Source organism: Streptomyces sp. NPDC046881 (assembly GCF_040645015.1).
In the GTDB taxonomy this organism is placed as follows: Bacteria; Actinomycetota; Actinomycetes; order Streptomycetales; family Streptomycetaceae; genus Streptomyces.
In genome coordinates this window covers 1-56,360 of the sequence record NZ_JBEYXJ010000049.1, presented here as the reverse complement: position 1 = coordinate 56,360, position 56,360 = coordinate 1, and the positions used below count along the sequence as shown (strand labels likewise).

Sequence of the window (56,360 nt, the reverse complement as noted above, 5' to 3'; positions counted from 1 at the left end):
TCCACCTTCGACCTCTCCGACGGTGCCCGAGTGATCTTCGGTCCCGCCGGCCACGCCCTGCCGCAGCTGCGCATCGGTGTGGACAGTGAGGGTTACCTCCAGGCGCTCGGCGACTTCGAGGAGCCCGTCGGTCCTGCATTCTGGGAGCGCGGATGAGTACTGCAGCGAACGAGACGCCCCGCTCTCGCGGGAAGGCTCCGGCCGGCGAGCGTGTCGCCGACTGGGCCGACGGCCGGCTCGGGATCTACTCCCTGGCCAAGTCCAACATGCGCAAGATCTTCCCCGACCACTGGTCGTTCATGTTGGGCGAAGTGTGCCTGTACAGCTTCATCATCATCATCCTGACGGGTGTGTACCTGACGCTGTTCTTCCACCCGTCGATGAACGAGGTGGAGTACCACGGCAGCTACGTCCCGCTCCAGGGACAGCTGATGTCCGAGGCGTTCAGCTCGACCCTGCACATCTCCTTCGACGTGCGCGGTGGTCTGCTGGTCCGGCAGATCCACCACTGGGCCGCGCTGATCTTCCTCGCCGGCATGTTCGTGCACATGATGCGCGTGTTCTTCACCGGCGCGTTCCGCAAGCCGCGTGAGATCAACTGGCTGTTCGGCTTCCTGCTGTTCGTCCTCGGCATGTTCACCGGCTTCACCGGTTACTCGCTCCCGGACGACCTGCTCTCCGGCACCGGTGTCCGCTTCATGGAGGGCGCGATCCTGTCCGTGCCGATCATCGGCACGTACCTGTCGTTCTTCCTGTTCGGCGGAGAGTTCCCCGGCCACGACTTCGTCGCCCGGTTCTACTCGATCCACATCCTGCTGCTGCCGGGCATCATGCTCGGCCTGATGGTGGCGCACCTGATCCTGGTCTTCTACCACAAGCACACGCAGTTCGCGGGTCCCGGCAAGACGAACAACAACGTCGTCGGCATGCCGCTGCTGCCGGTGTACATGGCCAAGGCCGGAGGCTTCTTCTTCCTGGTCTTCGGTGTCATCGCGGCCATCGCCGCGGTCGCGCAGATCAACCCGATCTGGGCGATGGGCCCCTACCGTCCGGACCAGGTGTCCACCGGCGCCCAGCCCGACTGGTACATGGGCTTCGCCGAGGGTCTGATCCGCTTCATGCCGGGCTGGGAGGTCAACTTCTGGGGTCACACGCTCGTCCTCGGCGTGTTCATCCCGCTGGTGCTCTTCCCGCTGGTCCTGGCGGCGATCGCGGTCTACCCGTTCATCGAGTCCTGGATCACCGGCGACAAGCGCGAGCACCACATCCTGGACCGCCCGCGCAACGCCCCGACCCGTACCGCGTTCGGTGTCGCCTGGGTGACGATCTACATGATCACCCTGGTCGGCGGTGGCAACGACCTGTGGGCCACCCACTTCCACCTGTCGATCAACGCCGTCACCTGGTTCGTCCGGATCTTCTTCGTCGCCGGACCGGTCATCGCGTTCATCGTCACCAAGCGGATCTGCCTGGGCCTGCAGCGCCGCGACCGCGACAAGGTGCTGCACGGCCGTGAGACCGGCATCATCAAGCGGCTGCCGCACGGTGAGTTCATCGAGGTGCACGAGCCGCTCAGCCAGGAGCAGCTGCACACGCTCACCGCGCACGAGCAGTACAAGCCGGCCGAGATCGGTCCGACGGTCGACGAGAACGGTGTCGAGCGCAAGGTGCCGGCCACGGAGAAGCTCCGGGTGAAGCTGTCCAACGCCTACTACGGCGAGGACAACCAGATCCCGAAGCCGACCGTCGAGGAGTACAAGGAGATCACGAGCGGCCACGGCCACCACTGATCCCGCGTCGCCACGCCACGCAGAGGGCCCCGTCCGGTTCGCGGACGGGGCCCTTCGCCGTGTGCGGGGGTGGATAGGCTGGTGCCGACCACCGATGCTGTGCACGACACCAGGAGCGGCTGATGAGCGCTGTGACCCCCGCTGGAGGCGACACCGCGGCGGGCCGTTCCTGGCCCGAGGTGCTGAACGCCCTGCTGGAGGGCCGTGACCTGAGCGCGGACGCCACGGCATGGGCGATGGACCGGATCATGCGCGGGGAGGCCACCGACGCGCAGATCGCGGGATTCGCCGTGGCCCTGCGGGCCAAGGGCGAGACGGTGGAGGAGATCACCGGGCTCGTCCGCGCGATGTACGAGCACGCGAACGTCATCGAGGTACCGGGCCGGACCGTCGACATCGTCGGCACCGGCGGCGACGGCGCCAAGACGGTGAACATCTCCACGATGTCCTCGATCGTCGTCGCCGGCACCGGTGCGAAGGTCGTCAAGCACGGCAACCGGGCCGCGTCCTCCGCGTCGGGCGCGTCGGACGTGCTGGAGAAGCTGGGCGTCAATCTGAACCTGCCGCTGGAGCGGGTCCCGCAGGTCGCCGAGGAGGCCGGGATCACCTTCTGCTTCGCGGTCAAGTTCCACCCGGCCCTGCGTCATGTGGCCGCCGCCCGCGGCCAGTTGGGCATCCGTACGACCTTCAACGTGCTGGGTCCGCTGACCAATCCGGCGAGGGTCAGGGCCCAGGCCGTCGGCGTGGCCGATCGGCGGATGGCCCCGGTGGTGGCCGGCGTCCTCGCCGAGCGCGGCAACTCCTCGCTGGTCTTCCGCGGCGACGACGGCCTGGACGAGCTGACCACGACCGCCACCTCGCGGGTGTGGGTCGTCCGGGACGGCAAGGTCACCGAGGAGACCTTCGACCCGAGGGACGTCGGCATCGACCTCGTCCCCGTGGAGGCCCTGCGCGGCGCGGACGCGTCGTACAACGCGGAGGTCGCCCGCCGTCTGCTCGACGGCGAGACGGGGGCCGTACGGGACGCGGTGCTGCTGAACTCCGCCGCGGCGCTCGTCGCGCTCACGCCGACCGACGCACCGCTGGCGGAGCAGCTCCGGGCCGGCATGGCCAAGGCCGCCGAGTCCATCGACTCGGGCGCGGCCAAGCGCACCCTGGACCGCTGGGTGGCCGCCAGCAACGCCTAGGGCCATAGGACGTCGTCCCGCGATCCGGACACGGGTTGCGGGGCGGCGATCACCTCGCGTAGGTTCCTGTACCAGGTCATGAGTGACAGTCATGAGGCCCCGGCCGACTGTCCGGCAACCCTCCGTCCGTGGCGGGGTGCCCCGGGTGAAGACCAGGCCGTGGACAGCAAGGTCCCCGGCAAGCGCGGATCCCTCACGCATCCAGGGATCCTGGTCGTCGAGGAGTCTTCCGTGAGCAAGCGAATGCGTTAGGGCCGCAGAGCCCCGCCTCCGCACACCCTTCTTCTCTTCTTCGCCTTCCTCTCACGGGAGTTCCGCCATGTCTGTCTTCACCGCTGCCGCCGACCAGTCCGTTTGCACCCCTCTGCCCGTTCTGGGGCGTGATGTCACCGTCCCGCTGGTCACCGGCGGCGAGGTCGCCTACGCCGCGCTGGACTACGCGGCCAGTGCCCCCGCCCTCCAGCGCGTCTGGGACGACGTCGCCGCGTACGCCCCGTACTACGGCAGCGTCCACCGCGGTGCCGGCTACCTCTCCCAGCTCTCCACGGACCTGTTCGAGAACGCCCGCAGGACGGTCGCCGAGTTCCTCGACTGCCGCCCGGCCGACCAGGTGGTCTTCACCCGCTCGACCACCGACTCCCTCAACCTCCTGGCCCGCGCGATCCCCGCCGGCTGCCAGGTCTTCGTCTTCGAGACCGAGCACCACGCCTCCCTGCTGCCCTGGCAGAACGCGCGGGTCACCTACCTCGACGCCCCGCGCACCCCGCGGCAGGCGGTCGAGACCCTGGAGCGGGCCCTCGCCGGCCGCGACCCGCACGGCCCGGCCCTGGTCTGCGTCACCGGCGCCTCCAACGTCACCGGCGAGCTGTGGCCGGTGCGCGAACTGGCCGCCGCCGCGCACGCCCACGGTGCCCGGATCGTCCTGGACGCCGCCCAGCTGGCCCCCCACCACCCGGTGTCCGTCACGGACCTCGACGTCGACTGGGTCGCCTTCTCCGGCCACAAGCTGTACGCCCCCTTCGGCACCGGCGTCCTGGCCGGCCGCGCCGACTGGCTCCAGGAGGCCGAGCCGTACCTCGCGGGCGGCGGCGCCAGCCGCAAGGTGACCCGGCGCGAGGACGGCGGCGTGGCCGTCGAGTGGCACCGGACCGCGGCCCGCCACGAGGCCGGCTCCCCGAACGTCATCGGCGCCTACGCCGTCGCCTCCGCCTGCAAGGCCCTCACCGAGGCCGGCTGGGACACCCTCGTCGCGCGCGAACAGCACCTCGTCCGCACCGTCCGCGCGGGCCTCGCCGAGGTCCCCGGGGTGCGCGTCCTCTCCCTCTTCGGCGACGACGCCCCGCGGGTCGGTGTCATCTCCTTCGTCGTCGAGGGCTGGAACAGCTCCCACTTCGCCGCCGCCCTCTCCGCCGAGTACGGCATCGGCGTCCGCGACGGCCTCTTCTGCGCCCACCCCCTGGTCCGCACCCTGCTCGGCAGCGACCCGCAGACCCAGGGCGAGTGCGGCGCCCCCGAGGCCGCCCCCGGCGAGAAGTCCCTCAACGCCATCCGCGTCAGCTTCGGCGCCGGCACCCCCGACGAGCACGTCGAGCGCTTCGTCGACGCCGTCAGGGAACTCGTGACGGACGGCGCGAAGTGGCAGTACCGCACGGAAGACGGCCGCTGCGTACCGGCGGTGTGAGGAGCGCCGTATAACCTCCCCCTGACGACTCGTTGGACAGGGGGAGCCCGGAGTGCAGCCGCTGCGCGCAGCAGACCCGCGCCACATCGGCCCGTACACCGTCCTGCACAGACTGGGCGCCGGCGGCATGGGCGAGGTGTACCTCGCCGAGTCCCGCACGGGTCTCCGGCTCGCCGTGAAGGTCGTACGGGCCGAGCACGCCGAGGACCGCACCTTCCGCGCCCGCTTCCGCCACGAGGTCCGCGCCGCCCAGACCGTCGGCGGCGCGGGCACGTACACCGCACGGGTCGTGGACGCCGACACCGAGGCCGAACGTCCCTGGATGGCCACGGAGTTCGTGCCCGGACCGAACCTGCGGGACGCCGTCCTGGACCACGGCGCGCTGCCCGGGCCCGCGGTCCGGATCCTCGCCGCAGCGCTCGGCGAGGCGCTGGCCGCGATCCATGCCAAGGGCCTGGTCCACCGCGACCTGAAGCCGTCCAACATCCTGCTCGGCCCGGACGGGCCCCGGGTCATCGACTTCGGGATCGTACGGGCCCTGGAGGCCACCGCGCTGACCCACACCGGCGCGGTCGTCGGCTCGGTCGGCTACGTCTCGCCGGAGCAGATCCGCAACGGCGGCCAGGTCGGCCCGCCGAGCGACGTCTTCTCCCTCGGCGCGGTCCTCGCCTACGCGGCGGCGGGCCGGGAGCCGTTCGGCGAGGGCCAGGACTCGGTGGTCCTGCTGCGCATCCTGACCCGCGACGTCGACCTGTCCGGCGTCCCGGACGACATCCGCCCGCTGGTGGCGGCCTGTCTGGCCGAGGACGCGCTGGAGCGGCCGGAACCGGGGGAGGTGCTGGCCGAGGCGGGCTTCACCCCGGACACCCTGCGCGCCGCCGTCCGCCCGGACTGGTACGGCCCCGCGGCGAAGCCGGGCCCGGCCTGCGACGACCGCCCCAGCGGCGTGGAGTACCTGGCCCCCGACCTGCCCGCCCCGGTCCCGGTCCCGGTCCCGGCCCCCGCCCCCGCCCCCGCCTCCGGCACTGCGACCGTAGCCCCCGCGGCCCCCGTCACCCCCACCACCCCCGTGCGCCGCCTGGGCCCCGTCGCCCCCGGGCGGCGGCGTCTGCTGAAGGTCCTCGCCGGGGGCGCCGTCGCCGCGGCCGGTGCCGGGGCCGGTGGCTGGCTGCTGCAGTGGGGGTTCAGGACCGAGAGCCTGGGCGGCAGCTACCGGTCGCCCGAGGGCTCCGCCCCCGGCGAGGCGGAGACCGGGGCCTCCGCCCGGTCCGCGGTGCTGCGCTGGAGTTACGACCTCGGCGGGATCGGCGGCCTGGACGGCGCCTGCTGCGCGCTCTCCCCGGACGGTTCCGTCGTCTACGCCGGCACCTCCGGCGGTGTGCTGCACGCGATCTCCCGGGACGGCTCGCGGCGCTGGAAGGTCCGGCTCGGCGACGACGTCTCCACCCCCGTGGCCACCCGGGACGCCGTGTACTGCGTGGTGGGCCTGCACGGCGACGACGTGCGCCGGCTGACCGCGGTGAGCCCGTCCGGCAGCCCGCTGTGGACCCGCACCCTCGGCGACGAGGGCTACGCCGTCCCGGTCCTGCTCGGTACGAACGTGCTCGTCTCCACCGGCGGCACGGACGCGGGCGCACTGCGCAGCTACGCCTCCGACGGCAGCGAGAACTGGACCTTCAGGACCCCGGCCGGTCCCACCGGCACCCCCCTGGTCGCGGGCGGGGTGATCTACACGGGCAGCTACGGCGACGAGCTGCTGGCGCTGGACGCGCGGGACGGGACGCGGAAGTGGCGGGTGGCCGGCGGCACCGACGTCACGGTCCTCGCCCTCGCCGGCACCACCCTGATCACGCACTCCGGCCCCGAACGCCAGGGCTTCCGCGTCTCGGACGGCCGGCGCCTGTGGCGCAGGGACGCCGACGCCGGGCCCCTGACGGCGGGCAACCGGGTGCTGGCCGTCGGCACGGAACAGGGCACGGTGTACGCCGTACGGGCGGCCGACGGCACCCGGGCCTGGGCGCACGACATCCAGGGGAGCACGGCCGAGCCCCGGGCGGTGGTGGCCGGCGACACCGTGTACGCCCGCGCGGGCGACCGGGTGTGGGCGCTGGACCTGAACGGCGGGCGGCGCTGGGACACGGCCCTCGGCCGGGCCGCGGCCGACGACCAGCACACCCCGCTCGTCCGCGGCAGCCGCCTCTACGTCCCCTCGGGCACCGGTATCGCCGCGGTCGACCTGGTCGTCTAGCCGCCTAGTTGTCGAGGCCGATCGCGAAGGCGGCCTCCAGGTCGTGCTGGGAGTAGGTACGGAACGCGACGTGCGTGTCCGTGGCCTCCACGCCGGGGATCTTGCTGATCCGGCCAGGGATGACCTCGGCGAGGTCCTCGTGCTGCGCGACCCGGACCATGGCGATCAGGTCGTAGGTGCCGGTGACCGAGAAGACCTCGCTGACGCTGTCGAGCGCGGCGATCTGCTCCGCGATCTCGGGGATCCGGTCCACACTGGTCTTGATCAGGACGATCGCGGTGATCACGGCTGTTTCTCTCCCTCGGTGACCGGAGCTGGGACGGCTTTCACTCTAGTCGGACGGCCGTACCGCACCCACGCGTAACCGAAGCCCAGACCGAACCCCAGCAGGTGCGCCAGATACGCCACCCCCGGCCCGTCGGACGCCTGCGCCGCCGCCAGCCACTGCAGGGCCGCCCAGAACGGCAGCACCACCCACGCGGGGAAGCGCAGCGGCAGGAAGAACAGGAACGGAAGAAGACTGGTCACACGCGCGCGGGGGAACAGGTAGAGGAACGCGCCGAGCACCGCGGAGATCGACCCGGAGGCGCCGACCAGCGACTGCTCGGAGGCGGCGTTGACGGCCGCGTACCCCAGCAGGGCGAGGTAGCCGCAGCCGGCGTAGAAGAGGGTGAACTCCACCCGGCCCATCCGTTCCTCGGTCATCGCCCCGAAGACGAAGAGGAAGAGCATGTTGCCGAGCAGATGCACCCAGCTGCCGTGCACGAACAGCGCGGTGGCCGGGGTGAGCGCCGCCCCGACGGGTCCGTCGAACAGCTCGGCCGGGACCACCCCCCAGTGCCGGAAGTACGTCCGCTGTGCGGCGAGCAGCGCCTCCCCGGTGCCGTACCCGGGGACCAGCCCGGAGGCCGGGCCGAGCGCGAAGATCAGGGTGCACAGGGCGATCAGGCCGTACGTCGTCGGGGCCGGCGCACCCCGGACCGCTCTGCATGTCCGGCCGGCCGCCCTGCTCCAGGTGCTGATCATGACTACAGAGCATGACGTAACGGGACGCAAGCTGACAGACCGCCTCGCCGCCGTGAACGGACGGGCGGCGAGTCCCCGCCAGGCCGTAGGGTTACGAGCCACACGCGCCGGGGGGCCGGCGCGGACCGACACGAGAAGGAAGAGAACAGTCACCATGACGGTTCCCCTGCCGACGGCCACCACGCGATGGCGCTGCACCCTGTGCGGCAACCTCACCCGGTTCGACGTCACCCGCTCGTCGAAGGTCGTCGAGTACGTCCACCTCGACCTGGCCGGCGAGCCGACGGTGGAGGAGCGCGAGGTGGTCAGTGAGACCATCGAGTCGGTGCGCTGCCGCTGGTGCAACGCGGTGGACCAGGTGGAACTGGTGGACAGGCCGGGCGCCGGCTCCTGAGCGGAGCGGCCCCGGAGAGGCATTTTCCGGTATTGGGGTGTGACGGATGGTGGAGACCGCAGGCGGGGGGCCGGGTGACGGCACCGCTGAGGTGCTTGACCGTCCGCTGCCCGACGGTGTGCGCCGCCGGGTCGTGCAGATCGTGTCGGACGGCTTCGGCGGGCTGACGATGACGGAACTGCCCGCCCAGCTGAGGCAGTACGCCCGGTTCGCCCCCAATCGCCGGGCCAAGTTCGCGGGGAACGCGATGGCCGCGGCACTGGAGACCGATCCGCTGTTCCGGCAGCGGATCGGGGAGAAGTTCCGGGAGGCCCAGCCGGAACTCGCCGGCGCCCTCGACTCCGGGTCCCCGCCCCCGGCCGCGGACCCGCTCGACGTGGCGGCCGCGGCCTACGTGCTGCGCCCGGCGGGCTGGGTGAAGCTGGTCACCGCGGCCGGCGAGGAGGCCCAGCGGGCGGACGCCGAGCGCGCCGACGAGGAGAGCCGGGCCGAGCTGGACCGGCTGCGCACGGAGCTGGCACAGGCCCGGGAGCAGACCCGCGCCGAGACCGAACGGCTGCGTGCGGAGCTGGAGTCGGCCAGGAAGGAAGCGGAATCGCTTCACCGTAAGCTGCGTGCCGCGCAGAGCGACGTCAAGCGGGGCGAGGCCGCCCTGCGCAAGGCGCACGGCGAGATCGACGCCGTGCGGGCCGAGGCGCAGGCGCAGGTGTCGGCCGCGGAGAGCGAGTCGCGGCGGCTCAAGGCCCGCCTGGGCGAGGCCGAGGCCGCGCTGGAGGCCACCCGCCGGGCCGCCCGGGAGGGCCGCAGCGTGGAGGACATGCGGGTACGGCTGCTGCTGGACACCCTGCTGGACGCCACCCAGGGGCTGCGGCGCGAACTGGCGCTGCCGCCGGTGTCCGTGCGCCCGGCGGAGACCGTCGACGCGGTGGAGCCGGGCCGGATGACCCCGAAGGACATCGCGGCGCGCGCCCTGTCGGAGAACGATCCGGCGATTCTCGACCAGTTGCTGGCCCTGCCGCAGGCGCATCTGGTCGTCGACGGTTACAACGTGACCAAGACCGGCTATCCGCAGATGCCGCTGGAGAAGCAGCGGCTGCGGCTGCTGGGCCAGCTGTCGGCGCTCGCCGCGCAGACCGGCGCCGAGGTCACCTGTGTCTTCGACGGCGCCGAACTGGCCGCGCCGGTGCTGCTCGCGCCGCCGCGCGGGGTGCGGGTGCTGTTCTCCAAGCCGGGCGTGACGGCCGACGAGCTGATCCGCCAGCTGGTGCGCGCGGAGCCGCCGGGCCGCCCGGTCATCGTCGCCTCCACCGACCGGGAGGTCGCCGACGGGGTCGCGAAGGCGGGTGCCCGACCGGTGGCCTCTGCGGTACTTCTGAAGCGACTGTCCTGAAGGTCCAACGGGCAGAGGTAATGCCCGAATTGGCCGTATCGTCACGTAACGTAGGGTCAATCTGGTCTCACTGCACGTGAGTTGTGTGCAAAGAATGCATTGCGTGACGGGTTTTTTTGCTGTGGGATTTGAACTCATCACAAGTGGGTCACTAGGGTCTGGGCTCGAACCTCCGAACGGGTGAACACTCACAAGAAGGAGTTCGTCCTCCGTGGCGTCCCACCGTCGACCCAAGCAGCCGAGCCGCACCCGCGTGACCGTGCTCACCACCGCTGCCGCAGCTGCCGTCGCGCTCAGCGCCAACGCCGCCAACGCCGCCCCGAGCGAGAAGCTCGGCAAGGACGAGGTCAAGGCCAAGGTCGACAAGCTCTACGAGCAGGCCGAGCAGGCGACCGAGAAGTACAACGGCGCCAAGGAGAAGCAGCAGAAGCTGCAGAAGGAAATCTCCACCATCCAGGACAATGTCGCCCGCGGCCAGGAGGAGCTCAACAAGCTGCGCGACGGCCTGGGTTCGCTGGCCACCGCGCAGTACCGGTCCGGCGGCATCGACTCCTCGGTCCAGCTCTTCCTGTCCTCGGACCCGGACGACTTCCTCGACAAGGCCTCCACGCTCGACCAGTTGAGCAGCCAGCAGGTCGACGCGCTGAAGAAGATCCAGGACAAGCAGCGCGAACTCGCCCAGGAGCGGGCCGAGGCCACCGAGAAGCTCAAGGACCTCTCGGCCACCCGCACGGAACTGGGCAACAAGAAGAAGGAAGTCCAGAACAAGCTCGCCGAGGCGCAGCGGCTGCTGAACTCCCTGACCGCCAAGGAGAAAGCGCAGCTCGCCGAGAAGGAGCAGCGCGCCAACCGCTCCTCCACCGAGCGCGTGGACCTCGGCGACGCCCCGCCGGCCTCCGGCCGCGCCCAGGCGGCCTTCTCCGCCGCCCAGACCAGACTCGGCTCGCCGTACGTCTACGGCGCCACCGGCCCCTCCTCCTTCGACTGCTCGGGCCTGACCTCCTGGGCCTACGCCCAGGCCGGCGTCTCCATCCCGCGCACCTCCGAGGCGCAGGCGCAGATCGGTACGAAGATCTACAACCAGAGCGACCTCAAGGTCGGCGACCTGGTCTTCTTCTTCAACGACATCCACCACGTCGGCCTCTACGCGGGCAACGGCCAGATCCTGCACGCCCCGCGCACCGGCACGGTCGTCCGGTACGAGTCCATGACGACCATCGGTGGCCCGTTCATGTTCGGCGTCCGGGTCTGACACCCGGCGACACACCGGACACGAGGGCGCCCGAACGGGCGAATCACCGGTACGCGAACTGACTCCACGCCCCGCCCATGACCTGCGTCAGCGGCGGGGCGTCACTCTGCGTTGACTCCGAGGTCTTTGGCCCGGGCCGCTCCGCACGGCTACTGTCTGCCGCGTTTCCCCGGCGCTGGGGCCTCCCCGTCCCCAGGCGCCGGGGAAACGGTCTGTGTCCGCCAGCAGAAGGACTGCCGTGGGGTCCCATCGCCGCCTTGCCCCGTCCGGATTCGACCGGGGCGCCGTCGCCCTGTGCGTGCTGTCCGCCGCGACGGCCGCGCTCGGTGCCGTACCGGTGCACGCGGCGCCGAGCGCCGACACGCGGGCCGAGGTGGACCGCCTGTACGAGGAGGCCGAGAAGGCGACCCAGGCCTTCGACAAGGCCGACGAGCAGGCCGGCCGGCTGCGCCGCCGGGTCCGGGACGCGCAGGACCACATCGCGCGCCAGCAGGAGCGCGTCAACGAACTGCGGGAGCAACTCGGTTCGCTGGCCGGCGCCCAGTACCGCTCCGGCGGCATCGATCCGGCGGTCGCCCTGCTGTTCGCCGCCGATCCCGACGACTACCTGGACAAGGCGTCCACGCTGGACCGCATCGGCACCCGGCAGGCGGGCCGGCTCAAGGAGCTGCAGTCCCTGCTGCGCGACCTCGCCCAGGAGCGCGCGGAGGCGGCCGGGACCCTCGCCGAGCTGGAACGCAGCCGCAAGGCCGTGGCCGCGCACAAGCGGACCGTGGAGCGCAAGCTCGCCCGGGCCCGGCAGCTGATCAACGCCCTGCCCACCGCCGAACGCGCCGCCTACGACCGGGCCTCCCGCGGCGGCCGCACGGACCTGCTCGACCTGTCCGGCGTGCCCGTACCCGACGGCCGCGCCGCCGCGGCCCTGACCGCCGCCCGCTCCGCCCTCGGCCGCCCCTACGTGTGGGGCGCCAACGGCCCCGCCGGATTCGACTGTTCGGGCCTGATGCAGTGGGCGTACGCGCACGCCGGCATCCATCTGCCGCGCACCTCGCAGGAGCAGCGGTTCGCCGGCCGGCAGGTCCCGCTCTCCCAGGCCCGCCCCGGCGACCTGGTCGTCTACCGCTCCGACGCCAGCCACGTGGCGATGTATGCGGGCAACGGCCAGGTCATCCACGCGCCTTACCCCGGCGCCCCGGTGCGCTACGACCCGGTCGGGATGATGCCGGTCTCCTCGGTCACCCGGCCCTGACCGCGCCGCGCGCCGTACGATCGGGAAATGGCTGGTCGCGGGCGGGCGTGGAGCATCGGAGCCGTAGGGCTGGGCCTGCTGCTGCCGCTGGCCGGGTGCGGCGGGCCCACGGCGGCCGACTCCGCGCGGGCCGACGTGCAGCAGGTGCTGGACCGGCGCGCGGCCGCCCTCCTCGGCCATGACGAGACGGCGTACGGCGCGACGGGCACCCGCACCGGCTACACCCGGCTGCGCGACCTCCCGCTGGCCTCCTGGAGCTACCGGGTCACCGCCGTGCACCGCACGGCCTCCGGCGCCACCGCCGACGCCGAGCTGCGCTACCGCGTCGCCGGCTACGACAGGGCCCCCCTCGACGCCCGCCGCACCCTCACCCTGGGCCGCACCGCCGGCGGCCGCTGGTACGTCACCGCCGACCGCCCCGCCGCCCGGGCCGGGCAGCAGCTGTGGGACCAGGGCACGGTGACCGCCGTGCGGGGCGCGCACAGCCTGGTGCTCGGCACCGGGGGCTCCGCCGCCGACCTGAGGTCGTACGCCCGGCTGGCGGACCGGGCGGTCCCGGCCGTCTCCGGGGCGTGGGGCACCGACTGGAGCGGCCGGGTCGTCGTGCTCGTCCCGCGGTCCCTGGCGGGCATGGCGTCCCTGCTGGGCTCGCCCGCCGCCAGCTACCGGGGGATCGCCGCCGTCACCACAGGCGAGGCCGGCGGTTCGGGCCGGACGCCCGCGGACCGGGTGGTGGTCAACCCGGAGGCGTACGCCGGGCTCGGCGACCCCGGCAAGCAGGTCGTCCTCACCCACGAGACCACCCATGTCGCCACCCGGGCGCGCACCACCGCCGCCACTCCGCTGTGGCTCTCCGAGGGCTACGCCGACTGGGTCGGCTACCTCGGTACCGGCCGTACCCCGGCCGAGGCCGCCCCGGAGCTCGCCCGTGCCGTCCGGGACGGCGAGTCGCCCCCCGCGCTCCCGGCCGACGAGGACTTCGCCTTCACCAGCGAACCCACCGGGCTGGCCCGCGCCTACGAGGGCGGCTGGCTGGCCTGCCGGATGATCGCCGACCAGTGGGGCGCGGCCCGGCTCGGTACCTTCTACCGGGCCGTCGGCGCCCACGGGCGGCGGGCGGGCGCGGTCGAGGAGGCCCTGGAGAAGGTGCTCGGCACGACCCCGAAGGAGTTCACCGCCCGCTGGCGCGCCTACGTCAGGGACCAGCTCGGCTGAGCGGTCCCCCCGCCGCGGCGGGCGGGCCTCAGGAGGAGACCGGGGTCTCCTCCTGGCGGGTGGTCTGAGGCGGGAAGGGGGCGGCCGCGGACCGCGGGACGGTCGCGCGCCACAGGCGGCGGGCCGCCGTGACCGTGGCCGCGACCAGCAGGCCGTTGCGCACCGCCAGCAGCGTCACGCCGTACCAGTCGCTCATCACGACGTGCGAGAAGCCGAGCGGGAACTCCAGGACCGTCACGAAGGACGCGAGGACGACCAGCAGCGCGGGCGGCCCCATGCGGCTCGCCCGGTGCGCCAGGCACACCGCGGCCAGGCCGACCAGCCACACCAGGTACTGCGGGCTGATCACCCGGCTGGTCACCGTGAACAGCAGCACCGCCGTCAGGGCCGCGTCGGGCAGGGTCTGCGGCGCGAACCGGGCCGCGCGCAGCCGCCACAGCAGCAGCCAGCCGAACGCGACCCCGGTCAGCGCCAGCGCCGCCGTGCTGACCTCGTCCACGTGCGGGCCCAGGAACTCGATCGACCCGTAGTTCAGCAGCACCTCGCCCTGCCAGCCGAAGTGCCGGGCCACGTGGAAGACCAGGGCGCCCAGCGACTCCACCTCGGTGCCCCGGTCCCGCTGGAAGGTCAGGAACGCGAAGGCGCCCGGCATGGACACCGCGAACAGCATCGCGACGCCCGCCGCGGTCACCGCCGCCGCCCCCCACGCCCGCCGCCGCACGGCACCGACCAGCAGCAGCGCCGGCCACACCTTCAGCAGCGCCCCGAACGCCGTGAGCGCGCCCATCACCCGCGGCCGGCGGGCCCCGGCGAGCAGCGCCGCCACGGCCACCGCGGTCACCATCACGTCGTAGCGGGCGTACACCGTCGGCCCGAGCAGCGGTACGCCCGCCACCCACACCCAGGCCCCGCGCGGGGACCGTTCGGGGCGGCCGGCCGCGTACCGCAGCAGCGCCAGCACGACGAGGTCGGCCAGGCAGGCCAGCACGTAGAAGCCGTGCGCGTACGACAGGAAGGGCAGCACGGCGGGGGAGAGGACGGCGAGGGCCGCGGCCGGCGGGTACTGCCAGGTCACGTCGTCCAGCGGAAACGTTCCTTGCTGCAGGACCTCGTACCAGCCGCGGTAGATCACCGACACGTCCGAGGTCACGTCCGGGCCCGGGAAGGTGTACACCCGGAACACGAACAGCAGCAGTACCGCGCGAGTGACGGCCCAGGTCCCGAGCAGCCGGGCCAGGGACCGCCCGGCACCCTTCGCGTCCACGTGATCCCCTGCCGTTCGATTTCCGTGTCGGACGCCATGATGTCCTGCCCGGCTGTGCACATGCCACAGACTCGGCCGGTCCCGGCCCGCCGGACGGCCCATTCGGTAGGGTCGGCGGCGATGCACAAGACCCTGATCGTCACCAACGACTTCCCGCCCCGGCCGGGCGGCATCCAGGCCTTCCTGCACAACATGGCGCTCCGCCTGGACCCCGGCCGGCTGGTCGTCTACGCCTCCACCTGGAAGCGCGGCCGGGAGGGCGCCGAGGCCACCGCCGCCTTCGACGCCGAGCAGCCCTTCACCGTCGTACGCGACCGTACGACCATGCTGCTGCCCACCCCGGGGGCCACCCGGCGGGCGGTCGGGCTGCTCCGCGAGCACGGCTGCACCTCGGTGTGGTTCGGCGCGGCGGCCCCGCTCGGCCTGATGGCACCCGCGCTGCGCCGGGCCGGCGCCGAGCGGCTGGTGGCCACCACCCACGGCCACGAGGCCGGCTGGGCCCAGCTGCCCGCCGCCCGGCAGCTGCTGGGCCGGATCGGCGAGTCCACGGACACGATCACCTACCTCGGCGAGTACACCCGCTCCCGGATAGCGACCGCGCTCACGCCGGCCGCGGCCGGCCGCATGGTGCAGCTGCCGCCCGGGGTCGACGAGAAGACCTTCCACCCGGGCTCCGGCGGCGACGAGGTCCGCGCGCGGCTCGGGCTCACCGACCGGCCGGTCGTGGTCTGCGTCTCCCGCCTGGTGCCGCGCAAGGGCCAGGACACCCTGATCCGGGCCATGCCCCGCATCCTCGCCGCCGAGCCGGACACCGTCCTGCTGATCGTCGGCGGCGGTCCCTACGAGCAGGACCTGCGCCGCCTGGCCCGCGAGACGGGCGTCGCCGGCTCGGTCCGCTTCACCGGCGCCGTCCCCTGGGCGGAGCTGCCCGCCCACTACGGGGCCGGCGACGTCTTCGCCATGCCCTGCCGCACCCGCCGCGGCGGCCTCGACGTGGAGGGCCTCGGCATCGTCTACCTGGAGGCCTCCGCCACCGGCCTGCCCGTCGTCGCGGGCGACTCCGGCGGCGCCCCGGACGCGGTCCTGGAGGGCGAGACCGGCTGGGTGGTCCGGGGCGGCTCGGTCGAGCAGACGGCCGAGCGGATCGTCACCCTGCTGCGGGACCCCGAGCTGCGCCGGCGGATGGGCGCGCGCGGCCGGCAGTGGGTCGAGGAGAAGTGGCGCTGGGACCTGCTGGCGGAGAAGTTGAAAGCTCTGCTCTAGAAACCCGTCGCGGCCCTAGGCGGAACGGGAAAATCCGCACATGCTGCGCGCATGACAGCAAAACTGATGCAGCGTCAGCTGACCAGACGTCACATCCTCGGCATGGCGGCACTGCAGACGGCAGCCGCCCTCGGATTCACCCGCGTCGGGCTCCAGTCCGCCCGCGCGGCGGAACCCGCCCCCACCGACAACTCCCCGGCGATCGTGGTTGGTTCCGGATACGGCGGCGCGGTCGCCGCCCTCCGCCTCGGCCAGGCCGGCATCCGCACCCTCGTCCTGGAGATGGGCCGGCTGTGGAACACCGCCGGCGCCGACGGCAAGGTGTTCTGCTCCACCAGCGCCCCCGACCAGCGCTCCATGTGGTTCCGCACCCGCACCGAGGCGCCGCTCGCCAGCTTCCTCTGGCTGGACGTGGTCAACCGGGCCATCAGCCCCTACCCCGGAGTCCTCGACCGCGTGCACTACGACGCCATGTCGGTCTACGTCGGCCGGGGCGTCGGCGGCGGTTCCCTGGTCAACGGCGGCATGGCCGTCACCCCGCCGCGGTCCTACTTCGCCGAGCAGTTCCCGGCCGTGGACGCCGACGAGATGTACGGCACCTGGTTCCCGCGGGCCCGCGCCATGCTCGGCGTCAACTCCGTCGACCCGGCCTGGTTCGAGTCGACCGAGTGGTACCAGTTCACCCGCACCTCCCGGAAGGCCGCCGCCAACGCGGGCCTGAGAACCACCTTCGTGCCCAACGTCTACGACTTCGGCCACATGCAGCGCGAGGCCGCCGGTACGGCCGTGAAGTCCGCGCTCGCCGGCGAGGTCATCTACGGCAACAACCACGGCAAGCGCAGCCTCGACCAGACCTACCTGGCCGCCGCCCTCGGCACCGGCAACGTCACCATCCACACCCTGGAGAAGGTCACCTCGGTCAGCCGCACGGGCGACGGATCGTACGTGCTGACCGCCGACCGGATCGACGCCACCGGCGCGGTCGTGGAGCGGCGGCAGTACGGCTGCACGTACCTCTTCCTCGGCGGCGGCAGCCTCGGCACCACCGAACTCCTCGTCCGCGCCCGGGACACCGGCACCCTGCCGGACCTCGGGTCCGAGGTCGGCGCGGGCTGGGGCCCCAACGGCAACACCATGCTCGGCCGCGCCAACCACGTGTGGGACACCGTCGGCGCCCACCAGGCCACCATGCCCGTGATGGGCATCGACGACTGGGCCAACCCCGACAACCCGGTCTTCGCGGAGATCGCCCCGCTGCCCATGGGCTTCGAGCACTGGATCAGCCTGTACCTGGCGATCACCAAGAACCCCGAGCGGGCGACGTTCTCCTACGACACCTCGTCCGGGGCGGTGCGGCTCGGCTGGACCGCCGACCAGAGCGCCGTCTCCGTGCGCATGGCCAAGAAACTGTTCGACCGGATCAACGCGGCCAACGCCACGATCTACCGGTACGACCTGTTCGGCTCCGGGAGCAAGGTCTTCGCGGACGACTTCACCTACCACCCGCTCGGCGGCTGCGTGCTGGGCCGGGCCACCGACGCCTACGGGCGGGTGAAGGGATGCCCGCGGTTGTACGTCACCGACGGCTCGCTCGTCCCCGGGTCGATCGGCGTGAACCCGTTCGTCACCATCACGGCCCTCGCCGAACGCACCATGGCGCGGGTCCTCGCCGAGGACACCGCGCCATGAGGCACCGACCGGGTCACTTGGCGTAGATCGCCTCGATCTCGTCCGCGTAGTCCTTCGCCACCACGTTCCGCTTGAGCTTCAGCGACGGGGTGAGGTGGCCCGACTCCTCCGTGAACTGGGAGGACAGAATGCGGAACTTCCGCACCGATTCCGCCTTCGACACCGCGGCGTTGCCGTCGTCGACCGCCGCCTGGATCGCCGCGTTCAGATCCGGGTCGTCCTTCAGCGACGCCGCGGTGGCACCCGCCGGCTTGCCGTGCTCGGCGGCCCAACGGCCCAGGAACTCCTCGTCGACGGTGACCAGCGCGCCCACGAACGGCCGTCCGTCGCCCACCACCATGCACTCCGCGACCAGCGCGTGCGCCCGGATCCGGTCCTCGATCACCGCGGGGGCCACGTTCTTGCCGCCCGCCGTGACGATGATCTCCTTCTTCCGGCCGGTGATCCGCAGATAGCCGTCCTCGTCCAGGGTGCCGATGTCACCGGTGTGGAACCAGCCGTCGGCCAGCGCCTCCGCGGTCGCGCCCGGGTTGTTCCAGTACTCCTTGAACAGGTGCTCGCCGTGCAGCAGCACCTCGCCGTCGTCCGCGATCCGCACCACCGAGCCGGGCAGCGGCTGCCCGACCGTGCCGATCTTCTGCCGGTCCCACGGGTTGAACGCCGTCGCCGCACAGGACTCGGTCAGGCCGTAGCCCTCCAGCACGGTGAAGCCGATGCCCCGGAAGAAGTGCCCGAGCCGCTCGCCGAGGGGAGCCCCGCCGGAGATGGCGTACTCGCCCCGGCCGCCCAGGACCGCCCGCAGCTTGCTGAAGACCAGCTTGTCGAAGACCTTGTGCTTGATCTTCAGACCGAGCGACGGGCCCGACGGGCTGTCCAGCGCCTTGCTGTAGGCGATCGCCGTGTCCGCCGCCTTGTCGAAGATCGCGCCCTTGCCGTCCGCCTGCGCCTTGGCCCGCGCCGAGTTGTAGACCTTCTCGAAGACCCGCGGCACACCCAGGATCAGCGTCGGCCGGAACGCGGCCAGCTCGTCGGTGAGGTTCTTGATGTCCGGGACACAGCCCAGCTTGATCGGCGCCATCATCGGCGCGACCTGCACCAGCCGCCCGAAGACATGGGCGAGCGGCAGGAACAGCAGCACGGAGCACTCACCGGTGCGGAACAGCGGACGCAGCCGCTCCACCACGTTCCCGCACTCGGCGAAGAAGCTGCGGTGGGTGAGCACACAGCCCTTGGGGCGTCCGGTCGTGCCGCTCGTGTAGACGATGGTCGCCGGGTCGTCGGCCCGGGCCAGCGAGCTGCGCTCCTCCACCGTCCGGTCCGACACGTCCTGCCCGAGCCTGCCCAGCTCCGCCAGGCCGCCGGCCTCGATCTGCCAGACGTGCTTGAGCGCGGGCAGCGCCTCGCGCACGGACTCCACGGCCGCCGTGTGGTTGTCCAGCTCAGTGATGCAGGCGGTGGCGCCCGAGTCGGACAGGATCCACTGCACCTGCTCCGGCGAGCTGGTCTCGTACACCGGCACGGTGATCGCGCCGGCGCTCCAGATCGCGAAGTCCAGCAGCGTCCACTCGTACCGCGTGCGGGACATCAGGCCCACCCGGTCACCCGGCTGCACGCCGGAGGCGATGAGGCCCTTGGCGGCGGTGTGCACCTCGGCCAGGAACTCCCGGGCGGTCACGTCCTGCCAGGCACCTCCCCCGGACTTCGTCCGGGGGGACCCCCCCTTCGCTTCGCTCACCTTGCGGGCGATCACGGCGACGTCGGGATGCTGCGCGGCGTTTCTGCGGACGATGTCGGTCAGATTCCCGTCCGCGGGGACCTCGTACAAAGCCGGAAGGCTGAACTCGCGCAAGACTGCTGCTCCTCATAGGGCGCCGGCGCCACGACGTTGTGCGATGCGACGGTGCGGTCCAAGGCTCGGGCAAGTGCTCCGGAACAACATGACGATTCACATGTTGAAATCCTGAGCACGACTGGACTGCCCGGACGTTACCCGCCGGTATGGCGTCTACGACAGGGGGTCCCGGCGAGATGTTCGCTGCGTCACACACGCGGGCGTTCCTTTGCGCACAGTAGTCCACGGCCGAACCGACCGGCGAGTAACCGCAGGCCGGACCGGCACTGTTCACCTCCACCGCACACGCCTACGCTTGATCACCATGGCATCCACACGCTCCGGCAACCGGCGGACCCGCGTCCATGTCGTCAGCGACGTGCACGGCAACGCCCGTGACCTGGCCCGGGCCGGCGACGGTGCCGACGCCCTGATCTGCCTGGGCGACCTCGTCCTCTTCCTCGACTACGCCGACCACTCGCGCGGCATCTTCCCGGACCTGTTCGGCAAGGAGAACGCCGACCGCATCGTCGAGCTGCGCACCGCCCGCCGCTTGGCCGAGGCCCGCGAGTTCGGCGCCCGGCTGTGGAGCGGGATCGGCACCGACCGGGCCACGGCCATCGAGAAGGCCGTGCGCAAGCAGTACGCCGAACTCTTCGCCGCATTCCCCACGCCGACGTACGCCACCTACGGAAACGTCGACATGCCCCAGCTGTGGCCGGAGTACACCCGGCCCGGCACCACCGTCCTCGACGGCCAGCGGGTGGAGATCGGCGGCCGGGTCTTCGGCTTCGTCGGCGGCGGCCTGCGCACCCCGATGCGCACCCCGTACGAGATCAGCGACGAGGAGTACGCGGCGAAGATCGAGGCCGTCGGCGAGGTCGACGTGCTGTGCACCCACATCCCGCCCGAGGTGCCCGAGCTGGTGTACGACACCGTCGCGCGCCGCTTCGAGCGGGGCAGCCGGGCCCTGCTCGACGCCATCCGCCGCACCCGGCCCCGGTACGCGCTGTTCGGGCACGTCCACCAGCCGCTGGCCCGCCGGATGCGGATCGGCGCCACCGAGTGCGTGAACGTGGGGCACTTCGCCGGCACCGGCACGCCCTGGGCGCTCGAATGGTGAGGCACGCGGGCGCGGTGGAGGCGCCGGGGCGGCGGCGCGGTAGCCTTCACGCTGCACACACGTGCGCAGCCCGGCGCACACACACCTCTCCCACCGGCCCGCATCTGGAGGAGCCACCGCGATGGCGGAACACACCAGTTCGAGCATCACGATCGAGGCGGCTCCGGCCGACGTCATGGCGGTGATCGCCGACTTCGCGCGTTACCCGGACTGGACCGGCGAGGTGAAGGAGGCGGAGGTCCTCGCCACCGACGAGCAGGGGCGCGCCGAGCAGGTCCGCCTCGTCATGGACGCCGGTGCCATCAAGGACGACCAGACCCTCGCCTACACCTGGACCGGCGGCCACGAGGTCTCCTGGACCCTGGTCAGGTCCCAGATGCTCCGCTCCCTCGACGGCTCCTACCTGCTGAAGCCGGCCGGCGCGGGCGCCACCGAGGTCACCTACCGGCTGACGGTCGACGTCAAGATCCCCATGCTCGGCATGATCAAGCGCAAGGCGGAGAAGGTCATCATCGACCGCGCGCTGGCGGGCCTGAAGAAGCGGGTCGAGTCCGGGGAGAAGTAGTCGCTCCGGTCCGGTCAGCGCGCCCGGCGGTACCGTTCACCCTCATGCGCACCATCCTGATCACGGGCCCGGGCGGCAGCGGGCGCACGACCGTCGCCGCCGCCACCGCGCTCACCGCCGCCCGCGAAGGCCACCGCACCCTCCTGCTGAGCGCCGACGGCACGGACACCCCGGGCACGGCACTGGGCACCGCGACAGGACCGGCCCCCACCGCCGTCACCGAGAACCTCACCGCCTGGCGGCCCGACGCCGTCGCCCGGTTCCGTGCGGACCTCACCGCCTTCCAGACCCGCGCCGCGAGCGTCCTCGACCTCCTCGGCGCGGCCCGCCTGGACGCCGAGGAGGTCACCCCGCTGCCCGGCGCCGAGGAACTGTCCTTCCTGCGCGCGCTGCGCGACGCGGCCCTGTCCGAGCGGTACGACCTGCTCGTCGTCGACCTCCCGCCGCTCCCGCAGGCCCTCGCCCTGCTCGCCCTGCCCGAGGAGCTGCGCCGCTACCTGCGCCGCCTGCTGCCCCCCGAGCGGCAGGCCGCCCGCGCCCTGCGCCCGGTCCTCGGCCGGCTGGCCGGCGTCCCCATGCCCGCCGACTGGCTGTACGAGACGGCCGCCCGCTGGGACGTCGAACTGGCCGCCGTCGAGGCCGTCCTCACCGACCGGGACACCGCCGTACGCCTGGTCGCCGAACCCGGCCCGGCCGGCGCCGACGCCGTCCGCGCCGCGACCCTCGGCCTCGCCCTGCGCGGCCTGCCCACCGAGGCCCTGATCGCCAACCGGACCCTGCCCGACGCCGCCCCCGACAGCTGGCTCGGCTCGCTCCTCGCCCAGCAGCGCAAGACGCTCGCCGACTGGCGGGAGGCGTACGACGTCCACCCCGCCCCGCACCTGGGCCGCGACCCGCACGGCCCGGACGACCTCACCGCCCTCGCCGTACCCGCCGTCAACCCGGCGCCCACCCCGGTCGGGTGGCCCGTCACCGACCGGCTCGCCGAGGACGGCGTACTGGTCTGGCACCTCCCGCTGCCCGGCGCGATACGGGACGATCTGGACCTCGTCCGGCGCGGCGACGAACTCCTGATCACCGCGGGCCCGTTCCGCCGGATCGTTCCGTTGCCCTCCGCCCTGCGCCGCTGCACCGTCGCCGGCGCCGCCCTGCGCGACGGCGAGCTGCGCATCCGGTTCGCCCCCGACCCGGACCTGTGGCCCGCCGCGGGACGGTGAACGGGTACGCCCGTTCGGGTAACGTCGTAAAGGCGAACCGTAGTCAGGAGCCGCCATGAGCGAAGAGCGCCCCGCACCCGACCCTTCCGAGGAGGACCGGCCCAGGGCGACCGACGCCGACGCCTGGGCCACGGCCTGCGCCGAGGACCTCGCCGCCGAGCAGGCCCGCCGCCGCGACCGGCACGGCCCGCCGCCCGGATCCGCCGCCGAGGAACTGAAGAAGCTCGTGGACACGGTGGCCGACAAGCTGTCCGGCCTCCCGTCACCGCTCCTCGGCGGCCTCGCCGGACCCGCCGCCCAGCACATGGTGCGGCAGGTCGTCCAGCAGGCGAAGGCCGCCGTCGAGCCCGTCATAGACCGCAACCCGGACGTGTTCGACCACCTCGCCGCGGCCGGCAGCGAGCTGCTCGCCGCCTACCGCTCCGCCGTCCAGGCCCAGGAGCACCGCTGGACCGCCCGTACGGCCGACCCCGCGGGCGACGCCCGGGGGGACCGGCGCGACCCGGGTGAGGGCACCGGCCCGGGGGAGCGCATCGACCTGGACTGAAGCCCTGGCACGGCAGGGCCTCGGGTACGGTTGGCCGTAGCGGGGCTCGACCGAAACTGAGGGATTCATGGGACTCACCATCGGCGTCGACATCGGCGGCACGAAGATCGCGGCCGGCGTGGTCGACGAGGAAGGCAACATCCTCTCGACCTTCAAGGTGCCGACCCCCACCACGCCCGAGGCCATCGTGGACGCCATCGCCTCGGCGGTGGAGGGTGCGCGCGCCGGGCACGAGATCGTCGGCGTGGGCATCGGCGCGGCCGGTTACGTCAACCGCCAGCGGTCCACGGTGTACTTCGCGCCGAACATCGACTGGCGCAACGAGCCGCTCAAGGAGAAGGTCGAGGCCCGCACGGGCCTCCCGGTCGTGGTCGAGAACGACGCCAACGCCGCCGCCTGGGGCGAGTACAAGTTCGGCGCCGGCAAGGGCCACCGCAACGTCATCTGCATCACGCTCGGCACCGGCCTCGGCGGCGGCATCATCATCGGCAACAAGCTGCGCCGCGGCCACTTCGGCGTGGCCGCCGAGTTCGGCCACATCCGGATGGTCCCGGACGGCCTGCTGTGCGGCTGCGGCTCGCAGGGCTGCTGGGAGCAGTACGCCTCCGGCCGCGCCCTGGTCCGCTACGCCAAGCAGCGCGCCAACGCCACCCCCGAGCGCGCCGAGGTGCTGCTGTCGCTCGGCGACGGCACCCCCGAGGGCATCGAGGGCAAGCACATCTCCATGGCCGCCCGCCAGGGCTGCCCGGTCGCCGTGGACTCCTACCGCGAGCTGGCCCGCTGGGCCGGCGCCGGCCTCGCCGACCTGGCCTCCCTCTTCGACCCGTCCGCGTTCATCGTCGGCGGCGGCCTCTCGGACGAGGGCGACCTGGTCCTCGACCCGATCCGCACGTCGTACAAGCGCTGGCTGGTCGGCGCCAACTGGCGCCCGATGGCCGACGTGATCGCCGCCCAGCTGGGCAACAAGGCGGGCCTGGTCGGCGCGGCGGACCTGGCCCGGGAGCCGGACCCCGTCATGTGACATCCAGGGGCGCGGGGACCGTGTTCGCTCACGAACCCCGCGCCCCGAGTCGCGTGGCGCCCCGGCTGCGGGGCGTACATTGATCCACATGGAGCTGCTCCCCAACTCCCGTACGGAACCCGACGGTTCCGCGGTCATCAGGGTCCTGAGCTACAACATCCGCTCGATGCGGGACGACACGGCCGCCCTCGCCAGGGTGATCACCGCCTGCGCCCCCGACCTGGTCCTCGTCCAGGAGGCCCCGCGCTTCTTCCGGTGGCGCAAGAAGCTCGCCCGCCTGGCCGCCGCCTCCGGCCAGGTGATCCTCACCGGCGGAGCCACCGCCGCCGGCCCCGCGATCCTCTGCTCGCTCCGGGCCACCGTCGAGCGGACCGAGGACGTCCTCCTGCCGCTCACCCCCGGCCTCCACCGGCGCGGCCTGGCCACGGCGGTGGTCCGCTTCGGCGGCGCCCGCCTCGGCGTCGTCAGCTGTCACCTCAGCCTCCAGCAGGCCGAGCGCCACGAGCAGGGCGGCATGCTCCTCGACCGCCTCGCCGGACTGGGCGTGGAGCACGCCGTCGTCGGCGGCGACCTCAACGAACGCCCCGACGGCCGCACCTTCCGCCGCCTCGCCGACACCCTCCAGGACTGCCGTGCGACCGCTCCCTGGGGCGGTGAGTTCACCTCCACCGCCGCCGATCCCCACCAGCGCATCGACGCGGTCCTCGCCACCAAGGGCGTGCAGGTGCTCGGCTGCGGGGTCCCCCTGGACCAGCCCGGCATCACCCGGTCCGACCTGACCGCGGCCACGGACCACCTCCCGGTACTGGCCGCCCTCCGCGTCCCGGCCGCCGGATTGAACTAAGTACAGGAAACCTCTTGCCCCCTCGGGCGAGGGTGCCCTACGGTCCTTCCTGTACTTAGTTCAAGTCCGCCGCTACGGCACCAGGGGGAACCGATGTCGTACGAGAAACTGTCCGCGTTCGTGACGGCCACCGCGCAGGAGTACGGGATACCCGGCGCCGCCGTCGGCATCCTCGCCGGCGGCCGGGAGAGCCTGATCACCCACGGCGTGACCAGCGCCGAGCACCCGCTGCCCGTCGACGGGCGGACCCTCTTCCATCTGGCCTCGGTCACCAAGAGCTTCACCGCGACCGCGCTGATGCGCCTGGCCGAACAGGGGGGCGTGGACCTGGCCGCACCGGTGCGCCGGTACGTCCCCGACCTGCGGCTCGCCGACGCGGAGGCCGCCGCGCGGATCACCGTGCTGCAGCTGCTCAACCACACCGCGGGCCTGGACTGGAACCTGGTCGATGCCGACGAGGCCGACGGCTCGCTCGCCGCCTGGACCGCCCAGCTGGACCGGCTGCCGCTGATCGCGCCGCCCGGCGCCCGCGCCTCCTACAGCCAGGCCGGCTACAACCTGCTCGGCCGGGTGATCGAGAACGTCACCGGGCTGCCGTTCGAGAAGGCCCTGGCCGAGCTGGTCCTGGAACCGCTGGGCCTCCACGACACCGTCTTCGACCTGGACGACGTCGTGGTCCGGCGCTTCGCCGTCGGCCACCACCGCGCCGCGGACGGCACCCTCGCCCCGGCCCGCCCCTGGAAGTCCTGGCGGGCCGGGACCCGCGGCAACAACCCCGGCGGCGGCATCGTCTCCTCGGCGGGCGACCTGCTGCGCTGGGCCCGGTTCCAACTGGGCGACGGGGACGGCCTGCTGTCCGCCGGGACGCTCGACCGGATGCGGCGGCCGACCGTCGAGCTGCGGGGGAGCACGCTCGGCGACGCCTTCGGGATCTGCTGGTTCGTGCGGGACGTCGACGGGGTCCGCACGATCGGGCACGGGGGCTCGGGCAACGGCCAGTTCGCCGAGCTGCTGCTGGTGCCGGAGCACGACTTCGCCGTCGTCTCGCTGGCCAACTCGGGGCCCGACGGCCACCTGTTCAACCAGGCCGTGCTGAAGCGGGCGCTGGAGCTGTACCTCGGCGTGGTCGAGCGGGAGCCGGAGCCGCTGCCGCACGACGAGGGGCGGGCGAGGGAGGTCGCCGGGCGGTACGAGATCGACGCGATGAACCTCGACATCGTCGCCGAGGACGGCCGGCTCACGCTCGCCGTCGGCATCAAGCCGGAGATCCGCGCCGCCTCCGACGTGGAGATGCCCCCGGACCACCCGGCCGCCGCGATCGGCTTCCTGCCCGGCGCCGTCGACGAGTACGTCGTCACGGAGGGCGGCCTGACGGGCCAGCGCGGCTTCTTCTCCCGCGCGGCGGACGGCACGGTGACGGGCGTCGACCTGGCGGGCCGCCTCTTCGGCCGCACGGCGTAGCCGCGCGCCGGTGTCGGTCAGGCGCCCTCGGGGCGCAGCCCGGCGAGCAGGGCCCGCAGCCCCGCCGCGTAGCTGCCGTCGGGCGCGGCCGCGTACTCCGTGGCCGCCGACGTGCCCAGGCGCGCCCGCAGCCGGGGGAACGCGGCAGCCGCCTCGGCCGCCTGGGCCAGGGTCTCGCGGAACCGCTCCTCGCTGTCGCCCCCGGCCCGCCGCACCTTGCGGGTCAGGGACGCCGTGGCGGACGCCCCCAGCGCGTTGCCCAGGACGTACGTGACCACCGCGCCGGCGGCCCGGTCGGCCTCCTCGGGCGGGAACCCGGCGGTCTCGAAGACGCCGAGGAGGTGGTCGTCGTAGCGGGCCTTGCCGGTGCCGTACAGGAGATGGGAGCTGACGGCCTGGATCAGCCAGGGGTGGCGGACCAGCGTCGCGTACAGGCCGTCGGCCATCGCGGTGGCGGTGCCGCGCCAGTCGGCCGGGTCCAGCGGCGGCAGGGCGACCTCCCGCCACACCTCGTCGGCGACCATCAGTACCAGGTCGTCCTTGTTCTTGACGTGCCAGTAGACGGCCGTCGCGGCGACCCCGAGCCGCCGGCCGAGACTGCGCATGTTCAGGCCTTCGAGGCCCTCCTCGTCCAGCAGTTCCACGGCGGTGCGGACGATGGTCCCCAGCGTGAGCGTGTCGCGCGGCATGGCCACACGATAGCCAGCGGGCCGCGCCCTGTACAAAGTTCAGGTCGCGGCCCCGGTGCTCTCGTCCGGCGTCAGACGACCGCCCCGCGCCCGGGGTCGTCGTCCTCCTCGTCGTCCGTCCGCATCCGCGCCACGAGCGTCACGAAGCCGCCCAGGAAGCCGCCGATGCCGGCGGTCGCCAGCCACCAGGTCATCTCCCAGCCGAGCAGCACCGCCAGCAGGAGCAGGACGGGACCGCCGACCACCCCGAGCCAGGCGAACCTGGCGGTGGTGTCCGCGGTCGGCAGCGGCGGCGGCTCCGGCGGTACGAAGTGGCCCTCGTCGTCCTCGTCGAAGTCGTCGTCGGACGGCTCGGCCACCGTGTGATCGCGCGGGCCGACCCCGGGCGCGAAGGAGACGGAGCCGCCGAGCGGCCGGGCGGCCGGCCGGCCCGCGGATTCCTCCGCCTCGCCCCCGGCGTCGCCGTCGGGCTCCGGCACCGGCTCCTTCGCCGGTTCCGGCACCGGCTCCTTCGCCAGGTGCTTCTCCAGCAGCGCCAGGTCCTCCACCGGCTTGAACGGCCGGGCACCCGGCGGGTCCGGCGGCTCCTCGCCGTACCCGGCGACGATGGCCCGCCAGGCGGCGTCCTCGTCGAACGGCACCTCCTGCTTGTCCGGCTCGCGGACCTCCTGGCCGTCGAGGTCCTCACGGCCCTCGCGGTCCTCACGGCCCTCACGGTCGGAGTCGTGCTCAGCCAACTGCGGCCGTCCCTTCCTTGCCGACACTGGGTGCGAGCCGGCCGATGAAGGCGAGGCTCTCCTCGCAGATCCGGTCCGCATCCTCGTCCAACGTCGCCACGTGGTAGCTGTGTTCCAGCACGATCTCGGTGACGTCCGTGGACGACACCCGGCTCAGCACCCGCGCCGAGTCGGCCGCCGGCACGACGTGGTCCCGGGCGCTGCGCAGCAGCAGCAACGGCTGGGTGACCTGGGGCAGCTCGCCGTCCAGCCGGCGCAGGAACACCCGCAGCGAGTGCGCCGCGTGCAGCGGCACCCGGTCGTAGCCCAGTTCGGCCGCGCCCTCCTTGGCGATGTCGCTGGCGATGCCCCTGGTCGTGCGCACCAGGTGCCGGGCGACCGGGAGGGCGTACGCGGACAGGCCGTGCACCCGGTTCGCCGGGTTGACCACCACCGCGCCCGCGACCCGCTCGCCGTGCCGGGCCGCGAGTCTGAGGGCCAGCGCGCCGCCCATCGACAGGCCCGCGACGAAGACCCGGGAGCAGCGCTCGGCGAGCAGGCGCAGCTCGCGGTCCACCTCCGCGTACCAGTCCTGCCAGGTGGTGAGCTGCATGTCCTCCCAGCGGGTGCCGTGGCCGGGCAGCAGCGGCAGGGACACGGTCAGGCCGTGGGCCGCGTGGTGCTCCGCCCAGGGACGCAGCGACTGGGGGGAACCGGTGAAACCGTGGCAGAGGAGGACCCCCACGTCCCCGCCGTGGTGGCGGTACGGCTCGGCTCCGGGGAGAACTGGCATGTGCTTCACCGTACGCGACCGCACTGACACCGACCAGGGTCGTCGGGCTCATTGACGGTCCCCCGGGTTAAGGTCTCTCCGACGGAAACAGGAGGCACACGGGTGTTGTACGGCACGATGAAGGTCGCCATCGGCGGGCCGCTGAAGGTCGCCTTCAGGCCTTGGGTGGAGGGCCTGGAGAACGTTCCGGCCACGGGCCCGGCCATCCTGGCCAGTAATCACCTGTCCTTCTCGGACTCGTTCTTCCTGCCGGCGGTGCTGGACCGCAAGGTCACGTTCATCGCCAAGGCCGAGTACTTCACCACCCCGGGCGTGAAGGGCCGGCTCACCGCGGCCTTCTTCAAGGGCGTCGGCCAGCTCCCGGTGGACCGCTCCGGGGCGCGCGGCGCCGGCGAGGCGGCGATCCGCAGCGGCATAGAGGTGCTGGAGCGCGGCGAGCTGTTCGGCATCTACCCGGAGGGCACCCGCTCGCCGGACGGCCGGCTGTACCGGGGCAAGCCCGGCGGCCTCGCGCGCGTGGCGCTCGCCACCGGCGCGCCGGTCATCCCGGTCGCCATGATCGACACGGAGAAGATCCAGCCGCCCGGCAAGGTGATGCCGAAGCTGATGCGGCCCGGCATCCGCATCGGCGAGCCCCTGGACTTCAGCCGCTACCAGGGCATGGAGCACGACCGGTTCGTGCTGCGCGCCGTGACCGACGAGGTCATGTACGAGATCATGAAGCTCTCCGGCCAGGAGTACGTCGACATGTACGCCACCGCCGCCAAGCGGCAGATAGCCGAGGCGGCGAAGGCGGCCAAGGAGGCCGAGAAGGCCCAGAAGGCCGGGAAGAAGCAGGACGAGTCCTAGACGGGGGCACGACAAGGGGGAGCCGGGGGGACCGGGGGACATGCCCAAGCGCGAGCGCGTCATGCGGATGTCGGTCGAGCTGCCGTTGTGGCGCGCGCTCGCCGGCTACCGCGTCCTGACCATGCTGTACGCCATCGGCCTGTGCGCCACCGCGTACGACCACTTCCGCCGGCCCTGGGTCGCCGTCGCCTACTACGGGGTCCTGCTGGTGTGGACCCTCGCCACCCTGCCCAAGCTGGCCAACGCGGCGAGCTGCACCCGGCGTTTCCTCGCCGTGGACCTGACCATCGCCCTCGCCGGCATCCTGCTCACCCGGGTCGCCGACAGCCACGAGCGGATCGCGGGCGGCGGCCCCACCCTGCCGTCGATATGGACCGCGGGCGCGGTGCTGACCTTCGCCATCAAGGGCGGCTGGCGCTGGGCGGCCGTCGCCTCCACGGCCGTGGCCGCCGTCAACCTGGTCGAGCGCGGCCACCCCGCCCGGGACACCGTGCACAACGTGATCCTCGTCTGGGTGGCCTCCATCGCGATCGGCTACGTCGTGGAGGTGGCCCGCGCCTCCGAGCGCACCCTCGCCCGCGCCCTGGAGATCGAGGCCGCGACCCGGGAGCGGGAGCGGCTGGCCCGGGACATCCACGACAGCGTGCTGCAGGTGCTGGCGATGGTGAAGCGCCGGGGCGCGGCCCTCGGCGGCGAGGCGGCCGAGCTGGGCCGGCTGGCCGGGGAGCAGGAGGTGGCCCTGCGCACGCTGGTGTCGGGCGGTCTGGTCCCGGTGTCCAGGGTCTCGGAGGACCTGGCGGCCGGCGCCGTCGTCCGCGCGGTGGAGGAGCCGGACCCGCAGGACCCGGCCGGCCCGGTCGACCTGCGCGCCCTGCTCGCCCGGCACGCCTGCGCCCGGGTCAGCCTCGCCGAGCCCGGCGCCCCGGTGCTGCTGCCGCCGGCCGCGGCCCGCGAGGTGGCCGCCGCGGTCGGGGCCGCCCTGGACAACGTGCGCCGGCACGCCGGGGACGGGGCGCGGGCCTGGATCCTGGTGGAGGACGAGCCGGACGAGATCGTCGTCACCGTCCGGGACGACGGCCCCGGCATTCCCGAGGGCCGGCTCGCCCAGGCCGAGGGGGAGGGCCGGCTCGGGGTGGCCCTGTCCATCCGGGGCCGGCTGCGTGACCTCGGCGGCAGCGCCGAGATCGTCTCGGTGCCCGGGCAGGGCACGGAAGTCGAACTGAAGGTACCGAAGGGCGCCGTGCGGGCGCGGGGGAAGAAGGCGGAGCAGCGATGACGCAGCAGCAGGACACGATCAGGGTCATGGTGGTGGACGACCACCCGATGTGGCGTGACGCGGTCGCCCGCGACCTGGCCGAGTCCGGCTTCGAGGTGGTCGCCACCGCCGGCGACGGCGAGCAGGCGGTCCGCCGCGCCAGGGCCGCCGCCCCGGACGTCCTGGTGCTGGACCTCAACCTGCCCGCCAAGCCGGGTGTCCAGGTGTGCAAGGAACTCGTGGGCCACAACCCGGCGTTGCGGGTTCTGGTCCTCTCGGCGAGCGGCGAGCACGCGGACGTGCTGGAGGCCGTGAAGTCCGGCGCGACCGGCTATCTGCTGAAGTCGGCCTCCACCGAGGAACTGCTGGACGCGGTGCGCCGTACCGCCGTGGGCGACCCGGTGTTCACGCCGGGGCTCGCCGGGCTGGTCCTCGGCGAGTACCGGCGGCTGGCCGCCGAGCCGGTGCCCGCCCCGGACGCCGACGAGCCGGGCGCGCCCCGGCTGACGGACCGGGAGACCGAGGTGCTGCGGCTGGTGGCGAAGGGCCTGAGCTACAAGCAGATCGCCGAACGCCTCGTCATCTCCCACCGCACGGTCCAGAACCACGTCCAGAACACGCTCGGCAAGCTGCAACTGCACAACAGGGTGGAGCTCGTGCGGTACGCGATCGAGCGCGGACTCGACGACGAGTAGCGCTTCCGAATCACCCTTCCCGCCTCTCCCGATGTGACGCGGATCACCACTAGCGTGACTCTCTGTCAGGAAACCGCGGTGAAGGGACAATTCCATGCGGGTCGGAGTACTGACCGGAGGCGGCGACTGCCCCGGGCTCAACGCCGTCATCCGGGCCATCGTGCGCAAGGGCGTACAGGAGTACGGCTATGACTTCGTCGGCTTCCGGGACGGCTGGCGCGGACCTCTCGAAGGCGACAGCGTGCGCCTCGACATCCCCGCGGTGCGCGGCATCCTGCCCCGCGGCGGCACCGTCCTCGGCTCCTCGCGCACCAACCCCCTCAAGGTGGACGACGGTGTCCGCCGTATCAAGGAGAACCTGGCCAAGCAGGAGGTCGACGCCCTCGTCACGATCGGCGGCGAGGACACCCTGGGCGTCGCCGCGCGGCTGTCCGACGAGTACGGCGTGCCGTGCGTCGGCGTGCCCAAGACGATCGACAACGACCTGTCCGCCACCGACTACACCTTCGGCTTCGACACCGCGGTCGGCATCGCCACCGAGGCCATCGACCGGCTGCACACCACCGCCGAGTCCCACATGCGGGTCCTCGTCTGCGAGGTGATGGGCCGGCACGCCGGCTGGATCGCCCTCCACTCGGGCCTCGCCGGCGGTGCCAACGTGATCCTCATCCCCGAGCAGCGCTTCGACCTCGACCAGGTGTGCGCCTGGATCACCTCCCGCTTCCGGGCCTCGTACGCGCCGATCGTGGTCGTCGCCGAGGGCGCCATGCCGAAGGACGGCGAGATGGTGCTCAAGGACCAGTCGCTGGACTCCTTCGGGCACGTCCGGCTCTCCGGGGTCGGCGAGTGGCTGGCCAAGGAGATCGAGAAGCGCACCGGCAAGGAGGCCCGCACCACCGTCCTCGGCCACATCCAGCGCGGCGGCACCCCCAGCGCCTTCGACCGCTGGCTCGCCACCCGCTTCGGTCTGCACGCCATCGACTGCGTCCACGACGGCGACTTCGGCACGATGGTCGCCCTGCGCGGCACCGACATCGTCCGCGTCCCGATCTCCGAGGCCACCGCCAGGCTGAAGACGGTGGACCCGAAGCTGTACGAGGAGGTCGGGGTCTTCTTCGGCTGACGGCGGCCCCCGGCGGCTACACGGTCGTGCGGCGCAGCTGACCGATCAGCTCCCGTACGACCGCGGCCCCGTTCAGCGTCAGCACCGACTCGGGGTGGAACTGCACGCCCGCGAAACCGGGGCCGCGCAGCGCGTGCACCTCCCCGTTCTCCGCCCGGCTCACCTCCACCCCGTGCGCGGCCAGCTCCCGGGCCGCGTCCTCGTCGCAGCGCGCCACGAAGCTGTTGTAGAAACCGACGGTCTCGCTCCGCCCGAACAGGTCGATCCGGGTCTGCGCCCCCTGGTACGGCACCTCCTTGCGGACGATCTCCAGGCCCAGCTCGGCCGCGAGCAGCTCGTGCCCGAGGCAGACGCCCAGCACCCCGTGCGGATGGCTGCGGACCACCTCGGCGGCCAGGCCGCGCAGGAACCGCATCTTGGGATCGGCGAGGTCACGGGGGTCACCGGGACCGGGGCCCAGGACGACCGGCCCCCGGTGGTCGAGCACCGCCTCCCGCAGCCCGGGCTCGTCGTAGCGCCGTACGGTCACGTCGAGCCCGCCCGAGCGCAGGACGTGCGCCAGCATCGCGGTGAAGGTGTCCTCGCCGTCCACGACGAGGGCATGGCCCGCCAGGGCGTCGGACCGCTCCTGCATCCGCAGCCAGAACGGGGCGAGCCCGGCCCGGCGCCCGTCCAGCGCGGCCCGCACCCGCGGGTCGTCGGCCAGCCGGGGCCGCTCCCGCTCCCGGCGCGGCCGGGCCGGCCCCACCCCGAGGGCGGCCAGCACGCCCGCCGCCTTCGCGTGGGTCTCCGCGACCTCGCCGGCCGGATCGGAGCCGCGCACCAGCGTCGCCCCGACGGGCACGCGCAGCCGGCCGTCGGCGTCGATGTCGGCGGTGCGGATAAGGATGGGGGAGTCGAGGGTCTGCGCGCCCCCGGAGTCCCGGCCGAGCAGCGCCAGCGCACCGGCGTAGTACCCGCGCCCGCCCACTTCGTGCCGCTCGATCACCCGGCAGGCGTTCTGCACCGGCGAACCGGTGACGGTCGCCGCGAACATCGTCTCCCGCAGCACCTCGCGCGCGTCCAGGGAGGACTTCCCGCGCAGCTCGTACTCGGTGTGCGCGAGGTGCGCCATCTCCTTCAGCCGCGGGCCGACGACGACCCCGCCCATGTCGCCGACGGTGCACATCATCTTCAGCTCCTCGTCGACCACCATCGACAGCTCCTCGATCTCCTTGCCGTCGGCGAGGAACCGGAGCAGGTGCTCCGGCGTGGGCCCCTCGGCGGGATAGCGGTACGTCCCGCTGATCGGGTTCATCACCACCGTTCCGCCGCTCATCCGGACGTGCACCTCCGGGCTCGCCCCGACCAGCGTGCGGTCCCCGGTGTGCACGACGAACGTCCAGTACGCGCCCCGCTCGCCCGCCAGCAGCCGCCGGAACAGCGCGAGCGCGTCCGCGCGGCCGAAGCCGGCGATCTCGCCCCGGTACGTGCGCCGGATCACGAAGTTCGCGCCCTCGCCCCGGCCGATCTCCTCGTGCAGCACCCGCCCGACGATCTCGCCGTACTCCTCGTCGCCGACGTCGAAGCCCCCGCCCTCGACCCGCACCTCGTGCGCCGGCAGCTGGGAGAGCGCGTCGGCGAGCGGGATCTCGTACGACTCCTCGGGGGTCAGCACCAGCAGCGGGGTGCCGTCGTCGCGGACGTCGAAGCCCCGCTCGCGCAGCTGCCGGAACGGCACGAGGGCGAGCCCCTCGTCGGGCAGGTCGGCGAGCCGGTCCCGGCTGGTCACCGGGCCGAGCAGCACCTCCACCGGGTGCTCGTCGCGGCCCGGCGCGCGGCGGCGCAGCAGGGCGAAGGGGCGGGGGTCGTGCAGCAGCTGTGCCAGGTCCATGGTTCCTCTTCCGTCGGTGACTCGGTGAGGAGGAACGGCCCCGGAGAACGCCGAAGGCCGCCCCTCGGGCGGCCTTCGCGAAGTCGGTGGTACGCGCGATCAGTGGGCCGCCGGAGAAGCGGTCCACCACCAGTTCTGGATCGACGGCGCGAACATGCGGGGAACCCTACCGCATGTCCGCACTCTGTATGCCGTGTCTCATTACCTGAGCACCGGCGGGAAGGGGTGACATCACCCCGTAATGTTGAGCTCGTGACCGTGAACGCTAAGACCAGCCCGAGCGCTGGCAACACCTGGCGAAACCTGCCCGCGGCGCAGCAGCCCGAGTACCCCGACGCCGAGGCTCTGCGCGCAGTGATCGCGGACCTCGAGTCGTATCCGCCGCTCGTCTTCGCAGGCGAGTGCGACCAGCTGCGCGCCCGGATGGCGGCCGTCGCCAAGGGAGAGGCGTTCCTCCTCCAGGGCGGCGACTGTGCCGAGGCCTTCGACGCGGTGTCCGCCGACCACATCCGCAACAAGCTGAAGACGCTGCTCCAGATGGGCGCCGTGCTGACCTACGCGGCCTCCGTGCCCGTGGTGAAGGTCGGCCGGATCGCCGGGCAGTACTCCAAGCCCCGCTCCAAGCCGACCGAGACCCGCGACGGCGTGACGCTCCCGGTGTACCGGGGCGACTCCGTCAACGGCTTCGACTTCACCGAGGCCAGCCGCATCCCGGACCCCGAGCGGCTGAAGCGCATGTACCACGCGTCGGCGTCCACGCTGAACCTGGTGCGCGCCTTCACCACCGGCGGCTACGCCGACCTGCGCCAGGTGCACGCCTGGAACCAGGACTTCGTGCGCACCTCGCCGTCGGGCCAGCGCTACGAGCAGCTCGCCCGCGAGATCGACAACGCGCTGAACTTCATGCGGGCCTGCGGCACCGACCCGGAGGAGTTCAAGACCGTCGAGTTCTTCTCCTCGCACGAGGCGCTGCTGCTGGACTACGAGTCCGCCCTGACCCGGGTCGACTCCCGCACCGGCAAGCTGTACGACGTCTCGGCCCACATGGTGTGGATCGGTGAGCGCACCCGGCAGCTGGACCACGCGCACATCGAGTTCGCCTCGCAGATCCGCAACCCGATCGGCATCAAGCTCGGCCCGAACACCACGGCCGAGGAGGCGCTGCAGTACATCGACCGCCTCGACCCCGAGCGGGAGCCGGGCCGGCTGACCTTCATCGTCCGCATGGGCGCCGGCAAGATCCGCGACAAGCTCCCCGAGCTGGTCGAGAAGGTCACGGCGTCCGGTGCCACGGTGGCCTGGGTGACCGACCCGATGCACGGCAACACCTTCGAGGCGGCCTCCGGGCACAAGACCCGCCGCTTCGACGACGTGCTCGACGAGGTCAAGGGCTTCTTCGAGGTGCACAAGGCGCTCGGCACCCACCCGGGCGGCATCCACGTGGAGCTGACCGGCGACGACGTCACCGAGTGCGTGGGCGGCGGCGACGAGATCTTCGTCGACGACCTGCACCAGCGCTACGAGACGGCCTGCGACCCGCGGCTGAACCGCAGCCAGTCGCTGGACCTCGCGTTCCTCGTCGCGGAGATGTACCGGGACCAGTGAGTACCGGAAGGGGCGCGGATCACACCGGATCCGCGCCCCTCCCTCTTTGCGGGCCCCGTGGGGATGGGTAAGGTTAGGTTTGCCTCACCGAGATACGGGACGGCAGTACGGACGGCGATCCCGTCGGGAGGTGAATCCGCGTGTACGTGTGCAGTTGCTTCGGCATCACCGAGGACCAGGTGAAGCAGCACGCGGACAACGGTGCCTGCACCCCCCGCCAGATTGCCTCCGCCTGCAAGGCGGGCACGGACTGCGGCTCGTGCGTCCGCCGGATCCAGGCCATCCTCGGCCGGGGCGCCTGCCCGCGCCGTGAGCTGGCCGACCAGGGCAGGCCGGCGCTGGCGGAGATCCCCACGGACACGGACACGGACGTCCCCAGGGCGGCCTAGGGCTCAGCTGCTCTCCGGCTGTTCGATCAGCTGGGCGAGGTAGAGCGCCTCACCGAGCTTCTCCAGCAGCTCCAGCTGGGTGTCGAGGTAGTCGATGTGGTGCTCCTCGTCGGCGAGGATGTCCTCGAAGATGTTGGCGGACGTGATGTCCCCCTTCTCGCGCATCACCTTGATGCCCCGCCGCAGCCGGTCGATCGCCTCGACCTCGATCTGCCGGTCGGCCTCGAACATCTCCCGCACCGTCTGCCCCACCCGGACGTGGAAGAGCCGCTGGTAGTTGGGCAGCCCCTCCAGGAACAGGATCCGGTCGGTGAGCACCTCGGCGTGCTTCATCTCGTCGAACGACTCGTGCCGCGTGTACTTGGCGAGCTTGTACCAACCGAAGTTCTCCTGCATCTTCGCGTGCAGGAAGTACTGGTTGATCGCGGTCAGCTCGCCGGTGAGCTGCTCGTTGAGGAACTCGATGACCTCGGGGTCGCCCTGCATCGCAGCGGCTCCTTCCACACGGGATATCGGGAGAGGGTGCGGCGGCATGATTGCACCGGCAACGAAGATCGTCCAGTAAGTGCGTACTTAGTAAGTACGTGCTGAGTTGATGCAGCTTGTCCGATTCGGGGGAGGGTGGTCAAGGGCACTGCCCGAGGTCTGTCAGGATGGATACATGGGTCATCCGGTGGAGCGAGAGTCTGGGGCAGCGGCCGGGTCCGAGCTTCCGCCGGGTCAGCGGCTCCAGCGGGGCTGGCCGGTCACGCACTACGGGCCGGTCCCGAAGTTCCGGCCCGAGCGCTGGGAGTTCCGGGTCTTCGGCGCCACCGCCGACGGGGACAAGCACACCTGGAACCACGAGGAGTTCACGGCCCTGCCGTACACCACCGTGGTGGCCGATCTGCACTGCGTGACGAAGTTCAGCATGGTCGGCGCGGAGTGGGGCGGCATCCCGGCCCGCGCCGTCCTCGACCTGGCCCCGCCCGCGCCGGACGTCACCCATGTGATGGTCTGGGCGGAGTACGGCTTCAGCTCGAACCTGCGCCTGTCGGACTTCGCCTCCGACCGCACCCTGTTCGCCACCCACAAGGACGGCGAGCTGCTCACCGCCGAGCACGGCTTCCCGGTCCGCCTGATCGTGCCCCACCTGTACGCCTGGAAGGGCCCGAAGTGGGTCCGGGGCGTGGAGTACATGACCGCCGACCGCCGCGGCTTCTGGGAGGAGCGCGGCTACCACAACATCGGCGACCCCTGGAAGGAACAGCGCTACTCCTACCAGGAGCAGCCCGGGGACGGCCCCGAGCTCTGACCCCGGCCCTCGGGTGTGTCAGTGGTGGTACCGGTGCACCACCGCGTGCCCCTTGCCCCGGCCGATCATCCACTTGTTGACCGGGGTGGTCACCGCGAAGGCGATCACGAGCGAGGCCGCGAGCGAGATCCAGAACAGCGCGTCGCCCAGCATGGCGTCCATCGCGGACGGCCAGACCGCGATCACCCCGTTGTCGATCAGCTCCATCACGGCGATGGACAGCGTGTCCGCGGCCAGCGCCACCCGGAAGGCCGTACGGAAGCCGACACCGGCCCGCAGGATCCCGCGCAGGGTGAGCGAGTAGCCGAAGAAGAAGGCCAGCACGATCGCGAGCAGGGTGGTCGCCAGGTTGCCCCAGCCCAGCGCCGTGCCGACGACCATGCCGAGCACCTCGCCGATGGCGCAGCCGGTGAGGCAGTGCAGGGTGGCCTGCGCGGCCGTGCCCCAGCCGGCCCCGCCCGCGTGACCGGTGTGGTGCGCGTGGTGGTGGACGTGTTCCGTGTGCGCCTCGTGCTGCATGACGTACCCCCATGTCGGACGACGGCTCCTGTGCAGGACAGGAACCGTATACCCCCCAGGGGTATTCCCCAAGGGGTTATGCGTCGCGCAGTTTCTTCAGCCGCTCCACGTCCGCCGCGTGCCCCTCCTTGCCGCCGGGCGTCTCGATGACCAGCGGGACGCCCTCGGTCGCGGGGTGCGTCATGAGCGCCCGGAACGGGTCCTCGCCGATGTGGCCGGCGCCGATGTTCGCGTGCCGGTCCTTGTGCGCGCCCACCACGTCCTTGGAGTCGTTGGCGTGGATCAGCTTCAGCCGGCCCTCGCCCACGGTGTCCACCAGCAGGTCCAGGGTCTGGTGCATGCCGCTCGGCCCGGTCAGATCGTGGCCGGCGGCGAAGACGTGGCAGGTGTCCAGGCACACGCCCAGCTTCGGATGGGCGTCCAGCGCCTCGAAGTACGGCCCGAAGTCCCAGGTCCGCGAGCACAGCGAGGCGCCCTGCCCGGCGGTCGACTCCAGCAGCAGGAACGGGTCGTCGTCGTGGGTCAGCTCGTCCAGCAGCGGCAGCAGGTGCTCGCGCACCTGCTTCAGCGCGACGTCCCGCGCCCGCCCGCCGGTCGCGCTGCCGGTGTGCACGACCACGCCCAGCGCGCCGATCTCCCGCCCGCGCCGCAGCGAGTGCCGCAGCGACTCCACCGACCGCTCCACCGTCGCCTCGGTGTGCGAACCGAAGTTGATCAGGTACGGCGCGTGCACGTACGCCGGGATCGACTCCTCGGCGCACGCCGCGCGGAACGCCTCGTCCTGCCGCGGGTTGCCGGGCGGAGTGGCCCAGCCGCGCGGGTTGGCGACGAAGACCTGCACGGTCTCCGCCTTCAGGTCACGGGCGTACGACAGCCCCACGGAGTGCAGACCGCCGGCCACCGGCACATGGCCGCCGACGGGGTTGCGGGGGAGGGAGGACGGAACAGGACTCACCCGTTCAGGGTGTCATGTCCGCCCTCGCGCCCGGGCCGCGGTCGCCGGTGAGACCGGTCACCGGACGGTGGTCACGGGAGCGTGGTCACCGGATGGTGATCGTGATCGTCGATCCCTTGGGCGCCTTGTCGCCGCCCGCCACCGACTGCTTCTTCACGGTGTCGCCGAACAGCCCGAGCAGCCCGCGGTCCTCGTCCACCTCGAATCCGGCGGCCTCCAGGGCCTCGTGCGCGTCGTCCACGCTGTCCCCGGTCACGTCCGGGACCTCGATCATCTCGGGGCCCTTGGACAGGGTCAGCGTCACCGTGTCGCCCTCGGCGGCCCGGCTGCCCTCGTCCGGGCTCTGCGCGGCGACCTGCCCCGCGTCGTACTCGGAGTTGATCCGCCCGGCCGCGATCTTCACCTTCAGCCCGGCGTCCGTCAGCTCCTGCCGGGCGCTGTCCACGTCGTCGCCGGTGACGTCCGGCACGTCGACGGGGCTGCCCTTGCTCACGATCAGCGCGATCGCCGAGCCCGCGTGCCGCTTGGTGCCCGCCTCCGGCGTCGTACCGACCACCGAGCCCCTGGCGACGTCCTCGCTGAACTCGCGGGTGACCATGCCCGGCTCCAGGCCGTCCGCCTTCAGCCGCGCCTGCGCCTTCGCGAGCGGCTGCCCCTTCACGTTCGGCACGTTCACCGTCTCCGGGCCCAGCGACACGGTCAGCGTCACCGCGTCATGGTCCCGGATCCGCGCGCCGGGCGCCGGGTCCGAGCCGATCACCGTGCCGCGCTTCACGGTGTCGCTGTACGCCCGCTTCACCTGGCCCACGTCGAGACCGGCCGCGCTCAGCCGGGACCGCGCCTGCGCCTCGGTCTTCGCCAGCAGCGGCGGCACCTTCGTGAACTGGCCGGAGTTGATGTACCAGACCCCGGCGCCCACGCCGAACACCACCAGGACGGCCGCGATCACCGCGAGCACCGCGCGCGGGGGCCGCCCCGGGCGCCGGCGGGGCGGCACGGGCGGGCTCTGGAAGCGGGCGGTGCGGTCGACCCCGTCCCCGGCGGCGTCCGCGTCCTCGTCGACGGGCAGCGGCCGGGGCACCGTCAGCGCGCGCGGGATCACGCTCGTGCGGTCCTCGGCGTTGTCGTGCTCCGCGGTCAGCGCCTGCGGCGGCACCGCGTCCAGCTGCTCGTCGGTCAGCGTCAGACGGGCCTCGCGGACCTGGGCGAGCAGCGCGACGGCGTCGTGCGGCCGGATGTCCGGGGTGCGCGCGGTGGCCGACGCCACCAGCTCGTCCAGCACGAACGGCAGGCCCGGCACCAGCGCCGAGGGCGGGGGCACGTCCTCGTGGAGGTGCTTGTAGAGCACCTGGGCCGGGGAGTCCCCGGAGTGCGGCTTCCCGCCCGTCAGCATCTCGTACAGGACCACACCGCACGCGTACACGTCGACGCGCGCATCGGTGGTGCCCCGCTCGATCTGCTCCGGCGCCAGATAGGAGACGGTCCCGAGCACGGCACCGGTCGTGCTGGTCACCGTGTCCACGGAGCGCACCAGCCCGAAGTCGGCGACCTTGACCCGGCCGTCGTCGCCTATCAGCACGTTCTCCGGCTTCATGTCCCGGTGCACGAACCCGGCCCGGTGCGCGGCACCGAGCGCGGCGAGCACCGGCTCCAGGATGTCCAGCGCGGCTCGCGGCTGCACCGCGCCCCGCTCGCGCAGCACGTCCCGCAGGGTGCAGCCGGCGATGTACTCCATCGCCAGGTAGACGTACGACCCGTCGGTCCCCTGGTCGAAGACCTGCACCACGTTGGGGTGGTCGAGCCGGGCGACCGACTTCGCCTCCCGGATGAACCGCTCGACGAAGGTCCCGTCGGCCGCGAGCGTCGGGTGCATCACCTTCAACGCGAGCACGCGGTCCAGACGGGTGTCCAGGGCCCGGTACACCGTGGCCATCCCGCCGGCCGCGACGCGCGCGTCGACGCGGTACCGGCCGTCGAGCACCTGCCCGAGGAGGGGGTCCTGAAGGGTCGTATCCACGCAGGGGAGTCTACGAGGGGGCACCGGCGGTTCCCGCGCCGAGACCGCTTTCCCCCCGGCACTGCAGCCGACCTGTGACGCACCCACGACCTTGCGGCCGCCGACGGCGAGCGGGAACGGGCGGTGCGCGGGCGGGAGACCGCACGCAGCCGCGGCACCGGTCAGAACGCGGGACGCTCGGGATCCAGCACGGCCAAACCCTCCGCAGGGGACGACGCCTCGGCGAGATAGCGGCGCGGGATCCGCCCGGCCGTCCGGGCCAGCCGCCCCGCCTCCACCGCGAGCCTCATCGCGGAGGCCATCCGCTCCGGCTCCTGAGCCCGCGTCACCGCGGAGGCCAGCATCACCCCCGCGCACCCCAGCTCCATCGCCAACGCCACGTCGGACGCCGTACCGGCCCCCGCGTCCAGGATCACCGGCACGCGCGCGTGCTCCACGATCAGCTGGAAGTTGTGCGGATTGCGGATGCCCAGCCCGGACCCGATCGGCGACCCCAGCGGCATGACCGCGGCGCACCCCACGTCCTCCAGCTTCCGCGCGAGCACGGGGTCGTCGTTGGTGTACGGCAGCACCGTGAACCCGTCGTCGACCAGCGTCTCCGCCGCCTCCAGCAGCTCCACCGGATCCGGCAGCAGCGTCCGCTCGTCGGCGATGACCTCCAGCTTCACCAGGTCGGTGCCGAGCGCCTCCCGGGCCAGCCGGGCGGTCAGCACGGCCTCACCGGCGGTGAAACAGCCCGCCGTGTTCGGCAGCACCCGGATGCCGAGCTTCTCCAGCACCGACAGCACCGAGCCGTGCACGGAGGGGTCCACCCGGCGCATCGCGACCGTGGTCAGCTCCGTGCCGGAGGCGATCAGCGCCCGCTCCAGCACGTCGAGGCTGGGCGCCCCGCCCGTGCCCATGATCAGCCGGGAGGTCAGGGTCAGGTCACCGAGGACCAGGGAATCGTCGGCCACGGCTCAGCCCCCCTGCACGGCGGTGAGGACCTCGACCCGGTCGCCGTCGGCTAGGGCGGTCGTCGCCCACTGCGCGCGCGGGACGACGGTCTCGTTGACGGCGGCGGCCACCCCGCGCGGCGCCGCGGTGAGGGTCCGGACGAGGGTGTCGAGGACGGTGCCCGGGGCGATCTCCCGGCGCTGTCCGTTGACGGAAATCAGGACCGGGCTGTTCATGCGGGCTGCTCCAGCTTCTCCGTGAGTGCGGCGCCGAAGCGCTGCGGGGCGAACGGACGGGCTTCCTCCGGCAGTTCACCGGAGACCAGGGTGTGCGCCAGCACGTCCCCGGTGACCGGCGTGAGCAGCACCCCGTTGCGGTGGTGCCCGGTGGCCAGCAGCAGCCCGGCCAGGCCGGACGGGCCGAGCAGCGGCGCGTTGTCGGGGGAGCCGGGGCGCAGTCCGGCCCGGGTCTCGGTGAGCGGCAGCTCGGTGATGCCGGGCACCAGCTCATGGGCGTCGCGCAGCAGCTCGTACACGCCCCCGGCGGTGACCGTCGTGTCCCAGCCCAGCTCCTCGCTGGTGGCGCCGACGACCAGTTCGCCGTTCTCCCGCGGCACCAGGTAGACGTGGCTGCCGCGCACCACGGCCCGGACGGTCCGGCTCAGGAACGGCGCGTACCGGCGTGGCACGGTCAGCCGCAGCACCTGCCCCTTGACCGGCCGCACCGGCGGCAGCAGCTCGTCCGGCACGCCCGCGAGCCGCCCGCTCAGGCTGCCCGCCGCGAGCACCACCTGGTCCGCGCGCAGCGCGGTGCCGTCCGCCGTGGTGACCCCGGCGGCCCGGTCCCGCACCACGTCCAGCCGCTCCGCCCACGCGCGGTGGAACACCACACCGGCCCGCTCGCACGCGGCCACCAAAGCCGCCGCCAGCCGGCGCGGGTCGATCTGGTGGTCGGCGTCCACCCGCAGCCCGCCGCGCACCCCCGGCGCCAGCATCGGCTCCAGACGCCGGCAGTCCCGCCCGGACAGCCACTCGGAGGCGAGCCCCGAGCGCTGCTGGAGTTCGTGCAGTTCCCGCAGGTGGGCGCGGTCGTCGGCGTCCAGCGCGACGGCGAGGGTGCCGCAGCGGCGGTAGCCGAGGTCGTGGCCCGTTGCTTCGGCCAGCTCGGCCGCGAAGCCGGGGTAGCGGCGGGCCGATTCCAGGTTCAGGGCGAGCAGGGTCTCCTCGCCGTAGTGCAGTTCGGTGACCGCGGCCAGCATCCCGGCCGCGACCTGGGCGGCCCCGCCGCCGGGCTCGGGGTCCACCACGGCCGTGGCGAGCCCGCGCTGCGCCGCGCGCCAGGCCGTGACCAGGCCGATGATTCCGCCCCCGATGACGAGGACGTCGGACGTACGTGACGACATGGGCGTCCAGCCCCTCCCTTCGCCGGCATGACCCGGATCAGGTTCGTACGGTCGGAGGCCGCCAGCCTCCCTCTCAGCCCGGTGCGTCCGGGCTCCCGCGAGTGCTTGTACGGTGGCCACCCTAGCCCGCAGCCCTCCTCACCCGTAAGGGAGCCCCGTTCCGTGGCCCGGTCGCTCGACGGACTGATCCTCGCCCCCGTGGCGGACCAAGCCCCAGGTCAGGTGGGCACCCGCACCCGTTTCACGTACCACGAGCAGGACGGCGGGATCTGGGCCGAGTACGCCGGCGGCGACGTGGTGCGCGGCCATCTGGTGGGCACCCGGGAGGGGGACCGGCTGGACTTCCGGTACGTGCAGCTGAAGACCGACGGGACGACCGCCTCCGGGCACTGCGTCTCGACGGTGGTCGAGCTGCCGGACGGGCGGGTGCGGCTGGAGGAGAGCTGGGAGTGGGAGTCCCAGCCGGGCTCCGGCACGAGCGTTGTGGAACAGGTCACCGGTCGGGCCCCCTGACTGACAGATCGTCAATTGTCTATGGTGATCGGGTGAGCGAGCAGACAGCGGAAGAGGGCACGGCGGCGGGACGGCGCGTGGTCGTCGTCGGCGCGGGCATGGCCGGGGTGCAGACCGCGGTCGCCCTGCGCGAGCAGGGCTTCCGGGGCGTCGTGACCGTCATCGGCGCCGAGCCGCACCAGCCGTACGACCGGCCGCCGCTGTCGAAGGCGGTCCTGCTGGGCAAGGCCGAGGACTCCGCCTTCGAGGTGGACTTCGACTCCCTCGGGGTCGAGCTGCGGCTCGGCTGCGAGGTGCTGGGCCTGCGCCCCGCCGAGCACGAGCTGGACACCGAGGCGGGCCCGGTGCCGTACGACGTCCTGGTCCTCGCCACCGGCGCCGAACCGATCCGGCTGCCCGGCGCCGAGGGCGTGCCCGGCGTGCACCTGCTGCGCACCCTGGACGACGCCGAACGGCTCCGGCCCGTGCTCGCCCGCCAGCACGACATCGTGGTCGTGGGCGCCGGCTGGATCGGCGCCGAGTTCGCCACCGCCGCCCGCGAGGCCGGCTGCGCGGTGACGGTCGTGGAGGCCGCCGAGCACCCGCTCGCCGGCGCCCTGCCCGCCGAGGTCGCCGCGCCCATGGCCGCCTGGTACGCCGACGCGGGCGCGGAGCTGCGCACCCGCGCGCGCGTGGAGCGCGTCGAGCCCGGCGAGGTGGTGCTCTCCGACGGCACCCGGCTGCCCGCGGGCGCCGTCGTCGTCGGCATCGGGGCCCGCCCCGCCACCGCCTGGCTCGCCGGCTCCGGCGTCGAGCTGGGCCCGCACGGCGAGGTCCTCACCGACGACCGCCTGCGCGCCTCCGTGCCGGACGTGTACGCCGTCGGCGACTGCGCCTCCTTCCCCTCGGCCCGCTACGGCGAACGGCTCCTCGTCCACCACTGGGACAACGCCCTGCAGGGCCCGCGCACGGTCGCCGCGAACATCCTCGGCGAGACCCCGGCGGTCTACGATCCGGTGCCGTACTTCTGGTCCGAGCAGTTCGGCCGGTTCGTGCAGTACGCCGGCCACCACGCCGCCGCCGACCGCCTGGTGTGGCGCGGTGACCCGGCGGGCCCGTCCTGGACGGTGTGCTGGCTGCGCGAGGGCCGCCTGGTGGCCCTGCTGGCGGTGGGCCGCCCCCGGGACCTGGCCCAGGGCCGCCGGCTGATCGAGGCGGCCCGGATCCTGGATCCGGTCGCCCTGTCCGACCCGGCCCGCCCCCTGAAGGACGCCACGGCCGACTGAGCGCCCCGCAGGGGTGCGGGGAACCGCGCGAGCAGCCACGACGCACGCGGACGGCCGATGACAGATCGCGGCCGGTCCGGCGAAGCGCCTACGCTTGTGTCCGTGACCGAGATTGACGCAAAAATTGATGCTCTCGTCCCCGCCTGGCTCACTCTCCCCGACATCGCCGACATGCTCGGTGTCGAGGTGACACGCGTCCGGCAGCTGGTCAAGGAGGGCCAGCTCATCGCCGTGCGCCGTGGTGAGAACAAGGCGCTGCACGTCCCCGCCGCCTTCATCGACGGGGACAAGGTCGTCAAGGGCCTGTCCGGGACCCTGACGCTCCTGCGGGACGACGGCTTCACGGTCGAAGAGATGATCGAGTGGCTCTTCACCCCCGACCCGACCCTGCCCGGCACCCCCGCGCAGGCCCTGAGCGAGAATCGCGGCACGGAGGTGAAGCGCCGCGCCCAGGCGCTCGCCGTCTGAGCCGACCCGCAGCAGGAGGTGGCGTGCGGACCGGACGCCCGTACGCCACCGCCCCGGACCGCCGGGGACACCGACACCACGGGGGGACCCACGCATGTCCGACACCGCCCGCGCCGCGCTCGCCGGTGCCCGCCTGTACCTGTGCACGGACGCCCGCAAGCGCCAGGGCGACCTGCCCGAGTTCCTGGACGCGGTGCTGGCCGGCGGTGTCGACATCGTGCAGCTGCGCGACAAGGGCATGGAGGCCGCCGAGGAGCTGGAGCACCTCCAGGTCTTCGCCGAGGCCTGCGCCCGGCACGGCAAGCTGCTCGCGGTCAACGACCGGGCGGACGTCGCCCACGCCGCCCGCGCCGGCGTGCTCCACCTCGGCCAGGGCGACCTGCCGGTCCCCGCGGCCCGCGCCATCCTCGGCGACGGCGTCCTCATAGGCCGCTCCACGCACGCCGAGGCCGAGGCCGCCGCGGCCGCCGTCCAGGAGGGCGTGGACTACTTCTGCACCGGCCCCTGCTGGCCCACCCCCACCAAGCCCGGCCGGCACGCCCCCGGCCTCGGCCTGGTCCGCTACACGGCGGGCCTCGGCACCGACCGCCCCTGGTTCGCCATCGGCGGCATCGACCTCGCCACCCTGGACCAGGTGCTGGACGCCGGTGCCCGCCGGGTGGTCGTGGTTCGCGCGATCACCGAGGCGGACGACCCGGGCGCGGCCGCCGCGGAGCTCGCGAAGCGGCTGCGGAACGCCGACTAGAGCCTTTCTGTCCACGTGCTGGACAGGACAGCGACAAATCGGGCAAATATCCGGCATCCGGTTGGGAGACCGCCCACCCCTGGCTAACCTGCCCGTATGGCCCTCGGAACCGCATCCACCAGGACTGATCGCGCACGGACCGTGCGCGACATCCTCGCCACCGGCAAGACGACGTACTCGTTCGAGTTCTCGGCGCCGAAGACCCCCAAGGGCGAGCGGAACCTGTGGAGCGCGCTCCGGCGGGTCGAGGCGGTCGCCCCCGACTTCGTCTCCGTGACCTACGGTGCCGGCGGCTCCACCCGCGCGGGCACGGTCAAGGAGACCGAGCAGATCGTCGCGGACACCACGCTGACCCCGGTCGCCCACCTCACCGCCGTCGACCACTCCATCGCCGAGCTGCGCAACATCATCGGCCAGTACGCGGACGCCGGCATCCGCAACATTCTCGCCGTGCGCGGCGACCCGCCCGGCGACCCGATGGGCGACTGGGTGCCGCACCCGCGGGGCCTGACCTACGCCGCCGAACTCGTCCGGCTCATCAAGGAGTCGGGCGACTTCTGCGTGGGTGTCGCCGCCTTCCCGGAGATGCACCCGCGCTCCGCGGACTGGGACACCGACGTCGCCCACTTCGTGGACAAGTGCCGTGCGGGCGCCGACTACGCCATCACACAGATGTTCTTCCAGCCGGAGTCGTACCTGCGGCTGCGCGACCGGGTGGTGGCCGCGGGCTGTGACACCCCGGTGATCCCGGAGGTTCTGCCGGTCACGAGCGTGAAGATGCTGGAACGGTTGCCGAAGCTCAGCAACGCACACTTCCCGGACGCCCTGAAAGAGCGGATCCTCTCAGCGAAGGACGATCCGGCGGCGGTACGCTCCATCGGTATCGAGTTCGCCACGGAGTTCTGCGCTCGGCTGCTGGCCGAGGGAGTGCCCGGACTGCACTTCATCACGCTCAACAACTCCACGGCGACCCTGGAAATCTACGAGAACCTGGGCCTGCACCATCCCCCGCAGGCCTAGACCGGCCGCACCGCGATACGACACACTGCGTAGCGGTCACTGGGAGAGGGGCGTACATGGGCTGGACGGTCCTCTACATCGCGTTCGGCGTCGTCGCGCTGTGGTTGCTGGGCGAGGTGCTGCTGCAGTACAAGGCGCGGCTGCGCTGGCGCCTCCTGGCCTTCGCCGGCTTCCTCGGCGTCGTGCTGGGCGTGCTGATGCCGTCCGTCATCGTGATCGGGCTGGGTGCGATCGCCTTCGCCGTCGGCCAGACCTACGTCACGCTGTCGTTCCGCCGCGGCTTCGCCTCCGGCTGGGCGGTCAAGCGGCCCGAGGCCGAGGCCGAGGCCGGCGGCGGCAGCAAGCGCCGCCGCGGCCGGGCGGAGCGGACCGGGGCGGGCTCGCGGGACGACGCCGGGTTCGCCGCGGCCGCCGACGACCAGGCCCCCGGCCAGGACGTCCACGGCTCCGGCCGGACGCACGGCGACTACGACGACGACTACGACCGCGACGACGTCTTCACCCCGGCCGCCTCCCGCACGGCCGAGCCCACCGCCGCCGAGACCACCGCGGTCTACGAGCCGCAGCCCCTCCCCGACGACACCGGCACCTACGGCGTCTACGGCGACCCCGCCCACGCGAACGCCGCCCCCGCGGGCACCGCCCAGCAGAGCTACGCCTACGACTACTCCGGCTACGGCCAGCAGGGCTACGGCTACGACACCGCGGGCCAGCAGGGCTACGCCAACTACTCCGACCCGTACATCGGCAATCAGTCCTACGGCTCCTACGACCAGGGCTACGGCCAGCAGTACGGGCAGCAGCAGGGCTACGCCGAGGACCCGTACGCCACGGGCGGTTACGGCCAGACCCCGGCCGGCGGGGTGTGGGTGCCGCAGCAGCGCACCGACGAGACCTACGGCGGCGAACTCCCGCAGGAGCAGCCGTACCCGCACACCACGGGCGGCCAGCAGCCGCAGCCCGGGGTCGGGTACGACGAGCAGTACCGCTTCTGAGGGCCCGCCCGGCGCGCGTCCGTCACCGCGCGTCCGTCACTGCGAGCCGCGGAACTCCGGCCCCTCCACGATCAGTCCGGCCACCAGCGCACCCGACATGCCGGCGTGCGGGAGACCGCCGCCGGGGTGCGACCAGCCGCCGGCCGTGAACAGCCCCGGCACCGCCGTGGTGTTGGCCGGATGCAGCACCCCCTCCGGCCCGGCCAGCGCGGGCGGTGGAACCGCACCGCCCGTCGCGCCCGTCTCCCGCTCGGTGTCCAGCGGGGTGCGGACCTCCCGCCACAGCACCCGCTCGCGCAGCCCCGGTACGGCACGCTCGGCGGCGGCCACCAGCCGGTCGGCGAAGGCGTCGGCGGCCCCCGGCGCGGCCCAGTCGTACTCCGCGGCGGACGGCACGGTCGCCGTCAGCACCACGGACTCGTGGCCGGCGTCGGGGCGCAGGGCCGGGTCGTCCGGCCGGTCCACGACGACCTGCGGCAGGTCGGGCAGCACCCCGTGCCGGAACAGGTCCAGATCCCCGTCGGCGTCGGCCGAGTGCACCACCGTGCGGTGCACCGCTCCGGACTCCCGGGCCCCGCGCAGCGCCAGGCACACGACCACCCGGCCCGGATAGCGGTCCTCGGGGTCCAGGGGCACGTCCCCCGCGCCGTACAGCTCCCGGTCCGGGAGCAGGCCGCGCAGCCGCCACGGACCCGCGCCGACGACGAAGTCCGCCTCGGCCACCGTCCGGTCCGCCAGCTCCACCCCGGCCGCCCGGCCGTCCTTCTCCAGCACCCGCACCACCTCGGCGCCGAACACGAACTCCACCCGGCGCTCCAGGCACCGCTCGTACACCGCGCGCGCCAGCTCCCGGACTCCGCCGCGCACGTACCAGGTGCCGAAGGCGTGCTCCATGTACGGCAGCACGGCGGCGCTCGCCGGGGCGATGTCGGGGTCGACGCCGTACGCGAGCGCGTACCCCGCCAGCAGCTGGACCAGCCGCGGGTCGCGCAGCTCCCGTCTGCCGATCTCGAAGAGCTTGACCACCCGGTGCGTGCGCAGCAGCCGCTTGTACCGGGTGCCCGGGTACGGCTCCTTCTCGACCAGCACCTCCCAGTTGGGCCACAGCGGTTCCTCCAGCAGCGGCCGGCGGGTGCGGTCCCAGGCCTCGCGGGCGCGCACCAGGAAGTCGCCCCAGCGCTCGCCCGCCCCCGCGCCCAGCGCCTCGTCCAGCGCCGCGACCACGCCCGCGCGGGAGGCGTTCGGCAGGTACACCTCCGTGCCGTCCGCGAAGACGTGCCGCGACGAGGGGTCGACCTGGACCAGCTCGACGCGGTCCTCCAGCGGCTCCTTGCCGGTCTTCAGGAACAGATCGCGGTACACCGCGGGCAGGGTGAGCAGTCCCGGGCCCGTGTCGAAACGGAAGCCGTCCCGCTCGAACCGGCGCACCGCACCGCCGTACGTCTCCGTCCGCTCGTACACCACCACCCGGTGGCCCGCGACGGCCAGCCGGGCGGCAGCCGCCATCGCGCCCATCCCGGCGCCGATCACCGCAATCCGTGCCATGCCTGTGACTTTATCGACCACCACCGACAACCCGGCCGCCGGGCGGCACGGCGCGTGGGGACGGGCGCGGATTGCTGAGTACAGGTACTCAGACCGCGAGATGAGTACGTGTGCGGATGGGGCGCGGGCCGCCGGAACGAGAGAGTGGAGGCACGGCAGGGGGCGTGGCCCGGCACCGCCGACACGGGGCGGCGGAACGGCGCCCGCCCGCCGGCCGCTCCTTCCGCCGATCCGTCGGCGGAAGCGAGACACGGGGGCCCTGGGGGAGAGACCACCACGGGGGTCCGCACGGGGGAGCCCGTACGGGAAGGAAGTACGGGGGCAACGGGGGAAACACCGGGAGAACGGGGATCACGGGGGATCACGGGGGAATCCCGGTGGCACACGGGGGAACGGAAGGCGCCGGTCCGGCAGCGGACCGGGCGCGTAACGTCGGCCTCCCGGGGCCTCAGGGCCGAGTGCGTGTAGAAGAAAAAACGAGACGCGTAACCGCCCCTGGAGCAGCCGGGACAGGGCCGCGTGGACGTCGTCCAGGGAGCGCTCCGGCTGGAAGGACTTCCAGTCCAGCGCGGCCACCAGGACCATGCCGACCAGCGCCGCCGCCGTCAGCTGGATGTCGATCTCGTCGCTGAACTCGCCGGCCGCCACGCCCTCGCGCAGCACCCCCTCGACCACCGCGACCGCCTCCTGCCGCACCACCATCAGGGTGGACTGCCAGGCCCGGTTGGTGCGCCACAGCTCGGCGACGTACAGCTGGGTGAAGGCCGGGTAGCGGTCGATGAAGACCAGTCCCGCGCGGACCATCGCGTCCAGCGCGTCCACCTTGCCGCCGCCCTCGCGTGCGGTCTGCTCGGCCGCCTCCTTCAGGGAGGCGGTGAGCAGGCCGACGCCGTGCCTCAGCAGCTCCTCGAAGAGAACGGATTTGCTCGCGAAGTTGTAGTAGACCGTTCCCTTCGCGACCCCGGCCCGCTCGGCGATCTCGTCCACCGTGGTCGCGGAGAAGCCCTGCTCGGCGATGAGGGTGACGGCCGCCTCGTAGAGCTTCTGCCGGGTGGCCTCGCGGCGCGTGCTGCCGCCGGCCTTGGCGCTGGTGCTTTCCATGGCCCCGATTCTCACAGGTACGCGCGCGTGCGGACGCCGCCCCCGGATCACAGGCTCAGTTCCGGGTGCAGCCGGTCCGGCGTCCACACCTGGCGGCGGCGGGCCGCCAGCGCGGTCAGCGCGAGCGCGCCGGCGGTGAACGCGGCGAGCACCCCGCACGCCTGCCACACCGGGCCGAGCCCGCCGCCCGTGATCAGCCGGCGCAGCGCCTCCACGATGTAGCTCATCGGCAGGAACGGGTGGATGGCGTTGAAGAAGCCCGGGCTGGTCTGCACCGGATAGGTGCCGCCGGCCGAGGTCAGCTGGAGCATCAGCAGCGCGAGCACCAGGATCCGGCCGGCCGGGCCGAAGCGGGCGTTCAGCCACTGCACGATCGCCGCGAAACAGGCCGTGACCAGGCACAGGAAGCCGATCGTGCCGGCCGCCCGCAGCATCTGCAGCCCGATCGCCCAGTGCAGCACGGCCATCAGCGCGGCCACCTGGAGCACACCCACCGCGACCACCGGCAGCCAGCCGGCCAGCGCGATGCGCCAGGTGGAGGAGCCGGCCGCGAGGGCCCGCCGGTTGAGCGGCGGGATCAGCATGTAGGCCACCATCGCGCCGACCCACAGGGACAGCGGGATGAAGTAGGGGGCGAACCCGGTGCCGTAGTTCGGCGCGTTGTGCAGGTCGTGGGAGGCCAGCTGGACCGGGTCGGCCATCACGTCGGTGCGCCGGTCGCGGTCCTGCTTATCGTAGTCCGGGATCTTCTTCGCGCCCGAGTGCAGGCCGCCGGCCAGCTTCCCGGAGCCGTCCGAGAGCTTGTACAGGCCGCCGTTCAGGGTCTCGGCGCCCGACTTCGCGGTGCCGATGCCCTGGTCCAGGGTGACCGCGCCGGTGTGGGCGGTACCGATCCCGGTGTGCAGCTTCTCGGCACCGGCGGCGACCTTCTGCGCGCCGGTGTTCAGCTTGTTGATCTTCTTGACGGCGTCGTCGACGTCCTCGTACAGGTGCGGGGCGCGCGCGGCGAGGGCGTCGGCCTGCTTGCGCAGCGTGCCGAGGTTGTCCCGCATCGTCTTCAGGTCGCCGTTCTGGTCGGCGATCAGCGTGTTGAGGTCGTCGGCGACGGTGGCGACCTCGGCGGCGGCCGTCCTCGCCCGCTTCAGCTCCGGGCAGGCCGGATCGGCGAGGGCCGCCCCCTCGCAGCGCTCCCGGTAGATCTTGTCGAGGAGGGCGGAGGAGGCGTGGGCGATCTTCGCGGCGGCCGGCGCGCGCTTCACCAGCACGTCCAGGTTGTCTTTCACCGCCTTCGCCGAGTCGGAGACCAGCCGGGCGGTGTCCCCGATGGTCTTCTCGTTGGTCCTCAGGAACGGGCCCGCCTCGGCGTACACGCCGTTGACCTTGTCGGCGAGCGCCTGGGTGCCGTCCGCGACCTGCCGCGAGCCCTGCTGGAGGTCGCCGGAGCCGGTGTCGAGCTTCTTGAGGCCCTTGGCCAGCTTGCCGCTGCCGCCCTTGGCCTCCTTCAGCCCGTCCGCGAGGTCCTTGGAGCCCTTCTCCGCCTTCCCGATGCCGCTGTTCAGCTTGTCCGCGCCCTGCGCCGCCGTGACGGTCTTGTCGTGGATGTCGGAGAAGGACACGAAGATCTTGTCCAGGAAGCCCCGGGAGGCCTTCGCGGACGCCGCCGAGCGCACCTCGTTGAAGACGGTGCGGGAGATCTGGCCGACGATGTAGTTGTTCGCGTCGTTGGTGCGCACCCGGAGGGCGCCGGTCTCCGGGGAGTCGCCCGAGCTGGACGCGATACGGCGGCTGAAGTCGGCCGGCATGGTCAGCGACAGGTAGTAGGTGCCGTCCTCGACGCCCGCGCGGGCCTCCTCGTCGCTCACCTCGTGCCACTCGAAGGTCCGGCTGTCGCGCAGCCCGTCGACGATGTCGTCGCCGGCGGTGATCTTCTTCCCGCCCGCCGTGGCGCCCTTGTCGTCGTTCACCAGGGCCACCGGGATCCGGTCCAGGCGGCCGTAGGGGTCCCAGAAGGACCACAGGTACAGGGCGCCGTACAGCAGGGGCAGCACGAGCAGCGCGACCAGGGCGGCGCGCGGCAGCCTGCCGCGCCCGAAGCGCCTCAGCTCAAGCGCGGCCAGCCTCGGTGAGCGCATCGCCGGTCTCCTCCTTCTCCTGCTCGGGCTTCTCCTGGCCGGGCTTCTTCGGCTCGGGCTTCCGCGGCTCGGCCGGCGTCCGCTCGGTCTCCGTCCGCTCGGTCCGCACGGTGACGCAGTCGCCGGGGGCGGTGCGGCACACGGCGGCGACCGTCGTCCCCGCGCGCGTGAGGGACCGCAACACGTCCCAGATCCCCTCGCGTTCGGCCTCGGAGAGCTTCATGTCGATGTCGTCCACGCCGAGCAGCCGGGGCCGGCCGAGCAGGGCCAGCGCGAGCGACAGCCGCACCTCCTGCGGCCGCTCCAGGTCGCGTACGGCCGTCCGGGAGCCCTTCGGGAGCGTCTCCAGGTCGAGCCCGGCGGCGGCCAGGGCCGCGTCGACCCGCAGCCGCGCCTCGTGCGTGCGCTGGGCGCGGGGCCGCAGCAGCTCGCGCAGGGAGTCGTCGAACCGGCGCTGCAGCAGGGCCCGTTCGCGCAGGTGCTCGCCGACGGTGAGGGCCGGCTCCAGGTCGGTCACGCCGCTCACGTTGGCCACCGCGCTGACCCGGCGCAGGCCCGCCATGTGCCGGGGGAGTTTGAACCCGGCGACAGCGGCCACTCCTTCGGTGGGTTTCATCCGTCCCGTGAGCGCGAGCAGCAGGCTCGTGCGGCCGGAGCCGGACGGTCCCTCGATCGCGATCAGTGAGCCGGGCTCCGCCTCCAGGGTGATGCCGCGGAAGGCCCACCCCCGTGGTCCCTTGAGTCCGAGGCCCTCGGCCCTGACGTCCGCGCCGACCGTGGCATCCACTGGCCCCCCTGCGTGGCAAATTTGAACTGACTGGTCAGTGCAAAAATACGCCCGAACCTGTGGTCGAGGCAAAAGCGCAGGTCAGAACGGATTGTCAGTGGCATACCGCACGATGGGCACATACGGCATTCGTGCCGTCACCCAGACGACAGGAGGTTCGTCATGGCCCACTCGTCCGCAGCCGCCGCCCGCCGGCGCCGCGCCACCGGCCCTGCCCCCTCACTGACCGGCCCGGCGAGCGACGTGCACCCCGTGCTCCGCCGGGCCACGGCCCCGCCCGCCGCCCTCGACCTGCTCGCCCAGGCCCGCGCCGGACTGGAGGAGGCCACCGTCCTGGACACGCCGAACGAGCGCTACGCGACGGCCCACCTGGCCGCCCTGCGCACCGCCGCCGCCGTGCTCGCCGCCCGGGGCCGGCCCGAGACCTCCCCGCGTCGCCGGGCCCGCATCCGCAGCGCCTGGGAGGTGCTGCCCGAGATCGCGCCCGAGCTGACCGAGTGGAGCGCGCTGTTCGCCTCCGGTGCCGCGCGCCGCGCCCGCGCCGAGGCGGGCATCCAGGGCGCGGCCGGGCAGCGGGACGCCGACGACCTGATACGTGACGTGGCGATGTTCCTCCGCATCGTGGAGCGGATGCTCGTCCTCCAGCCGGCCCTGCCCCAGCCCCGCCAGGACACCGACAGCGTCACCGGCCCCGGCAACGGGACCGGCACCGGCGCCGACGGCCCCGGGAAGGGAGGCGGCCTGCCGGACGCGGGCTGACCACGCGGCGTGCCCCGGCCGGGCACGCGGCGTCCCGCGCGGCCGCGTCCCGGTGTCCGCCGCGCGAGACGCCACAGGTCGTACACCGCCGCGGTGACCAGGCACGGCACGGAAGCAATAGGGTGGACCTCTGCTGACGTTCGCCCTGCCGAGGAGTCATCTCGTGTCGGACCCGACGCGCCCCCGCGCCTCTCTCCGTACCGCCGTGGTCTGGGAGGTCCTGCAGGACGCCCTCGACCGCCGGGTCAAGGCCACGGGCCGGGACTCGCTGGACGTCCTCGACACCGGCGGCGGCAGCGGCAACTTCGCCGTGCCCCTCGCCCGCCTCGGTCACCGGGTCACCGTCGTCGACCCCAGCCCCAACGCCCTGTTCGCGCTGGAGCGCCGCGCCGCCGAGGCCGGTGTCGCCGACCGGGTCAGGGGCGTCCAGGGCGACGCGCACGGCCTGTTCGACGTGGTCGAGCGCGGTGGCTACGACGCCGTCCTGTGCCACGGCGTCCTGGAGTACGTGGACGACCCGGCCGAGGGCATCCGCAACGCGGTCGCCGCGCTGCGCTCCGACGGCGTGCTGAGCGTCCTCGCCGCCGGCCTCGGCGGAGCCGTGCTGGCCCGCGCCCTCGCCGGCCACTTCACCGAGGCCCGGCAGGCGCTCACCGACCCCGACGGCCGCTGGGGCACCGGCGACCCGGTGCCCCGCCGCTTCACCGCCGAGCAGCTCACCGCGCTCGTCGAGGCCGCCGGCCTGCGGGTCGGCGCGGTGCACGGCGTGCGCGTCTTCGCCGACCTCGTGCCCGGCGTCCTGGTGGACACCGAGCCCGGCGCCCTGGACGCGCTGCTGAAGCTGGAGGCCGCGGCGGCCGAACTGCCCGCGTTCCACTCGGTGGCCACGCAGCTGCACGTGCTCGGTGAGACGACGGGTGCCGCCGAGGCCTGAGCGGCCACCGGCACCTGGGCGCACCACCGGGGCGAGCCGCTGATCAGCATCTCGGCGGCGGATGGAGTACGCCACAAGCCCCCCGATCGAGGGGTTTGCGCCGTATGATCGAGGTACACCACCCGGCATGACGGGTCGGCCGCCGGGGAATGCAAGCCTCAGCGAGCCGGGACGGCCATGACGGTTCCGGTTGGCCGATTGGCGTAGAGGGGCGGGTTTCACGGGGGCGATTCCCTGCCTATCCTGAAGGGACCCCCCGGGTCGCCCCCGGCGACTGCACGATGAGGAGGACTCCGTGCCGCTCTCTGAGCACGAGCAGCGAATGCTTGAGCAGATGGAGCGAGCGCTGTACGCCGAAGACCCCAAGTTCGCGTCGGCGCTTGAGGGAAACGGGCTGCGGACGTACACCCGGCGGCGGGTCTACCAGGCGGTCGCAGGCTTCCTCGTGGGTATCGCGCTCCTCATGGCCGGAATGGTCGCGCAGCTGATCTGGGTCAGCGTGGTCGGTTTCCTCGTCATGCTGGGCTGTGCCGTGCTCGCCGTCACCGGCTGGCGCAAGGCCCCCAAGCCGGGGGAGCAGCCCCCGGCCGGAATGCGCCGTCCGGCGCGTCCCAAGCGCTCCATGATGGACCGGATCGAGCAGCGCTGGCAGCGCCGCCGGGACGAACAGGGGCACTGATCCCCGGCGCTTCCCGCGCCGGCCACAGCAGACACGAGTGAGGGGCGGCC

54 protein-coding genes, 1 pseudogene and 2 riboswitches (1 of these 57 running past the window's edge) are annotated in these 56,360 nt (G+C 72.9%); of the genes and pseudogenes, 35 read left to right on the top strand and 20 right to left on the bottom strand.

The features are described from left to right. The 5 genes from ABZ923_RS23145 to ABZ923_RS23125 all read left to right on the top strand — a co-directional run. On the top strand, positions 1-156 hold the 3' portion of the coding sequence (locus tag ABZ923_RS23145) for a Rieske 2Fe-2S domain-containing protein (protein ID WP_361474893.1). The gene continues 903 nt to the left of window position 1, outside the view; the window shows 156 of its 1,059 coding nt (coding positions 904-1,059); the start codon falls outside the window, past its left edge; the stop codon is at positions 154-156. After that, positions 153-1,790 (top strand): cytochrome bc complex cytochrome b subunit, encoded by a 1,638-nt coding sequence (locus ABZ923_RS23140; protein WP_361474891.1) that lies wholly within the window; start codon positions 153-155, stop codon positions 1,788-1,790. The genes ABZ923_RS23145 and ABZ923_RS23140 overlap by 4 nt, the downstream gene beginning before the upstream one ends. Positions 1,791-1,912: 122 nt before the next feature. Continuing rightward, positions 1,913-2,977, top strand: a complete 1,065-nt coding sequence (trpD, locus tag ABZ923_RS23135) for an anthranilate phosphoribosyltransferase (protein WP_361474889.1) — start codon at positions 1,913-1,915, stop codon at positions 2,975-2,977. A 74-nt stretch (positions 2,978-3,051) separates the two neighbouring features. Beyond that, positions 3,052-3,168: riboswitch (SAM riboswitch) on the top strand. 128 nt (positions 3,169-3,296) lie between these two features. Further along, positions 3,297-4,658: an aminotransferase class V-fold PLP-dependent enzyme gene (locus tag ABZ923_RS23130; RefSeq protein ID WP_361474887.1), complete on the top strand. Its 1,362-nt coding sequence runs from the start codon at positions 3,297-3,299 to the stop codon at positions 4,656-4,658. A 52-nt stretch (positions 4,659-4,710) separates the two neighbouring features. Further along, a complete protein-coding gene (locus ABZ923_RS23125; protein ID WP_361474885.1) occupies positions 4,711-6,906 on the top strand; it encodes a serine/threonine-protein kinase in 2,196 nt (731 codons plus the stop codon). A gap of 4 nt (positions 6,907-6,910) precedes the next feature. Here ABZ923_RS23125 and ABZ923_RS23120 read toward each other — a convergent pair whose 3' ends face one another. Together ABZ923_RS23120 and ABZ923_RS23115 are read right to left on the bottom strand one after the other, a co-directional pair. Continuing rightward, entirely contained in the window at positions 6,911-7,192 is a 282-nt protein-coding gene (locus ABZ923_RS23120; protein ID WP_361474883.1) for an Lrp/AsnC ligand binding domain-containing protein, read from the bottom strand. Next, positions 7,189-7,932 carry a rhomboid family intramembrane serine protease gene (locus ABZ923_RS23115; RefSeq protein ID WP_361474881.1) on the bottom strand — a complete coding sequence of 248 codons (744 nt, stop codon included), beginning with the start codon at positions 7,930-7,932 and terminating at the stop codon, positions 7,189-7,191. The genes ABZ923_RS23120 and ABZ923_RS23115 overlap by 4 nt, the downstream gene beginning before the upstream one ends. 154 nt (positions 7,933-8,086) lie before the next feature. Here ABZ923_RS23115 and ABZ923_RS23110 point away from each other — a divergent pair, with 154 nt between their 5' ends. From ABZ923_RS23110 to ABZ923_RS23090, 5 genes are all read left to right on the top strand, one after another. Continuing rightward, positions 8,087-8,326, top strand: coding sequence for a hypothetical protein (locus ABZ923_RS23110; RefSeq protein ID WP_014672226.1), 240 nt, complete (start codon positions 8,087-8,089; stop codon positions 8,324-8,326). A 46-nt stretch (positions 8,327-8,372) separates the two neighbouring features. After that, positions 8,373-9,716 (top strand): NYN domain-containing protein, encoded by a 1,344-nt coding sequence (locus tag ABZ923_RS23105; RefSeq protein WP_361474879.1) that lies wholly within the window; start codon positions 8,373-8,375, stop codon positions 9,714-9,716. Between the two features lie 211 nt (positions 9,717-9,927). Next, positions 9,928-10,968 carry an NlpC/P60 family protein gene (locus tag ABZ923_RS23100; RefSeq protein WP_361474877.1) on the top strand — a complete coding sequence of 347 codons (1,041 nt, stop codon included), beginning with the start codon at positions 9,928-9,930 and terminating at the stop codon, positions 10,966-10,968. Positions 10,969-11,206: 238 nt separating this feature from the next. Then, a complete protein-coding gene (locus ABZ923_RS23095; RefSeq protein ID WP_361474875.1) occupies positions 11,207-12,217 on the top strand; it encodes an NlpC/P60 family protein in 1,011 nt (336 codons plus the stop codon). A gap of 27 nt (positions 12,218-12,244) precedes the next feature. Further along, positions 12,245-13,432 (top strand): hypothetical protein, encoded by a 1,188-nt coding sequence (locus ABZ923_RS23090; RefSeq protein ID WP_361474873.1) that lies wholly within the window; start codon positions 12,245-12,247, stop codon positions 13,430-13,432. A 28-nt stretch (positions 13,433-13,460) separates the two neighbouring features. On the opposite strand, the gene ABZ923_RS23085 is transcribed toward ABZ923_RS23090, so the two are convergent. Continuing rightward, entirely contained in the window at positions 13,461-14,696 is a 1,236-nt protein-coding gene (locus ABZ923_RS23085) for a glycosyltransferase 87 family protein (RefSeq protein WP_361474871.1), read from the bottom strand. 120 nt (positions 14,697-14,816) lie between these two features. On the opposite strand from ABZ923_RS23085, the gene ABZ923_RS23080 reads away from it, so the two are divergent. Next, entirely contained in the window at positions 14,817-15,959 is a 1,143-nt protein-coding gene (locus ABZ923_RS23080) for a glycosyltransferase family 4 protein (RefSeq protein WP_361474869.1), read from the top strand. Between the two features lie 102 nt (positions 15,960-16,061). Continuing rightward, complete coding sequence (locus ABZ923_RS23075) at positions 16,062-17,648, top strand: GMC oxidoreductase (protein WP_361474901.1); 1,587 nt, start codon at positions 16,062-16,064, stop codon at positions 17,646-17,648. A gap of 13 nt (positions 17,649-17,661) precedes the next feature. Here ABZ923_RS23075 and ABZ923_RS23070 read toward each other — a convergent pair whose 3' ends face one another. After that, positions 17,662-19,497 carry an AMP-dependent synthetase/ligase gene (locus ABZ923_RS23070; RefSeq protein ID WP_361474867.1) on the bottom strand — a complete coding sequence of 612 codons (1,836 nt, stop codon included), beginning with the start codon at positions 19,495-19,497 and terminating at the stop codon, positions 17,662-17,664. Positions 19,498-19,804: 307 nt separating this feature from the next. On the opposite strand from ABZ923_RS23070, the gene ABZ923_RS23065 reads away from it, so the two are divergent. The 7 genes from ABZ923_RS23065 to ABZ923_RS23035 all read left to right on the top strand — a co-directional run bounded on the left by ABZ923_RS23065 (position 19,805) and on the right by ABZ923_RS23035 (position 26,257). Further along, entirely contained in the window at positions 19,805-20,602 is a 798-nt protein-coding gene (locus tag ABZ923_RS23065) for a metallophosphoesterase (protein WP_361474865.1), read from the top strand. Between the two features lie 121 nt (positions 20,603-20,723). Next, a complete protein-coding gene (locus ABZ923_RS23060) occupies positions 20,724-21,167 on the top strand; it encodes an SRPBCC family protein (RefSeq protein ID WP_361474863.1) in 444 nt (147 codons plus the stop codon). 44 nt (positions 21,168-21,211) lie between these two features. Continuing rightward, a complete protein-coding gene (locus ABZ923_RS23055; RefSeq protein WP_361474861.1) occupies positions 21,212-22,384 on the top strand; it encodes an ArsA-related P-loop ATPase in 1,173 nt (390 codons plus the stop codon). A 55-nt stretch (positions 22,385-22,439) separates the two neighbouring features. Beyond that, positions 22,440-22,931: a DUF5304 domain-containing protein gene (locus ABZ923_RS23050; protein ID WP_361474859.1), complete on the top strand. Its 492-nt coding sequence runs from the start codon at positions 22,440-22,442 to the stop codon at positions 22,929-22,931. A 67-nt stretch (positions 22,932-22,998) separates the two neighbouring features. Further along, on the top strand, positions 22,999-23,952 hold the full coding sequence (locus ABZ923_RS23045) for an ROK family glucokinase (protein ID WP_361474857.1): 954 nt from the start codon (positions 22,999-23,001) through the stop codon (positions 23,950-23,952). A gap of 88 nt (positions 23,953-24,040) precedes the next feature. Then, positions 24,041-24,796: an endonuclease/exonuclease/phosphatase family protein gene (locus ABZ923_RS23040; protein ID WP_361474855.1), complete on the top strand. Its 756-nt coding sequence runs from the start codon at positions 24,041-24,043 to the stop codon at positions 24,794-24,796. Positions 24,797-24,889: 93 nt separating this feature from the next. Next, positions 24,890-26,257, top strand: a complete 1,368-nt coding sequence (locus tag ABZ923_RS23035; RefSeq protein ID WP_361474853.1) for a serine hydrolase domain-containing protein — start codon at positions 24,890-24,892, stop codon at positions 26,255-26,257. A 17-nt stretch (positions 26,258-26,274) separates the two neighbouring features. Here the strand turns inward: ABZ923_RS23035 and ABZ923_RS23030 are convergent, their stop codons facing one another. From ABZ923_RS23030 to ABZ923_RS23020, 3 genes are all read right to left on the bottom strand, one after another. Next, the gene (locus tag ABZ923_RS23030; protein WP_361474851.1) at positions 26,275-26,946 is read right to left on the bottom strand and encodes a TetR/AcrR family transcriptional regulator C-terminal domain-containing protein; all 672 of its coding nucleotides are present in this window, start codon (positions 26,944-26,946) and stop codon (positions 26,275-26,277) included. Between the two features lie 71 nt (positions 26,947-27,017). Further along, the gene (locus tag ABZ923_RS23025; protein ID WP_361474849.1) at positions 27,018-27,683 is read right to left on the bottom strand and encodes a hypothetical protein; all 666 of its coding nucleotides are present in this window, start codon (positions 27,681-27,683) and stop codon (positions 27,018-27,020) included. Continuing rightward, positions 27,676-28,455, bottom strand: a complete 780-nt coding sequence (locus ABZ923_RS23020) for an alpha/beta fold hydrolase (RefSeq protein WP_361474847.1) — start codon at positions 28,453-28,455, stop codon at positions 27,676-27,678. Before ABZ923_RS23020 ends, ABZ923_RS23025 begins: the two co-directional genes overlap by 8 nt. 117 nt (positions 28,456-28,572) lie before the next feature. Between ABZ923_RS23020 and ABZ923_RS23015 the strand changes: the two genes are divergently transcribed. The 4 genes from ABZ923_RS23015 (at position 28,573) to ABZ923_RS23000 (ending at position 32,377) form a co-directional block, all read left to right on the top strand. Then, positions 28,573-29,304, top strand: a complete 732-nt coding sequence (locus ABZ923_RS23015; RefSeq protein ID WP_361474899.1) for a lysophospholipid acyltransferase family protein — start codon at positions 28,573-28,575, stop codon at positions 29,302-29,304. 40 nt (positions 29,305-29,344) lie between these two features. Then, on the top strand, positions 29,345-30,580 hold the full coding sequence (locus ABZ923_RS23010) for a DUF5931 domain-containing protein (protein WP_361474845.1): 1,236 nt from the start codon (positions 29,345-29,347) through the stop codon (positions 30,578-30,580). Continuing rightward, positions 30,577-31,254, top strand: coding sequence for a response regulator transcription factor (locus ABZ923_RS23005; protein ID WP_361474843.1), 678 nt, complete (start codon positions 30,577-30,579; stop codon positions 31,252-31,254). The genes ABZ923_RS23010 and ABZ923_RS23005 overlap by 4 nt, the downstream gene beginning before the upstream one ends. Before the next feature lie 94 nt (positions 31,255-31,348). Further along, on the top strand, positions 31,349-32,377 hold the full coding sequence (locus ABZ923_RS23000; RefSeq protein WP_361474841.1) for a 6-phosphofructokinase: 1,029 nt from the start codon (positions 31,349-31,351) through the stop codon (positions 32,375-32,377). Positions 32,378-32,393: 16 nt separating this feature from the next. Here ABZ923_RS23000 and ABZ923_RS22995 read toward each other — a convergent pair whose 3' ends face one another. Both ABZ923_RS22995 and ABZ923_RS22990 read right to left on the bottom strand, forming a co-directional pair. Further along, on the bottom strand, positions 32,394-34,250 hold the full coding sequence (locus tag ABZ923_RS22995; protein WP_361474839.1) for an anthranilate synthase family protein: 1,857 nt from the start codon (positions 34,248-34,250) through the stop codon (positions 32,394-32,396). Between the two features lie 99 nt (positions 34,251-34,349). Beyond that, a complete protein-coding gene (locus ABZ923_RS22990; protein WP_079060191.1) occupies positions 34,350-34,406 on the bottom strand; it encodes a trp operon leader peptide in 57 nt (18 codons plus the stop codon). A 96-nt stretch (positions 34,407-34,502) separates the two neighbouring features. Here ABZ923_RS22990 and ABZ923_RS22985 point away from each other — a divergent pair, with 96 nt between their 5' ends. Both ABZ923_RS22985 and ABZ923_RS22980 read left to right on the top strand, forming a co-directional pair. Next, positions 34,503-35,855, top strand: a complete 1,353-nt coding sequence (locus ABZ923_RS22985) for a class II 3-deoxy-7-phosphoheptulonate synthase (protein ID WP_361474837.1) — start codon at positions 34,503-34,505, stop codon at positions 35,853-35,855. Positions 35,856-35,995: 140 nt separating this feature from the next. After that, entirely contained in the window at positions 35,996-36,244 is a 249-nt protein-coding gene (locus tag ABZ923_RS22980) for a (2Fe-2S)-binding protein (RefSeq protein ID WP_361474835.1), read from the top strand. A gap of 3 nt (positions 36,245-36,247) precedes the next feature. Here ABZ923_RS22980 and bfr read toward each other — a convergent pair whose 3' ends face one another. Continuing rightward, the gene (gene bfr, locus ABZ923_RS22975; RefSeq protein WP_361474833.1) at positions 36,248-36,730 is read right to left on the bottom strand and encodes a bacterioferritin; all 483 of its coding nucleotides are present in this window, start codon (positions 36,728-36,730) and stop codon (positions 36,248-36,250) included. A gap of 175 nt (positions 36,731-36,905) precedes the next feature. Between bfr and ABZ923_RS22970 the strand changes: the two genes are divergently transcribed. Beyond that, positions 36,906-37,538 (top strand): sulfite oxidase-like oxidoreductase, encoded by a 633-nt coding sequence (locus ABZ923_RS22970; protein WP_361474831.1) that lies wholly within the window; start codon positions 36,906-36,908, stop codon positions 37,536-37,538. A gap of 18 nt (positions 37,539-37,556) precedes the next feature. On the opposite strand, the gene ABZ923_RS22965 is transcribed toward ABZ923_RS22970, so the two are convergent. From ABZ923_RS22965 to thiO, 6 genes are all read right to left on the bottom strand, one after another. After that, complete coding sequence (locus ABZ923_RS22965; protein ID WP_361474829.1) at positions 37,557-38,057, bottom strand: DUF4396 domain-containing protein; 501 nt, start codon at positions 38,055-38,057, stop codon at positions 37,557-37,559. Positions 38,058-38,133: 76 nt separating this feature from the next. Beyond that, entirely contained in the window at positions 38,134-39,012 is an 879-nt protein-coding gene (locus ABZ923_RS22960) for a deoxyribonuclease IV (protein WP_361474827.1), read from the bottom strand. 85 nt (positions 39,013-39,097) lie between these two features. Further along, positions 39,098-41,029 (bottom strand): Stk1 family PASTA domain-containing Ser/Thr kinase, encoded by a 1,932-nt coding sequence (pknB, locus tag ABZ923_RS22955; RefSeq protein WP_361474825.1) that lies wholly within the window; start codon positions 41,027-41,029, stop codon positions 39,098-39,100. A 161-nt stretch (positions 41,030-41,190) separates the two neighbouring features. Further along, positions 41,191-41,985: a thiazole synthase gene (locus ABZ923_RS22950; protein ID WP_361474823.1), complete on the bottom strand. Its 795-nt coding sequence runs from the start codon at positions 41,983-41,985 to the stop codon at positions 41,191-41,193. A 3-nt stretch (positions 41,986-41,988) separates the two neighbouring features. Continuing rightward, positions 41,989-42,201, bottom strand: a complete 213-nt coding sequence (gene thiS / locus ABZ923_RS22945) for a sulfur carrier protein ThiS (protein ID WP_361474821.1) — start codon at positions 42,199-42,201, stop codon at positions 41,989-41,991. After that, entirely contained in the window at positions 42,198-43,367 is a 1,170-nt protein-coding gene (gene thiO / locus ABZ923_RS22940; protein ID WP_361474819.1) for a glycine oxidase ThiO, read from the bottom strand. Before thiO ends, thiS begins: the two co-directional genes overlap by 4 nt. Next, positions 43,365-43,476, bottom strand: a riboswitch (TPP riboswitch). It overlaps the preceding gene by 3 nt. 53 nt (positions 43,477-43,529) lie before the next feature. Between thiO and ABZ923_RS22935 the strand changes: the two genes are divergently transcribed. The 6 genes from ABZ923_RS22935 (at position 43,530) to ABZ923_RS22910 (ending at position 48,373) form a co-directional block, all read left to right on the top strand. Further along, a complete protein-coding gene (locus ABZ923_RS22935) occupies positions 43,530-43,880 on the top strand; it encodes a hypothetical protein (protein ID WP_361474817.1) in 351 nt (116 codons plus the stop codon). Positions 43,881-43,912: 32 nt separating this feature from the next. After that, a complete protein-coding gene (locus ABZ923_RS22930) occupies positions 43,913-45,145 on the top strand; it encodes an FAD-dependent oxidoreductase (RefSeq protein WP_361474815.1) in 1,233 nt (410 codons plus the stop codon). A gap of 102 nt (positions 45,146-45,247) precedes the next feature. After that, complete coding sequence (locus ABZ923_RS22925; RefSeq protein WP_356116560.1) at positions 45,248-45,613, top strand: Rv2175c family DNA-binding protein; 366 nt, start codon at positions 45,248-45,250, stop codon at positions 45,611-45,613. 94 nt (positions 45,614-45,707) lie between these two features. Further along, positions 45,708-46,358 (top strand): thiamine phosphate synthase, encoded by a 651-nt coding sequence (gene thiE, locus ABZ923_RS22920; protein ID WP_361474813.1) that lies wholly within the window; start codon positions 45,708-45,710, stop codon positions 46,356-46,358. Between the two features lie 96 nt (positions 46,359-46,454). Continuing rightward, a complete protein-coding gene (gene metF, locus ABZ923_RS22915) occupies positions 46,455-47,378 on the top strand; it encodes a methylenetetrahydrofolate reductase [NAD(P)H] (protein WP_361474811.1) in 924 nt (307 codons plus the stop codon). Between the two features lie 56 nt (positions 47,379-47,434). After that, positions 47,435-48,373 (top strand): hypothetical protein, encoded by a 939-nt coding sequence (locus ABZ923_RS22910; protein WP_361474809.1) that lies wholly within the window; start codon positions 47,435-47,437, stop codon positions 48,371-48,373. A 36-nt stretch (positions 48,374-48,409) separates the two neighbouring features. On the opposite strand, the gene ABZ923_RS22905 is transcribed toward ABZ923_RS22910, so the two are convergent. The 4 genes and pseudogenes from ABZ923_RS22905 to ABZ923_RS22890 form a co-directional block, all read right to left on the bottom strand. Further along, complete coding sequence (locus ABZ923_RS22905; protein ID WP_361474807.1) at positions 48,410-49,918, bottom strand: NAD(P)/FAD-dependent oxidoreductase; 1,509 nt, start codon at positions 49,916-49,918, stop codon at positions 48,410-48,412. 486 nt (positions 49,919-50,404) lie between these two features. Next, a pseudogene (locus tag ABZ923_RS22900) lies at positions 50,405-51,019 on the bottom strand (TetR/AcrR family transcriptional regulator); the annotation flags it as partial. 47 nt (positions 51,020-51,066) lie between these two features. Next, a complete protein-coding gene (locus ABZ923_RS22895) occupies positions 51,067-53,151 on the bottom strand; it encodes a YhgE/Pip domain-containing protein (RefSeq protein WP_361474805.1) in 2,085 nt (694 codons plus the stop codon). Beyond that, on the bottom strand, positions 53,123-53,938 hold the full coding sequence (locus ABZ923_RS22890; protein WP_361474803.1) for an ATP-binding cassette domain-containing protein: 816 nt from the start codon (positions 53,936-53,938) through the stop codon (positions 53,123-53,125). The genes ABZ923_RS22895 and ABZ923_RS22890 overlap by 29 nt, the downstream gene beginning before the upstream one ends. Before the next feature lie 162 nt (positions 53,939-54,100). On the opposite strand from ABZ923_RS22890, the gene ABZ923_RS22885 reads away from it, so the two are divergent. From ABZ923_RS22885 to ABZ923_RS22875, 3 genes are all read left to right on the top strand, one after another. Further along, positions 54,101-54,697 (top strand): SAV_6107 family HEPN domain-containing protein, encoded by a 597-nt coding sequence (locus tag ABZ923_RS22885; protein WP_361474801.1) that lies wholly within the window; start codon positions 54,101-54,103, stop codon positions 54,695-54,697. Between the two features lie 163 nt (positions 54,698-54,860). Then, positions 54,861-55,631, top strand: coding sequence for a methyltransferase (locus tag ABZ923_RS22880; protein WP_361474799.1), 771 nt, complete (start codon positions 54,861-54,863; stop codon positions 55,629-55,631). Between the two features lie 295 nt (positions 55,632-55,926). Continuing rightward, a complete protein-coding gene (locus tag ABZ923_RS22875; RefSeq protein ID WP_361474797.1) occupies positions 55,927-56,310 on the top strand; it encodes a DUF3040 domain-containing protein in 384 nt (127 codons plus the stop codon). The last annotated feature ends 50 nt before the right edge of the window (positions 56,311-56,360 follow it).

Coding starts and splice junctions, on each gene's coding strand:
- ABZ923_RS23140 (WP_361474891.1), top strand. CDS start 153: ATGAGTACTGCAGCGAACGAGACGCCCCGCTCTCGCGGGAAGGCTCCG.
- trpD (WP_361474889.1), top strand. CDS start 1,913: ATGAGCGCTGTGACCCCCGCTGGAGGCGACACCGCGGCGGGCCGTTCC.
- ABZ923_RS23130 (WP_361474887.1), top strand. CDS start 3,297: ATGTCTGTCTTCACCGCTGCCGCCGACCAGTCCGTTTGCACCCCTCTG.
- ABZ923_RS23115 (WP_361474881.1), bottom strand. CDS start 7,932: ATGATCAGCACCTGGAGCAGGGCGGCCGGCCGGACATGCAGAGCGGTC.
- ABZ923_RS23110 (WP_014672226.1), top strand. CDS start 8,087: ATGACGGTTCCCCTGCCGACGGCCACCACGCGATGGCGCTGCACCCTG.
- ABZ923_RS23105 (WP_361474879.1), top strand. CDS start 8,373: ATGGTGGAGACCGCAGGCGGGGGGCCGGGTGACGGCACCGCTGAGGTG.
- ABZ923_RS23090 (WP_361474873.1), top strand. CDS start 12,245: ATGGCTGGTCGCGGGCGGGCGTGGAGCATCGGAGCCGTAGGGCTGGGC.
- ABZ923_RS23080 (WP_361474869.1), top strand. CDS start 14,817: ATGCACAAGACCCTGATCGTCACCAACGACTTCCCGCCCCGGCCGGGC.
- ABZ923_RS23075 (WP_361474901.1), top strand. CDS start 16,062: ATGGCGGCACTGCAGACGGCAGCCGCCCTCGGATTCACCCGCGTCGGG.
- ABZ923_RS23065 (WP_361474865.1), top strand. CDS start 19,805: ATGGCATCCACACGCTCCGGCAACCGGCGGACCCGCGTCCATGTCGTC.
- ABZ923_RS23060 (WP_361474863.1), top strand. CDS start 20,724: ATGGCGGAACACACCAGTTCGAGCATCACGATCGAGGCGGCTCCGGCC.
- ABZ923_RS23055 (WP_361474861.1), top strand. CDS start 21,212: ATGCGCACCATCCTGATCACGGGCCCGGGCGGCAGCGGGCGCACGACC.
- ABZ923_RS23050 (WP_361474859.1), top strand. CDS start 22,440: ATGAGCGAAGAGCGCCCCGCACCCGACCCTTCCGAGGAGGACCGGCCC.
- ABZ923_RS23045 (WP_361474857.1), top strand. CDS start 22,999: ATGGGACTCACCATCGGCGTCGACATCGGCGGCACGAAGATCGCGGCC.
- ABZ923_RS23040 (WP_361474855.1), top strand. CDS start 24,041: ATGGAGCTGCTCCCCAACTCCCGTACGGAACCCGACGGTTCCGCGGTC.
- ABZ923_RS23035 (WP_361474853.1), top strand. CDS start 24,890: ATGTCGTACGAGAAACTGTCCGCGTTCGTGACGGCCACCGCGCAGGAG.
- ABZ923_RS23030 (WP_361474851.1), bottom strand. CDS start 26,946: ATGCCGCGCGACACGCTCACGCTGGGGACCATCGTCCGCACCGCCGTG.
- ABZ923_RS23020 (WP_361474847.1), bottom strand. CDS start 28,455: ATGCCAGTTCTCCCCGGAGCCGAGCCGTACCGCCACCACGGCGGGGAC.
- ABZ923_RS23015 (WP_361474899.1), top strand. CDS start 28,573: ATGAAGGTCGCCATCGGCGGGCCGCTGAAGGTCGCCTTCAGGCCTTGG.
- ABZ923_RS23010 (WP_361474845.1), top strand. CDS start 29,345: ATGCCCAAGCGCGAGCGCGTCATGCGGATGTCGGTCGAGCTGCCGTTG.
- ABZ923_RS23005 (WP_361474843.1), top strand. CDS start 30,577: ATGACGCAGCAGCAGGACACGATCAGGGTCATGGTGGTGGACGACCAC.
- ABZ923_RS23000 (WP_361474841.1), top strand. CDS start 31,349: ATGCGGGTCGGAGTACTGACCGGAGGCGGCGACTGCCCCGGGCTCAAC.
- ABZ923_RS22995 (WP_361474839.1), bottom strand. CDS start 34,250: ATGGACCTGGCACAGCTGCTGCACGACCCCCGCCCCTTCGCCCTGCTG.
- bfr (WP_361474833.1), bottom strand. CDS start 36,730: ATGCAGGGCGACCCCGAGGTCATCGAGTTCCTCAACGAGCAGCTCACC.
- ABZ923_RS22970 (WP_361474831.1), top strand. CDS start 36,906: ATGGGTCATCCGGTGGAGCGAGAGTCTGGGGCAGCGGCCGGGTCCGAG.
- ABZ923_RS22965 (WP_361474829.1), bottom strand. CDS start 38,057: ATGCAGCACGAGGCGCACACGGAACACGTCCACCACCACGCGCACCAC.
- thiS (WP_361474821.1), bottom strand. CDS start 42,201: ATGAACAGCCCGGTCCTGATTTCCGTCAACGGACAGCGCCGGGAGATC.
- thiO (WP_361474819.1), bottom strand. CDS start 43,367: ATGTCGTCACGTACGTCCGACGTCCTCGTCATCGGGGGCGGAATCATC.
- thiE (WP_361474813.1), top strand. CDS start 45,708: ATGTCCGACACCGCCCGCGCCGCGCTCGCCGGTGCCCGCCTGTACCTG.
- metF (WP_361474811.1), top strand. CDS start 46,455: ATGGCCCTCGGAACCGCATCCACCAGGACTGATCGCGCACGGACCGTG.
- ABZ923_RS22910 (WP_361474809.1), top strand. CDS start 47,435: ATGGGCTGGACGGTCCTCTACATCGCGTTCGGCGTCGTCGCGCTGTGG.
- ABZ923_RS22905 (WP_361474807.1), bottom strand. CDS start 49,918: ATGGCACGGATTGCGGTGATCGGCGCCGGGATGGGCGCGATGGCGGCT.
- ABZ923_RS22895 (WP_361474805.1), bottom strand. CDS start 53,151: ATGCGCTCACCGAGGCTGGCCGCGCTTGAGCTGAGGCGCTTCGGGCGC.
- ABZ923_RS22885 (WP_361474801.1), top strand. CDS start 54,101: ATGGCCCACTCGTCCGCAGCCGCCGCCCGCCGGCGCCGCGCCACCGGC.